General features: G+C 69.6%; 53 protein-coding genes. 15 read left to right on the forward strand and 38 right to left on the reverse strand.

Translation table 11 applies throughout. The features are described 5' to 3' along the window. The first annotated feature begins 27 nt into the window (after positions 1–27). The 4 genes from NGF19_RS27205 (at position 28) to NGF19_RS27220 (ending at position 6,199) form a co-directional block, all read left to right on the forward strand. Positions 28–1,413 carry a class II fumarate hydratase gene (locus tag NGF19_RS27205; protein WP_252428262.1) on the forward strand — a complete coding sequence of 462 codons (1,386 nt, stop codon included), beginning with the start codon at positions 28–30 and terminating at the stop codon, positions 1,411–1,413. Positions 1,414–1,509: 96 nt separating this feature from the next. Then, positions 1,510–2,202 carry a cytidylyl-2-hydroxypropylphosphonate hydrolase gene (gene fomD / locus NGF19_RS27210; RefSeq protein WP_252428214.1) on the forward strand — a complete coding sequence of 231 codons (693 nt, stop codon included), beginning with the start codon at positions 1,510–1,512 and terminating at the stop codon, positions 2,200–2,202. Positions 2,203–2,482: 280 nt separating this feature from the next. Beyond that, the gene (locus tag NGF19_RS27215) at positions 2,483–4,576 is read left to right on the forward strand and encodes a SpoIIE family protein phosphatase (RefSeq protein WP_252428215.1); all 2,094 of its coding nucleotides are present in this window, start codon (positions 2,483–2,485) and stop codon (positions 4,574–4,576) included. 159 nt (positions 4,577–4,735) lie between these two features. Then, positions 4,736–6,199: a catalase gene (locus tag NGF19_RS27220; RefSeq protein ID WP_252428216.1), complete on the forward strand. Its 1,464-nt coding sequence runs from the start codon at positions 4,736–4,738 to the stop codon at positions 6,197–6,199. 59 nt (positions 6,200–6,258) lie between these two features. Here the strand turns inward: NGF19_RS27220 and NGF19_RS27225 are convergent, their stop codons facing one another. Next, on the reverse strand, positions 6,259–8,556 hold the full coding sequence (locus NGF19_RS27225; RefSeq protein ID WP_252428217.1) for a transglycosylase domain-containing protein: 2,298 nt from the start codon (positions 8,554–8,556) through the stop codon (positions 6,259–6,261). Between the two features lie 239 nt (positions 8,557–8,795). Here NGF19_RS27225 and NGF19_RS27230 point away from each other — a divergent pair, with 239 nt between their 5' ends. The 5 genes from NGF19_RS27230 (at position 8,796) to NGF19_RS27250 (ending at position 13,694) form a co-directional block, all read left to right on the forward strand. After that, positions 8,796–9,731 (forward strand): SPFH domain-containing protein, encoded by a 936-nt coding sequence (locus tag NGF19_RS27230; RefSeq protein ID WP_252428218.1) that lies wholly within the window; start codon positions 8,796–8,798, stop codon positions 9,729–9,731. After that, positions 9,728–9,976 carry a type II toxin-antitoxin system antitoxin gene (locus NGF19_RS27235; RefSeq protein WP_252428219.1) on the forward strand — a complete coding sequence of 83 codons (249 nt, stop codon included), beginning with the start codon at positions 9,728–9,730 and terminating at the stop codon, positions 9,974–9,976. The genes NGF19_RS27230 and NGF19_RS27235 overlap by 4 nt, the downstream gene beginning before the upstream one ends. A gap of 162 nt (positions 9,977–10,138) precedes the next feature. Beyond that, entirely contained in the window at positions 10,139–10,663 is a 525-nt protein-coding gene (locus NGF19_RS27240; RefSeq protein ID WP_252428220.1) for a PadR family transcriptional regulator, read from the forward strand. Next, on the forward strand, positions 10,660–11,349 hold the full coding sequence (locus tag NGF19_RS27245; RefSeq protein WP_252428221.1) for an ABC transporter ATP-binding protein: 690 nt from the start codon (positions 10,660–10,662) through the stop codon (positions 11,347–11,349). Before NGF19_RS27240 ends, NGF19_RS27245 begins: the two co-directional genes overlap by 4 nt. Next, positions 11,346–13,694 (forward strand): ABC transporter permease, encoded by a 2,349-nt coding sequence (locus NGF19_RS27250; RefSeq protein ID WP_252428222.1) that lies wholly within the window; start codon positions 11,346–11,348, stop codon positions 13,692–13,694. The genes NGF19_RS27245 and NGF19_RS27250 overlap by 4 nt, the downstream gene beginning before the upstream one ends. A gap of 50 nt (positions 13,695–13,744) precedes the next feature. On the opposite strand, the gene NGF19_RS27255 is transcribed toward NGF19_RS27250, so the two are convergent. Then, on the reverse strand, positions 13,745–14,710 hold the full coding sequence (locus NGF19_RS27255; protein ID WP_252428223.1) for a LysR substrate-binding domain-containing protein: 966 nt from the start codon (positions 14,708–14,710) through the stop codon (positions 13,745–13,747). Between the two features lie 167 nt (positions 14,711–14,877). Between NGF19_RS27255 and NGF19_RS27260 the strand changes: the two genes are divergently transcribed. Together NGF19_RS27260 and NGF19_RS27265 are read left to right on the forward strand one after the other, a co-directional pair. After that, complete coding sequence (locus tag NGF19_RS27260; RefSeq protein WP_252428224.1) at positions 14,878–15,432, forward strand: peroxiredoxin; 555 nt, start codon at positions 14,878–14,880, stop codon at positions 15,430–15,432. Between the two features lie 2 nt (positions 15,433–15,434). Continuing rightward, entirely contained in the window at positions 15,435–15,968 is a 534-nt protein-coding gene (locus tag NGF19_RS27265) for an alkyl hydroperoxide reductase (protein WP_252428225.1), read from the forward strand. Positions 15,969–16,070: 102 nt separating this feature from the next. Here NGF19_RS27265 and NGF19_RS27270 read toward each other — a convergent pair whose 3' ends face one another. The 10 genes from NGF19_RS27270 to NGF19_RS27315 all read right to left on the reverse strand — a co-directional run bounded on the left by NGF19_RS27270 (position 16,071) and on the right by NGF19_RS27315 (position 26,017). Then, on the reverse strand, positions 16,071–17,438 hold the full coding sequence (locus tag NGF19_RS27270) for an AI-2E family transporter (protein ID WP_252428226.1): 1,368 nt from the start codon (positions 17,436–17,438) through the stop codon (positions 16,071–16,073). 176 nt (positions 17,439–17,614) lie between these two features. After that, positions 17,615–18,346: an aggregation-promoting factor C-terminal-like domain-containing protein gene (locus tag NGF19_RS27275; RefSeq protein ID WP_505016636.1), complete on the reverse strand. Its 732-nt coding sequence runs from the start codon at positions 18,344–18,346 to the stop codon at positions 17,615–17,617. 413 nt (positions 18,347–18,759) lie between these two features. Next, positions 18,760–20,085, reverse strand: a complete 1,326-nt coding sequence (gene phoH2 / locus NGF19_RS27280) for an RNA 5'-3' helicase PhoH2 (RefSeq protein ID WP_252428228.1) — start codon at positions 20,083–20,085, stop codon at positions 18,760–18,762. A gap of 381 nt (positions 20,086–20,466) precedes the next feature. Then, entirely contained in the window at positions 20,467–21,240 is a 774-nt protein-coding gene (locus NGF19_RS27285) for an isoprenyl transferase (protein WP_252428229.1), read from the reverse strand. A gap of 607 nt (positions 21,241–21,847) precedes the next feature. Further along, a complete protein-coding gene (locus NGF19_RS27290; protein ID WP_252428230.1) occupies positions 21,848–22,621 on the reverse strand; it encodes a class I SAM-dependent methyltransferase in 774 nt (257 codons plus the stop codon). Between the two features lie 123 nt (positions 22,622–22,744). Beyond that, positions 22,745–23,617, reverse strand: coding sequence for an LLM class flavin-dependent oxidoreductase (locus NGF19_RS27295; RefSeq protein ID WP_252428231.1), 873 nt, complete (start codon positions 23,615–23,617; stop codon positions 22,745–22,747). Between the two features lie 41 nt (positions 23,618–23,658). Continuing rightward, on the reverse strand, positions 23,659–24,240 hold the full coding sequence (locus tag NGF19_RS27300; protein WP_252428232.1) for a dihydrofolate reductase family protein: 582 nt from the start codon (positions 24,238–24,240) through the stop codon (positions 23,659–23,661). A 146-nt stretch (positions 24,241–24,386) separates the two neighbouring features. Continuing rightward, positions 24,387–24,722 carry a helix-turn-helix domain-containing protein gene (locus NGF19_RS27305; protein WP_252428233.1) on the reverse strand — a complete coding sequence of 112 codons (336 nt, stop codon included), beginning with the start codon at positions 24,720–24,722 and terminating at the stop codon, positions 24,387–24,389. After that, positions 24,719–25,093 carry a type II toxin-antitoxin system RelE/ParE family toxin gene (locus NGF19_RS27310; protein WP_252428234.1) on the reverse strand — a complete coding sequence of 125 codons (375 nt, stop codon included), beginning with the start codon at positions 25,091–25,093 and terminating at the stop codon, positions 24,719–24,721. Before NGF19_RS27310 ends, NGF19_RS27305 begins: the two co-directional genes overlap by 4 nt. Before the next feature lie 159 nt (positions 25,094–25,252). Beyond that, positions 25,253–26,017, reverse strand: coding sequence for a prepilin peptidase (locus NGF19_RS27315; RefSeq protein WP_252428235.1), 765 nt, complete (start codon positions 26,015–26,017; stop codon positions 25,253–25,255). 75 nt (positions 26,018–26,092) lie between these two features. On the opposite strand from NGF19_RS27315, the gene NGF19_RS27320 reads away from it, so the two are divergent. Beyond that, complete coding sequence (locus NGF19_RS27320) at positions 26,093–26,452, forward strand: DUF192 domain-containing protein (RefSeq protein WP_252428236.1); 360 nt, start codon at positions 26,093–26,095, stop codon at positions 26,450–26,452. A gap of 27 nt (positions 26,453–26,479) precedes the next feature. On the opposite strand, the gene NGF19_RS27325 is transcribed toward NGF19_RS27320, so the two are convergent. From NGF19_RS27325 to NGF19_RS27350, 6 genes are all read right to left on the reverse strand, one after another. Continuing rightward, positions 26,480–27,028, reverse strand: coding sequence for a hypothetical protein (locus NGF19_RS27325; RefSeq protein WP_252428237.1), 549 nt, complete (start codon positions 27,026–27,028; stop codon positions 26,480–26,482). After that, complete coding sequence (locus NGF19_RS27330; protein WP_252428238.1) at positions 27,025–27,744, reverse strand: hypothetical protein; 720 nt, start codon at positions 27,742–27,744, stop codon at positions 27,025–27,027. Before NGF19_RS27330 ends, NGF19_RS27325 begins: the two co-directional genes overlap by 4 nt. A 74-nt stretch (positions 27,745–27,818) precedes the next feature. Beyond that, positions 27,819–30,182: a Tox-REase-5 domain-containing protein gene (locus NGF19_RS27335; RefSeq protein WP_372505921.1), complete on the reverse strand. Its 2,364-nt coding sequence runs from the start codon at positions 30,180–30,182 to the stop codon at positions 27,819–27,821. Between the two features lie 154 nt (positions 30,183–30,336). After that, positions 30,337–32,631: a Tox-REase-5 domain-containing protein gene (locus tag NGF19_RS27340; RefSeq protein WP_252428239.1), complete on the reverse strand. Its 2,295-nt coding sequence runs from the start codon at positions 32,629–32,631 to the stop codon at positions 30,337–30,339. Between the two features lie 212 nt (positions 32,632–32,843). Continuing rightward, positions 32,844–33,050, reverse strand: a complete 207-nt coding sequence (locus NGF19_RS27345) for a hypothetical protein (protein WP_252428240.1) — start codon at positions 33,048–33,050, stop codon at positions 32,844–32,846. Continuing rightward, positions 33,047–33,238, reverse strand: a complete 192-nt coding sequence (locus NGF19_RS27350) for a hypothetical protein (RefSeq protein ID WP_252428241.1) — start codon at positions 33,236–33,238, stop codon at positions 33,047–33,049. The genes NGF19_RS27345 and NGF19_RS27350 overlap by 4 nt, the downstream gene beginning before the upstream one ends. Before the next feature lie 274 nt (positions 33,239–33,512). On the opposite strand from NGF19_RS27350, the gene NGF19_RS27355 reads away from it, so the two are divergent. Beyond that, positions 33,513–33,776 (forward strand): GntR family transcriptional regulator, encoded by a 264-nt coding sequence (locus NGF19_RS27355; RefSeq protein ID WP_252428242.1) that lies wholly within the window; start codon positions 33,513–33,515, stop codon positions 33,774–33,776. 87 nt (positions 33,777–33,863) lie between these two features. On the opposite strand, the gene NGF19_RS27360 is transcribed toward NGF19_RS27355, so the two are convergent. The 19 genes from NGF19_RS27360 to NGF19_RS27450 all read right to left on the reverse strand — a co-directional run bounded on the left by NGF19_RS27360 (position 33,864) and on the right by NGF19_RS27450 (position 50,500). Then, entirely contained in the window at positions 33,864–34,511 is a 648-nt protein-coding gene (locus NGF19_RS27360; protein WP_252428243.1) for an OmpA family protein, read from the reverse strand. Then, the gene (locus NGF19_RS27365) at positions 34,511–35,101 is read right to left on the reverse strand and encodes a hypothetical protein (RefSeq protein WP_252428244.1); all 591 of its coding nucleotides are present in this window, start codon (positions 35,099–35,101) and stop codon (positions 34,511–34,513) included. The genes NGF19_RS27360 and NGF19_RS27365 overlap by 1 nt, the downstream gene beginning before the upstream one ends. A 30-nt stretch (positions 35,102–35,131) precedes the next feature. Next, the gene (locus NGF19_RS27370) at positions 35,132–35,788 is read right to left on the reverse strand and encodes a pilus assembly protein TadG-related protein (RefSeq protein WP_252428245.1); all 657 of its coding nucleotides are present in this window, start codon (positions 35,786–35,788) and stop codon (positions 35,132–35,134) included. After that, complete coding sequence (locus tag NGF19_RS27375) at positions 35,788–36,024, reverse strand: hypothetical protein (protein WP_372505923.1); 237 nt, start codon at positions 36,022–36,024, stop codon at positions 35,788–35,790. The genes NGF19_RS27370 and NGF19_RS27375 overlap by 1 nt, the downstream gene beginning before the upstream one ends. A 248-nt stretch (positions 36,025–36,272) precedes the next feature. Beyond that, positions 36,273–37,271: a response regulator transcription factor gene (locus tag NGF19_RS27380; protein WP_252428246.1), complete on the reverse strand. Its 999-nt coding sequence runs from the start codon at positions 37,269–37,271 to the stop codon at positions 36,273–36,275. A 22-nt stretch (positions 37,272–37,293) separates the two neighbouring features. After that, positions 37,294–38,685 carry a sensor histidine kinase gene (locus NGF19_RS27385; RefSeq protein WP_252428247.1) on the reverse strand — a complete coding sequence of 464 codons (1,392 nt, stop codon included), beginning with the start codon at positions 38,683–38,685 and terminating at the stop codon, positions 37,294–37,296. Between the two features lie 56 nt (positions 38,686–38,741). Then, positions 38,742–39,629, reverse strand: coding sequence for a DUF5936 domain-containing protein (locus NGF19_RS27390; RefSeq protein WP_252428248.1), 888 nt, complete (start codon positions 39,627–39,629; stop codon positions 38,742–38,744). A 35-nt stretch (positions 39,630–39,664) separates the two neighbouring features. Beyond that, on the reverse strand, positions 39,665–40,603 hold the full coding sequence (locus NGF19_RS27395) for a type II secretion system F family protein (protein WP_252428249.1): 939 nt from the start codon (positions 40,601–40,603) through the stop codon (positions 39,665–39,667). A gap of 71 nt (positions 40,604–40,674) precedes the next feature. After that, a complete protein-coding gene (locus NGF19_RS27400) occupies positions 40,675–42,018 on the reverse strand; it encodes a TadA family conjugal transfer-associated ATPase (RefSeq protein ID WP_252428250.1) in 1,344 nt (447 codons plus the stop codon). 73 nt (positions 42,019–42,091) lie between these two features. Then, positions 42,092–42,505 carry a TadE/TadG family type IV pilus assembly protein gene (locus tag NGF19_RS27405; RefSeq protein ID WP_252428251.1) on the reverse strand — a complete coding sequence of 138 codons (414 nt, stop codon included), beginning with the start codon at positions 42,503–42,505 and terminating at the stop codon, positions 42,092–42,094. A 2-nt stretch (positions 42,506–42,507) separates the two neighbouring features. Beyond that, positions 42,508–42,954 (reverse strand): pilus assembly protein, encoded by a 447-nt coding sequence (locus NGF19_RS27410; RefSeq protein WP_252428252.1) that lies wholly within the window; start codon positions 42,952–42,954, stop codon positions 42,508–42,510. A 65-nt stretch (positions 42,955–43,019) separates the two neighbouring features. Beyond that, complete coding sequence (locus tag NGF19_RS27415) at positions 43,020–44,282, reverse strand: CpaE/TadZ family protein (protein WP_252428253.1); 1,263 nt, start codon at positions 44,280–44,282, stop codon at positions 43,020–43,022. 6 nt (positions 44,283–44,288) lie between these two features. Continuing rightward, the gene (gene cpaB, locus NGF19_RS27420; RefSeq protein ID WP_252428254.1) at positions 44,289–44,996 is read right to left on the reverse strand and encodes a Flp pilus assembly protein CpaB; all 708 of its coding nucleotides are present in this window, start codon (positions 44,994–44,996) and stop codon (positions 44,289–44,291) included. A gap of 468 nt (positions 44,997–45,464) precedes the next feature. Continuing rightward, positions 45,465–45,899, reverse strand: a complete 435-nt coding sequence (locus tag NGF19_RS27425) for a DUF3592 domain-containing protein (protein WP_252428265.1) — start codon at positions 45,897–45,899, stop codon at positions 45,465–45,467. Positions 45,900–45,913: 14 nt separating this feature from the next. Further along, positions 45,914–46,507, reverse strand: coding sequence for a hypothetical protein (locus NGF19_RS27430; RefSeq protein ID WP_252428255.1), 594 nt, complete (start codon positions 46,505–46,507; stop codon positions 45,914–45,916). A gap of 79 nt (positions 46,508–46,586) precedes the next feature. Beyond that, positions 46,587–48,161: a Flp family type IVb pilin gene (locus NGF19_RS27435; protein ID WP_252428256.1), complete on the reverse strand. Its 1,575-nt coding sequence runs from the start codon at positions 48,159–48,161 to the stop codon at positions 46,587–46,589. Continuing rightward, positions 48,158–48,610, reverse strand: a complete 453-nt coding sequence (locus NGF19_RS27440) for a hypothetical protein (RefSeq protein ID WP_252428257.1) — start codon at positions 48,608–48,610, stop codon at positions 48,158–48,160. Before NGF19_RS27440 ends, NGF19_RS27435 begins: the two co-directional genes overlap by 4 nt. A gap of 190 nt (positions 48,611–48,800) precedes the next feature. After that, positions 48,801–49,616, reverse strand: coding sequence for a hypothetical protein (locus NGF19_RS27445; protein WP_252428266.1), 816 nt, complete (start codon positions 49,614–49,616; stop codon positions 48,801–48,803). A gap of 209 nt (positions 49,617–49,825) precedes the next feature. Further along, the gene (locus NGF19_RS27450; protein ID WP_252428258.1) at positions 49,826–50,500 is read right to left on the reverse strand and encodes a hypothetical protein; all 675 of its coding nucleotides are present in this window, start codon (positions 50,498–50,500) and stop codon (positions 49,826–49,828) included. Positions 50,501–50,683: 183 nt separating this feature from the next. Between NGF19_RS27450 and NGF19_RS27455 the strand changes: the two genes are divergently transcribed. Together NGF19_RS27455 and NGF19_RS27460 are read left to right on the forward strand one after the other, a co-directional pair. Then, complete coding sequence (locus NGF19_RS27455) at positions 50,684–51,961, forward strand: amino acid deaminase (RefSeq protein WP_252428259.1); 1,278 nt, start codon at positions 50,684–50,686, stop codon at positions 51,959–51,961. A gap of 38 nt (positions 51,962–51,999) precedes the next feature. Beyond that, positions 52,000–53,625, forward strand: coding sequence for an N-acyl-D-amino-acid deacylase family protein (locus tag NGF19_RS27460; RefSeq protein WP_252428260.1), 1,626 nt, complete (start codon positions 52,000–52,002; stop codon positions 53,623–53,625). Positions 53,626–53,642: 17 nt separating this feature from the next. Here NGF19_RS27460 and NGF19_RS27465 read toward each other — a convergent pair whose 3' ends face one another. Then, entirely contained in the window at positions 53,643–54,509 is an 867-nt protein-coding gene (locus tag NGF19_RS27465; protein ID WP_252428261.1) for a S1 family peptidase, read from the reverse strand. Positions 54,510–54,764 lie beyond the last annotated feature (255 nt).

Raw genomic sequence — 54,764 nt, forward strand, 5'->3', positions numbered from 1 at the left:
CAGCCCCGCCCCCACGCTGTACCCGGTATGAGCGAATACCGCGTCGAGCACGACTCCATGGGTGAAGTGCGGGTCCCCGTCCACGCCAAGTGGCGGGCGCAGACCCAGCGGGCCGTGGAGAACTTCCCCATCTCCGGGCAGCGGATCGAGCGCGCCCATATCGAGGCGCTCGCGCGCATCAAGGGCGCCGCCGCCAAGGTCAACGCGACGCTCGGCGTGCTCGACAAGGATCTGGCCGAGGCCGTCCAGGCCGCCGCCGCCGAGGTCGCCGAGGGGCGCTGGGACGAGCAGTTCCCCATCGACGTCTTCCAGACCGGGTCCGGGACGTCGTCCAACATGAACACCAACGAGGTCATCGCCAGCCTCGCCAGTGAGCGCCTCGGCCGCGAGGTCCACCCCAACGACCATGTGAACGCGTCCCAGTCCTCCAACGACGTCTTCCCCTCCAGCATCCACATCGCGGCCACCGCCGCCGTCACCCGCGATCTCATCCCGGCCCTGGTGCATCTCGGCGCCTCCCTCGCGCGGAAGGCCGACGAGTTCGCCGACGTCGTGAAGTCGGGACGGACGCACCTCATGGACGCCACGCCCGTCACGCTGGGGCAGGAGTTCGGCGGCTACGCGGCCCAAGTGCGCTACGGGGTCGAGCGGCTGAAGGCCTCGCTGCCGAGGCTCGCCGAGCTGCCGCTCGGCGGCACGGCCGTCGGGACCGGGATCAACACCCCGCCCGGGTTCTCCGCCGCCGTCATCGCCGAGGTCGCGCGGGTCACCGGGCTGCCGCTCACCGAGGCCCGTGACCACTTCGAGGCGCAGGGCGCCCGGGACGGGATCGTGGAGACCAGCGGGCAGCTCCGGACCATCGCGGTCGGGCTGACCAAGATCTGCAACGATCTGCGCTGGATGGGTTCCGGGCCGCGGACCGGGCTCGCCGAGATCGCGCTGCCCGATCTCCAGCCCGGCTCCTCGATCATGCCCGGCAAGGTCAACCCCGTCGTGCCCGAGGCGGTCCTCATGGTCGCCGCCCAGGTCATCGGGAACGACGCGACCATCACCGCCGCCGGCGCGTCCGGCAATTTCGAGCTGAACGTCATGCTGCCGGTCATCGGCAAGAACGTCCTGGAGTCCGTCCGGCTGCTCGCGAACGCCTCCCGTCTGCTCGCGGACCGTACGGTCGACGGCATCGTCGCGCACCGCGAACGCGCCCGTGAGTACGCCGAGTCCTCGCCCTCCGTGGTCACGCCGCTCAACAAGTACATCGGGTACGAGGAGGCCGCCAAGGTCGCCAAGAAGGCGCTCGCGGAGCGCCGGACGATCCGTCAGGTCGTCCTGGACTCCGGGTACGTGGAGCGCGGCGACCTCACGCTGGAACAGCTCGACGAGGCGCTGGACGTCCTGCGGATGACACATCCGTAGCCGCTCGCGCAACCCCTCGCGTCACTCCACCCGCACCCGACGCGCACCGTGACATCCGCCGCAGCGCTGTGTGCCCGGGGCACCTAATATCGCTGCATGACAGAGGGCGGAACGGTGAGACGAGTGCAGACGGGCGGACCTGTGGCGCACTGGGCCCCGGGGGACCAGATCCTGTGGCGGTACCGGGAGAACGCGGGCCCGCGCTTCCATATCGCGCGCCCCGTGACCGTCGTCCGCGACGACGCCGAACTGCTCGCCGTCTGGCTCGCCCCCGGCACCCAGTGCGTCAAGCCCGTCCTGCTCGACGGGACGTCGCCGCACGCCGAGCCGCTGGAGTCCCGCTACACCAAGCCGCGGACCACCCAGCACGACCGCTGGTTCGGCACCGGTGTGCTCAAGCTGGCGCGGCCCGGCGAGCCCTGGTCGGTGTGGCTGTTCTGGGAGCCGGGCTGGCGGTTCAAGAACTGGTACGTCAACCTGGAGGCGCCGCTTGCCCGTTGGGCGGGCGGGGTCGACTCCGAGGACCACTTCCTGGACATCTCCGTGCACCCGGACCGCAGTTGGGGCTGGCGCGACGAGGACGAGTTCGCCCAGGCCCAGCGGGACGGTCTGATGGACGCCTCGCTCGCCGAGCGGGTCAGGGAGGCGGGACGGTCCGCGGTGGAGGTGATCAGCGCCTGGGGGCCGCCGTTCTCGGACAACTGGCAGCACTGGCGTCCCGATCCGTCCTGGACGGTGCCGCCGCTGCCGGATGACTGGGACCGTACGCCCGCGTACATGACCTCGTGAGACCCTTGTTGCGCCCCCGCGGTACAACCGTAGGATCGTCGTCCGCAAGGATGCACGAGAGCAACTCCCGCAGTATGTGCCGAGCTTGACCATACGTCACCGAGGGGCAGCAGGACGTGAGCGAGGAGTACGAGGGCCACACCGGGGCGGCTCCCGGCCGCCCGGCCGGCGGACCAGGGACCGCCTGTGACCGCGCGGGAATTCCGTTCCCCGAGCACGTATTGCGGGTATCGGCATTTCTGCGGGACGAACTGCACGCACGGCGCGCAGCCCCGGACGGATGGATTCGACAGGCGTGACGGAGCACCCGGCCTCCCACGAGAGCCCCCAGGGCGGAGGGCCCGCGGACCCCCGCGGGGCGCTCCTGCATACCCAGAACCCGCTGCCCGCGGCGTTACCGGCGCAGACCCGGCCGGAGGACGCGCCCGCCGGGCCGCTGCAGTGTGCCGAGCACGAGCCGTCCGGGGCCCAGGGCGGTACGTCCGCCCCGCCGCCCGAGGCCGACGGCACCGAGCATTCCCAGCCGGCCGTCCACGAGCCCGGCGCGCACCGCCCGCGCCCCGTCTCCGAGGGCATTCCGGCCCAGCAGAGCGGCGAGGGGGACCGTCCCGGCGGCCCGCCCGGCGGCAAGGACCGGCGCACCGGCCAGACGCCGCCGAACGGCCCGATGCCCATGCGGCGCGACGGGGACCGGCTGCGCTTCGTGGGCGCCGCGACGCGGCGGATCGCCCGCGGTATCGACCTCGACGAGATCGTGATGGGCCTGTGCCGGGCCACCGTGCCGACGTTCTCGGACGCGATCCTCGTCTATCTGCGCGATCCGCTGCCGGTGGGCGACGAGCGGCCCACGGGGCCCCTGGTGCTGCGGCTGCGGCGGACCGACCGGATCCCGCAGGACCGGGATCTGGAGGACGGGATCCTGCCGGTGCCCATGCCGGAGACCACGGGTCTCGCGGCGCGCAGCAACGAGCTGTGCGAGGTGCGGCCCGGTGGCGCGCTCGCGGAGGTGCTGCGCGGGGTGCGGCCGGTGTTCGCGGACGCTCCCGCCGCCCGTGCCGCGCTGCCCGAGCTGCTCGGCGACGACCTCGCGATCCCCGCGGGCCGGCGCGCGATCCTCGCGCCGCTGCGCGGTCGCCGCCGGGTCATCGGCGCGGCGCTGTTCCTGCGCAGCCCCGAGCGCCGGGCCTTCGAGTCGGACGACCTGCTGGTCGCGGCGCAGCTCGCCACGCACAGCGCCCTCGGCATCGACAAGGCGGTGCTGTACGGGCGGGAGGCGTACATCGCGGACGAGCTGCAGCGGACGATGCTGCCGGAGACCCTGCCGAACCCGACGGGCGTACGGCTGGCGTCCCGCTATCTTCCGGCCGCCGAGACCGCGCGGGTCGGCGGTGACTGGTACGACGCCATTCCGCTGCCGGGCAGCCGGGTGGCGCTGGTGGTCGGTGATGTCATGGGGCACTCCATGACCTCCGCCGCGATCATGGGGCAGCTCCGGACGACGGCGCAGACGCTCGCGGGGCTCGACCTGCCGCCGCAGGAGGTGCTGCACCACCTGGACGAGCAGGCCCAGCGGCTGGGCACCGACCGCATGGCGACGTGCCTGTACGCGGTGTACGACCCGGTGGCGCACCGCATCACGATCGCCAACGCGGGCCATCCGCCGCCGGTCCTGCTGCATCTGGGCGGTCAGGCCGAGGTGCTCCAGGTCCCGGCGGGTGCTCCCATCGGCGTGGGCGGGGTGGACTTCGAGGCGGTGGAGCTGGACGCGCCGGCCGGGGCGACCCTGCTGCTGTACACCGACGGTCTTGTCGAGTCGCGGCTGCGGGACGTGTGGACCGGTATAGAGCAGTTGCGGGAGAAGCTCGCCGCGACGGCCCGGCTCACCGGCCTTGATCACGCGCCGCCGCTGGAGGCGCTGTGCGACGAGGTCCTGGACATGCTCGGTCCCGGCGACCGCGACGACGACATCGCGCTGCTCGCGGCCCGCTTCGACGGGATCGCGCCGAGCGATGTCGCGTACTGGTTCCTGGAGCCCGAGGACGCGGCGCCGAGCAAGGCCCGGCGCCTGGCCCGCAGGGCGCTCGCCCGCTGGGGCCTGGAGGAGCTGACGGACTCGGTGGAGCTGCTGGTCAGCGAGGTGGTGACCAATGCCGTGCGCTATGCGTCACGGCCGGTCACACTGCGGCTGCTGCGCACCGATGTCCTGCGCTGCGAGGTCGGCGACGACGTGCCGCAGTTGCCGCGGCTGCGGCAGGCGCGGGCCACGGACGAGGGCGGGCGCGGGCTCTATCTGGTGAACCGGCTGGCCCGGCGCTGGGGCGCGACCCGGCTGAGCACCGGGAAGGTGGTCTGGTTCGAGCTGAACCGGGGCTGAGAGGGTACCCGTCCAGGAAGACCGGAGCCGGTGGCCTGAGGTCGGAGGCGCACCGGGGTTGGACTCTGTCCAGAAGTTGCCGTTATCAGATCGGCGGAGTTGACTGCTGAGGTGAGCGAAGCGACCTGACCGACTCCTCGTCATGACGGGAGGACGCTCGTGGCCCACACACCGCAGCAGATCCCTTACACGACCAGCAACTCCGGAATCCCGGTCGAGAGCGACGAACACTCGCTGACCGTGGGCTCCGACGGCCCGATCCTGCTCCAGGACCACTACCTGATCGAGAAGATGGCCCAGTTCAACCGGGAACGGGTCCCCGAGCGGGTGGTGCACGCCAAGGGCAGTGGCGCGTACGGGATCTTCGAAGTGACCAATGATGTCAGCCAGTTCACCAAGGCCGACCTGTTCCAGCCCGGGAAGCGTACGGAGATGCTGGCGCGCTTCTCGACCGTGGCCGGTGAGCAGGGCTCCCCCGACACCTGGCGCGACCCCCGTGGCTTCGCGCTGAAGTTCTACACGGAGCACGGGAACTACGACATGGTCGGCAACAACACGCCGATCTTCTTCGTCCGTGATCCGCAGAAGTTCCAGGACTTCATCCGCTCCCAGAAGCGCCGCCCCGACAACGGGCTGCGCGACAACGACATGCAGTGGGACTTCTGGACCCTCTCCCCCGAGTCCGCGCACATGGTGACGTGGCTGATGGGGGACCGCGGTATCCCGAAGACGTACCGCAACATGAACGGGTACTCCTCGCACACCTATATGTGGGTCAACGGGGGCGGCGAGCGGTTCTGGATCAAGTACCACTTCAAGACCGACCAGGGCATCGACTTCCTCACCCAGGAGGAGGCCGACCATCTCGCGGGCGAGGATCCCGACATCCACCGCCGCGACCTCTTCCACGCGATCGAGCGCGGTGAGCACCCGTCCTGGACGGCCTATGTGCAGGTGATGCCGTTCGACGACGCGCCGGACTACCGCTTCAACCCGTTCGACCTGACCAAGGTGTGGCCGCACGGCGACTACCCGCTGATCGAGGTCGGCCGGATGACCCTGAACAAGAACCCGGAGGACTACTTCGTCCATATCGAGCAGGCCGCGTTCGAGCCGTCCAACATGGTGCCGGGCATCGGCCCGTCGCCGGACAAGATGCTGCTCGGCCGGCTCTTCTCGTACCCGGACACGCACCGCTACCGCATCGGCCCCAACTACGCGCAACTGCCGCCCAACCGGCCGCACTCGCAGGTGCGCTCGTACGCCAAGGACGGCCCGATGCGCTACGAGCCCGCGCGCACCGGCGCCCCGTACGCGCCCAACTCGTACGGCGGCCCGGACGCGGACACGGACCGGTTCGGCGACATCGCGGGCTGGCGGACGGCCGGTGAGATGGTCCGCGAGGCCAGCGAGCTGCGCCGCGAGGACGACGACTTCGGCCAGGCGGGCACGATGGTCCGCCAGGTCCTGGACGACGCGGCCCGCGACCGGCTGGTCTCCAATGTCAGCGGCCATCTGAAGAACGGTGTCTCCCGGCCGGTCCTCGACCGCGCGCTGCAGTACTGGCGCCAGGTCGACAAGAAGCTGGGCGACCGCATCGCGCACAACGTCAACGGTGGCTGAACGCTTCCGCTGTCGAGAGGCGAGAGCGCCCGGTGGCCGAGCCACCGGGCGCTCTTGTGTCACTCCTTGCCGTTCGGCCTGACCGGGTCGAGCGGGTCGTCCTCGGTGGACGTCGGCGGGGGCTCCGGCGTCGTCGGCTCGTCCGTCGTCGGGGTGTCCTCGGGCGGCGGTGCCTGGGTGGTCGGGGTCGTCGCGGGGGCGCTCGACGGCGGCTGGGTCGTCGGCTCCTGTGTGGTCGGCGTCGTCGACGGGGTGATCTCCTGCGACGGCGTGGTCGTCGGCGTCGTGGTCGGCCGGAACGCCGCGCCCTGCGTGGTGTCCAGGTCGAACTTGCGGACCTCGCCCATCGCTTCGAAGGTGTACCCGGCCCAGATCTGCGCCGGGTATCCACCGCCGTTGATGCGGCCCTTGCCCGGGATGAGGCCCGTGGCACCGGTCAGGGAGACCTGGTTGTACGGCGGCTTCGGGTTCTCGCCGAACAGTCCGACCGAGGTGACCAGACCCGGCGTGTAGCCCGTGAACCAGGCGGACTTGTTGTTGTCGGAGGTACCCGTCTTGCCGGCGACCTGCTGGCCGTCGCGCTGCGGGTTGTCCCGCACCGACGTCCGGGCCGTACCGTCGTCGACCACGCCGGTGAGCACCGAGGTCACCGTGTCGGCGGCCTCGCGGCTGATGACCTGGTCGCCGATCGGGTCCGGGAGGTCCACCTCGCGGTCCTTGTGCTCGGCGGAGGCGAGGATCGCCGGGGTGACCTTCTTGCCGTGGTTGTCGAGGGTCGCGTAGACGCCGGCCATCTCCAGCGGGCTCGCGCCCATGGAGCCGAGGGTCTGCGCGGGGACGGCCGGCAGGCCCTTGGTGTCCATCCCGAGCGACTTCGCGACCTTCAGCACCTCGTCCATGCCGACGTCGATGCCCATCTGCGCGAAGACGGAGTTCACGGACTTGTTCATCGCCGTCTGGACGGTGATGTCGCCGTAGTCGACGTCGTCCTCGTTCGGCGGGGCGAAGCCGACCGAACTGCCCTTGACCGGGCGGCGGCTGGTGCCGTCGTAGACGGTGTTCGCGTTGATCGGCCGGCCGTCCTGCGTCTTGGCCTCCTCCTCCATGGCGGCGGCGAGGATCACCGGCTTGAAGGTGGACGCGGGCTGGAAGTCGCGGCGGGTCGCGTTGTTGACGTAGTGCTTGACGTAGTCCACGCCGCCGTAGAGCGCGAGGACCTTGCCCGTCTTCGGGTCGACGGACGCGGCACCGGCCTGGACGTTGCCGTCGACCGGGCGCTCCTTCGGGTCCAGCTTGCTGGTGAGCGTGTCCTTGACGGCCTGCTCGAGCTGGGTCTGCTTCTTCTTGTCGATGTTGACCGTGATGGTCCAGCCGCCCGCGTCCACCATCGCCTTGGCCTCGTCGAGGGTGGCGGCGGTGCCCTGGGCGACGAGCTGCCGCTTCAGTTCCGCGTTGGCCGCCTCCACGAGGTAGCCGGTCTGCCCCTCCATCCCGGGCGCCGGCTTCGGCTCCTTGGGCACCGGGAACGTCATGGACTGACGCTTGCCCGCGTCCAGCCAGTGCTGGCCGACCATGTTGTTCAGGACGTAGTTCCAGCGGTCCTTGACCAGCCGCTTGCCCGTGTCACTGGCGACCGCCCAGTCGTACTGGCTCGGCGCCTGGAGCAGCGCTGCCAGATACGCGCCCTCCTCGACCGAGAGGTCCTTGGCGTCCTTGTGGTAGTAGGCCTGCGCGGCGGCCTGGATACCGAAGGCGCCGCGGCCGTAGTAGCTGGTGTTGATGTAGCCCGCGAGGATGTAGTCCTTGGACTTCTGGCGGTCCACCTTCAGCGAGATGACCAGTTCCTTCAGCTTGCGCGAGACGGTCTGGTCCTGGGTGAGGTAGTAGTTCTTGACGTACTGCTGCGTGATCGTCGAACCGCCCTGCGCGCCCTTGCCTGACAGGGTGTTGAGCACACCGCGCGTCGTGCCCTTCAGGTCGACGCCGGAGTCCGTGTAGAAGCTCTTGTTCTCGGCGGCGACGAAGGTGCGCTGCACATCCTTGGGGATGCTGGAGAGGTCGACGTTCTCGCGGTTGACCTTGCCGTCGCGGGCGAGCAGCGAGCCGTCGCTGTACTTGTAGACGTTGCTCTGCTTCTGCGCGGCGGCGTTGCCCGCGGGGATGTCGATCATCATGTACATCACGACGAACGCACCCATGACGAGCAGCACGAACCCGAACAGTGATCCGAGGACGGTCTTCCAGGTGAAGAACCTGCGTATGCCGCCCCTGCCGCTCTTGCCGTTCCCGGGCGAGCGCTGGGGCGCCGCGCGACGGCCGCCCCGCTGCCGCGCTCGTCTCTCGTCCGCTCGTCCCATCAGTCGCTCGCTCCGCTCCGCTCTCGTGGGTCACGCGTGGCACGTGGCTCAGGTCAGCTCAGAAAGCTAACACCGCGCGCTGTGACAAAGAGGTCTCGATCCCGCCTTTTACGGACGTGACAATCAGCACCCGCTCTACCGGAACCGACGTTCGGGAGGGGTGGAAGGTTGCCGACTCGGGGTAAAGTGATATCACTTAGCTAGACACACGCTAGTCCACGAATCGGGGGGTACCACCCATGTCGTCACAGGACGCTGCCGCCACCACCGACATACCCGCGCGGCCCGCTCCGCGCGTCCAGGAGTTCCAGGCGCACAGCATCGGCGGCGGACTCGCGCTGCTGCTCGGACTGCTCGGACTGGCGCTGAGCACCGTCCTGCTGGTCGTCGCCTCCCTGATCTCCGCACCGGGCGGCAAGGCCGCGCTGATCACGCTCGGCGTCCTGGTCGGTGTCGCCGCGCTGCTCTCGATGTGCGGACTGAACATGGTCGCGCCCGGTGAGGCCCGGGTCGTCCAGCTCTTCGGGCGCTACCGGGGCACGATCCGGGAGGACGGGCTGCGCTGGGTGAACCCGTTCACGTCCCGTACGAAGATCTCGACGCGGGTCCGCAACCACGAGACCGCCGTCCTCAAGGTCAACGACGCCTACGGGAACCCGATCGAGCTGGCCGCGGTGGTGGTCTGGAAGGTCGAGGACACCGCGCAGGCCACGTTCGAGGTGGACGACTTCCTGGAGTTCGTCTCCACCCAGACCGAGGCGGCCGTGCGGCACATCGCCATCGAGTACCCCTACGACGCCCACGACGAGGACGGGCTCTCGCTGCGCGGCAACGCGGAGGAGATCACCGAGAAGCTCGGCGCCGAACTGCACGCGCGCGTGGAGGCCGCCGGGGTGCAGATCATCGAGTCGCGCTTCACGCATCTCGCGTACGCTCCCGAGATCGCCTCGGCGATGCTCCAGCGGCAGCAGGCCGGAGCGGTGGTCGCCGCCCGGCGCGAGATCGTCGACGGCGCGGTGGGCATGGTCGAGGCGGCGCTCGCCCGGATCTCCGAGCAGGGCATCGTGGAGCTGGACGAGGAACGAAAGGCGGCGATGGTGTCGAACCTGATGGTGGTGCTGTGCGGGGACCGCGCGCCGCAGCCCGTCCTCAACACGGGATCGCTGTACCAGTGACGGATTCCGCCGGGGGTCCGGCCCCCAAGCGTCGGCCGCAGCAGCGCAAGCAGGTCCTGCTGCGGCTGGATCCGTCGGTGTACGACGCACTCGCGCGCTGGGCGTCGGACGAACTGCGCTCGGCCAACGCCCAGATCGAGTTCCTGCTGCGCAGGGCCCTGTCCGACGCGGGACGCCTGCCACGCGACACGAAGCCGATCCCCCGCCGGGGCCGCCCGCCGACTCCGAGGGACCCCGAGGCGTGACCCGCAACCCGTAACCCGTAACCCCACTGGCCGGGCTTCGGCCCGGCCTCCCCACTTACCGACCCTCCCCCCTCCCCCCTCTCACCAGCGATAACGCACGCCGGAATGCTCTATACACCCCCTGTATACACGCCATGTATACGCCGTGTGTAGGGTGCTCGCATGTCCATCGGTCACACCCTTCTGGGTCTCCTGGAGTCCGGGCCGCGCCACGGTTACGACCTGAAGCGCGCCTTCGACGAGAAGTTCGGTCACGACCGGCCGCTCCACTACGGCCAGGTCTACTCGACCATGTCCCGCCTGCTGAAGAACGGCCTCGTCGAGGTCGACGGGATCGAGGCGGGTGGCGGCCCCGAACGCAAGCGGTACGCCATCACCGAGGCCGGCATCACGGATGTCGAGCGGTGGCTGGCCACCCCCGAGAGGCCCGAGCTGTACCTCCAGTCGACCCTCTACACCAAGGTCGTCCTGGCTCTGCTCACGCACCGCGACGCCGCCGACCTCCTCGACACCCAGCGTTCGGAACACCTGCGCACCATGCGGGCCCTGACCGACCGCAAGCGCAAGGGCGACCTGGCGGACCAACTGATCTGCGACCACGCCCTGTTCCATCTGGAGGCCGACCTGCGGTGGCTGGAACTCACCGCCGCACGCCTCGACAAGCTCCGTGAGGCGGTGGCCCGATGACTCCTCCCCCCGGCTCCCTGCTGACCGCCGAGAACCTGTACAAGGCCTACGGCCCGACGAACGCGCTGGACGGCGCGGGCTTCTCCATCCACCCCGGCGAGGTCGTCGCCATCATGGGCCCCTCCGGCTCCGGCAAGTCCACGCTGCTGCACTGCCTGGCCGGGATCGTCACCCCCGACTCGGGCACGATCACCTACGACGGCCGGGTGCTGTCCTCGATGTCCGACACCGAGCGCAGTGCGCTGCGCCGCTCGGAGTTCGGGTTCGTCTTCCAGTTCGGCCAGCTCGTGCCCGAGCTGACCTGTGTGGAGAACGTGGCCCTGCCGCTGCGGCTGAACGGCACGCCCCGCAAGGAGGCCGAGCGCACCGCGCTGTCCTGGATGCAGCGGCTGGAGGTCGACGACCTGCGCGGGAAGCGGCCGGGCGAGGTGTCCGGCGGCCAGGGCCAGCGGGTCGCCATCGCCCGCGCGCTGGTGACGGGCCCGCGCGTGGTGTTCGCCGACGAGCCGACCGGCGCGCTCGACTCCCTCAACGGCGAGCGTGTGATGGAGCTGCTCACGGAGGCCGCCCGGTCCACCAATGCCGCCGTCGTGCTCGTCACGCACGAGGCGCGGGTGGCCGCGTACTCCGACCGCGAGATCGTCGTACGCGACGGGAAGTCCCGGGACATGGAGCGCGCCGTATGAACGTGCGCCAGTGGGCCCGCGATCTGCGCATGGGGGCCAGGTTCGCCTTCACCGGCGGGCGAGAGGGCTGGATCCGGGTACTGCTGACGGCCGTCGGTGTCGGACTCGGCGTGGCGCTGCTGCTGCTGACGACCGCGGTCCCGAGCGTGCTGTCGGCACGGGACCAGCGGTCCGACGCCCGCGCGGACTACCCGGACCGCTACGGCCACGAGCAGCCGGCCAAGGCCGACGACACCCTGCTGATCGCCAAGCTCGACACGACGTACCACGACCAGGACATCCGCGGCCGGCTGGTGCAGCCCGACGGGCCGCGGGCCACGCTCGCACCCGGTCTGACGAAGTACCCCGCCGCCGGTGACATGGTGGTCTCCCCCGCGCTGAAGGAACTGCTGGAGTCCGGCGAGGGCAAGCTGCTGCGCGAGCGGATTCCGTACCGGGTGGTGGGGACGATCGGCGAGAGCGGACTGGTCGGCTCCCGGGAACTCGCCTACTACGCCGGTGCGGACGACCTGGACCAGCACCGCGACAACTGGCAGGTGGCGCGGCTCGACGGGTTCGGCGGCACGGAGCAGATGTCGGAGCGGATGGACCCGGTACTGATCCTGCTGGTCGTCGTCGTCCTCGTGGCGTTGTTGATGCCGGTGGCCGTGTTCATCGCCGCGGCCGTGCGGTTCGGCGGAGAGCGGCGCGACCGCAGGCTGGCCGCGCTGCGCCTGGTCGGCTCCGACAGCCGGATGACCCACCGGATCGCGGCGGGCGAGGCGTTGGCGGGTGCGCTGCTCGGCCTCGTCTTCGGCACGGTCTTCTTCCTGATCGGCCGTCAGGCCGTCGGCTCGGTCGAGATCCAGGGCATCAGCGTGTTCCCCGGCGACCTCAACCCCACGCCCGTACTGGCGGCTTGTGTCGCGCTCGCCGTCCCGGCCGCGGCGGTGCTCGTCACCCTGTTCGCGCTGCGCGGGGTGGTCATCGAGCCGCTCGGCGTGGTCCGTACGGCCAAGCCCGCGCGACGCCGGTTGTGGTGGCGGCTGCTGCTACCGCTGGTCGGACTGGCCATGCTCTACCCGATGTTCGGCCAGGGACGGGACAACGGGGACTTCAACAAGCTGCTGGTGATCGGCGGTGTCCTGCTGCTGCTGGCCGGTGTGACCGCGCTGCTGCCCTGGTTCGTGGAAGCGGTCGTCGGGCGTCTCGGCGGGGGCGGGGTGGCCTGGCAACTGGCCGTACGGCGCCTGCAGTTGAGCAGCGGATCGGCGGCCCGCTCGGTGAACGGCATCGCGGTCGCGGTGGCGGGCGCGATCGCCCTGCAGATGTTCTTCGCGGGCATCGAGAGCGACTACACCTCGCAGACCAGGTACGACCTCGACCGGGCCCAGATGTCGGTGACCATCCCGGCCGGCACCCCGCTCGCCCCGGTCACCGAGAAGTTCGCCGCCGTCAAAGGCGTGCGGAAGGTCACGGCGCTCGGTGTCGGCAGTGCGGGCGACAAGAGCTGGCGCACCGGCGAGGGACCCGACAACATGGCCCAGATCGCCATCGGCGACTGCGCGGCGCTGCGCGATGTGGCAGCCCTTCCCTCCTGCCACGACGGTGACGTCTTCGCCCTCGACGTGAGCTGGAACGACGAGGACACCAAGGCGTTGGCGAAGCCCGGCCGGACGCTGCACCTGGGCGACTCCGAGGTCTCGGGCAAGGCCCTCGACGTGAAGTGGACGGTGCCGCAGGGCCTGAGGCACGCCCGTGCCGTCAAGGACGCCAACGGCATGGAGCGCGGCGGCTTCCTGATGACACCGAGCGCGCTGCCTGCTCAGGCCGTCCGGGCGATCAGCGGAGAGTTCTACCTCTCCCTCGACGAGTCCGTGCCGGACGTCAAGGAACGCGTACGCAACGCGGCGTTGGCCGCGGACCCGTTCGCGAACATGACGGTGTGGACGTCCAGCGAGGAGTCCACGAAGTTCGTCGCCGTCCGCAAGGGTCTGCTCGTCGGCGCCACGTGTGTGCTGCTGCTGATCGGCGCGAGCCTGCTGGTGTCGCAGTTGGAGCAACTACGCGAGCGCAAGAAGCTGTTGTCCGCGCTGGTCGCCTTCGGCACCCGGCGGCGCACACTGAGCCTGTCGGTGCTGTGGCAGACGGCCGTCCCGGTCGCGCTGGGCCTGCTGCTGGCCTCGGTCGTGGGGCTGACGCTGGGCATGGTGCTGCTGAAGATGTCGCGCACGCCGCTGAGCGTCCACTGGTCGAGCGTGCTGAGCATGGCGGGCATCGGCGCGGGGGTCGTCCTGCTGGTGACACTGCTCAGCCTGCCGCCGCTGCTGCGGCTGATGCGCCCGGACGGGCTGCGGACGGAGTAGCGGGACGGCCGGGTGTGTGGGCCCTGGTCCGGGCTCGCACACCCACCTCGTCAGGCCGAGGCCTCGATGTCGCACACCCGTACGGGCAAGGACCGGAGCGCTTCGCGGAGCGCCGCGGCCAACTCCTCGTACTCCGCGCCACGCGCGGCGCCCGCACGCATGGCGAGGGCGATACGGCGGGCCGGGGCCGGGGCCGCGAAGGAGCCGGTGAGCAACTGGTCGCTGCGGGTGGTCTCGACCTTCAGGGCGGTACGGGGCAGCAGAGTGACGCCCAGTCCGCCCGCGACGAGTTGGACGAGGGTGGACAGCCCGGCGGCGGTCGTGGACACCGGCGCGTCCCGCCGCCCCGCCTCCCGGCAGATGTCGAGGGCCTGGTCACGCAGGCAGTGCCCCTCGTCCAGAAGCAGCAGATTCAGCTCGCGCAGGGCTTCGCGGGGTATGCCCTCGCGTCCTCCGAGCCGGTGGCCGGGCGGCGTGACGAGGACGAAGTCCTCGTCGAACAGGGGGAGTTCGACGACGCCGGGCATCCCGATAGGCACGGCGAGCAGCAGCAGATCGAGGCGCCCGGTGGTCAGCCCGTCGAGGAGGCTGCCGGTCTGCTCCTCGTGGACCTGGAGGTCGAGCTGCGGATAGCGGTCGTGCACGAGCCGCAGGACGGTCGGCAGGAGGTACGGGGCCACGGTCGGGATCACGCCGAGCCGCAGCGCCCCGGTGAAGGGCGCCCGGACGGCCTCGGCCTCCTCCATGAGCGCGCCGACCTCCTTCAGCACCGCCTTGGCGCGGACGGCGAGGCGCTCACCGGCGGGCGAGAGGAGCACCTTGCGGGTGGTGCGTTCCAGGAGAGTGACACCGAGCACATCCTCCAGGGCGGAGACGGCGCTCGACAGCGCGGGCTGGCTCATCCCGATGGCCGCGGCGGCGTCCCGGAAGTGGAGGTGGTCGGCGACCGCGGAGAAGGCGCGCAGTTGGGCGAGAGTGGGCTGTTGACGGCGCCCGCCGGTCCTGGGCCCTGCCATGGCGTACTCCTTCGACACAGTCACTACACACAGTCACTGATAGACGTGACCGATCAACACGACCGAGTGTAGCTATTTCCCGAATCAATTCCGCTGTGTCAGGATCGCTGTAGTCCAACCCATAGAAACACCAGGTGACCGGTGTTTCTGCGCTGCAAGGAGAGCACGTGCTCACTGTCGGTGACAAGTTCCCTGAGTTCGATCTGACCGCTTGCGTCTCGCTGGAGAAGGGCAAGGAGTTCGAGCAGATCAACCACAAGACCTACGAGGGCAAGTGGAAGATCATCTTCGCCTGGCCGAAGGACTTCACCTTCGTCTGCCCCACCGAGATCGCCGCCTTCGGCAAGCTGAACGACGAGTTCGCCGACCGTGACGCTCAGATCCTCGGCTTCTCCGGCGACTCCGAGTTCGTGCACCACGCCTGGCGCAAGGACCACGCCGACCTGCACGACCTGCCCTTCCCGATGATGGCGGACTCGAAGCACGAGCTGATGCGCGCCCTGGGCATCGAGGGCGAGGACGGCTTCGCGCAGCGCGCGGTCTTCATCGTGGACCAGAACAACGAGATCCAGTTCACCATGGTGACCGCCGGTTCCGTCGGCCGTAACCCCAAGGAGGTCCTGCGGGTCCTCGACGCCCTGCAGACCGACGAGCTGTGCCCGTGCAACTGGAAGCAGGGCGACGAGACCCTCGACCCGGTCGCGCTCCTGGCCGGTGAGTGAGCATGTCGCTCGACTCCCTCAAGTCCGCCGTCCCGGACTTCGCCAAGGACCTGAAGCTCAACCTCGGCTCGGTCATCGGTAACTCCGACCTCCCGGCGCAGCAGCTCTGGGGCACGGTGCTGGCGACCGCGATCGCCTCGCGCTCGCCGATCGTGCTGCGCGAGCTGGAGCCCGAGGCGAAGGCGAACCTCTCGCCCGAGGCGTACTCGGCGGCCAAGTCCGCCGCCGCCATCATGGCGATGAACAACGTCTTCTACCGCACGCGTCACCTGCTGTCGGACCACGAGTACGGCACGCTGCGCGCAGGTCTGCGGATGAACGTCATCGGCAACCCGGGCGTCGACAAGGTCGACTTCGAGCTGTGGTCGTTCGCGGTGTCGGCGATCAACGGCTGCGGGATGTGCCTGGACTCGCACGAGCAGATCCTGCGCAAGGCGGGCATGCCGCGCGAGACGATCCAGGAGGCCTTCAAGATCGCCGCGGTGATCCAGGCCGTCGGCGTCACGCTGGACACGGAGGCGGTCCTCGCGGAGTAGTCCGCGACCGTCACGCGACGGACCCCGTCCACCTCACGGTGGGCGGGGTCCGTTGCTGTCTGTACGGGGCGGTGGTCCGGGGCGAGCCGCGGCCCCGGGGCCTTACGCCGGAGTCCCGTCGGACGACGGCGCGTCCTCGGACGTGGACCGCGTCTTCCCGGTGGCCTCCGCGACCGCGGGCCGCGGTGTCCCCGGCTCCGCGGGCTCCGCCGCACCCTCGGCCCCCTCGGCCCCCGCTGCCGCCGTGGTGGCCGCGTACGAGCGCAGATAGCCGACCACGGTGTTGGTGACCGCCACCAGAGGCACCGCCACGACCGCGCCCCCGATGCCCGCGACCATGCCACCGGCCGTCACCGACAGGACCACCGCCAGCGGATGCACGCGCACCGCGCGGCCCAGGATGAACGGCTGGAGGACATGCCCCTCGATCTGCTGGACGGCCAGCACCACGATCAGGGTCATGATGGCGGTGAACACGCCCTGGGTGACCAGCGCCACCACCACCGCCAGTGCGCCCGACGCGACCGCGCCCACCAGCGGGATGAACGAGAACAGGAAGATGAACACGGCGAGCGGCACCGCCATCGGGACATGCAGGAAGTAGATCCCCACGCCGATGAAGATCGCGTCGATCAGCGCCACGATCACCGTGCCGCGCACATAGGCGGTCAGCGTGCGCCACGCCCGCGGGCCCGCGCCGGCCACGCCGGGGCGCGCCGCCGCCGGGACCAGCTTGAGCGTCCACTGCCAGATGCGCTTGCCGTCGTACAGCAGGAAGAGCGTGGAGAACATCGTCAGCAGGATGGCCGTCAGCGCCTCCACGACGACCGTCACGCCCTCCAGACCCGCCGACGTGATCTGCTCGGTGTTCGCGCCGACCGCGTTCCGCAGGTTCTTCGCGATCTGGTTGACCTGCTTGTCGGTGACATGGAAGGGGCTGTTCAGCAGCCATCGGCGCAGCTCGTCGATGCCGTCCTGGATCTGCCCGGACAGCGAGTCGATGTTCTCCATCACCTGCCAGGTGACGAACCACCCGATCAGGCCCATGACGACGAAGCCGAAGACCGCCGTCATCGCCGTCGCCAGCCCGCGCGGCACGCCGTAGCGGGTCAGGCGGGCCACGGCCGGTTGCAGGAGTGCCGTGATGAGCAGCGCGGACACGAAGGACAGCACCACGAGCTGGACGGCGCTGATGACGCGCATCAGCATCCAGACCGTGCCCGCGAGCACCAGGAGCCGCCAGCCCGCCTCGGCCGCCACCCGCATGCCCCAGGGCACCGCCTCGACGGGCTGCGGGCGCCGCGGTACATCGGGGGCGTACGCCGGGGGCGCCGGGACCTGGTCCACGGGCGGGGTCGGCGCGGGCTCGTCGTGTTCCTTCTCGACCTCGGCGCGGCGCTCGTCCAGCCGCTCACCCATCTGGGTGAGGCCGGCACCGACCCGGCCGAGCCACCCTGGCACTTGTGACATGATCCGTCCTCTTCCCCCGTGTCCCCGGGTGCTGCTCACCACTCCCCCCTGGAAGTCGTCCGCTCCGACCGTACATGGCCGGGGCCGGAGATCGGGAACAGCCGAAGCCCCTCTCCGTCAGACGGCGAGGGGCTTCGTGAGGTTGAGTGGCCGCGCGAGGGCAGGCTCCTCCTGGCTCAGTACCAGTGGTTGGCCTGCCAGAACGACCAGGCGCCGCAGGGGCTGCCGTAGCGGCCGTTCATGTAGTTGAGACCCCACTTGATCTGCGTGGCGGGGTTGGTCTGCCAGTCGGCTCCGGCGGAGGCCATCTTGGAGCCGGGCAGGGCCTGGACGAGACCGTAGGCGCCGGAGGAGGCGTTGGTGGCGCGGTAGTTCCACGTGGACTCGTGGTTCACGATGTTGCTGAAGCACTGGAACTGTCCGGCCGGCACGATCTGGCGCGCGATCGCCTGTACCTGAGCGACGGTGTACGAGCTCTGGACGGGGATGCTGGAGGCGTCGGCGGTGGCGCTGGTGGAGGTCAGCTTCTCGCGCTCGGCGTCGCGGCTGGCCTTCTCCTTGGCGGCCTTCTCGCGGGCCTTGGCGTCCGCCTCGGCCTTCTTGGCGGCCTCCTGCTTGGCGATCGCATCGGCAGCCGCCTGCTTGCGGGCCGCTTCCTCGGCGTCCTTCTTGGCGCTCGCGTCCGCGGCGATGGCCTGGACGTCGGCCTGCTGCGTCAGGGACGCCGTCTGTACCTGGGCCTGCTGTCCGGCGGGGATGTCCGCGAGGAGAAGCGTCGAGTCGCTCGCCATCGCCTCGGCGTCGTTGTTCTGTGCGGTGCTGCCCGAGGCAACGCCGACGACGCTTCCGACAGCGGTGACCGCCGTGGCCGAGACCACTGCGAATCCCCGGACCGAAATGCGGCTCACACGGTTTCCTTCCAGCATCGTCCGCTTCGGTGACCCTGGCGGACGCAATCGTGCCCCTGACGCTGGCCTCCCCACTACTGGGTCACGGGAGGCACGGGCCCGGTGGCAACTCCCTTGGCGGGAGCGCTGCGTGGTGCTCGGGCGGCATACGACGGCGCTATGCAGTTCTGGTAATTCAGTTGCGCGCTACCGCTGGGGGTACCGCTGTGCCGTATGCGGGGCCTGACAGGATGGAGACTCTGCCGCAACCTGACGCCGCGTGGCAATTCCGAGTTGCGTGTGAAAGCTCACACGCCTCTCACCCCAGTGGATTACGCGAATCCCTCACATGCGAAGGCGCCGCCCGGCTAGGCTCTCCACCTTTGCCGAACGGCGCCAACTGGCGAGTAACCGCCACCTCTTGGGCATGTGCCTCAGATCGGAACGTCTTCGAGCATCTCCGTCACCAACGCGGCGATCCTGGACCTCTCGGACCGGGTGAGGGTGACATGCGCGAAGAGCGGATGCCCCTTCAGCTTCTCCACGACCGCGACCACACCGTCGTACCGCCCCACCCGCAGATTGTCCCGCTGGGCCACGTCATGGGTCAGCACCACACGGGAGTTCGCCCCGATCCGGGACAACACCGTGAGCAGGACGTTCCGTTCGAGCGACTGGGCCTCGTCCACGATCACGAAGGCGTCGTGGAGCGAGCGGCCCCGGATATGGGTGAGCGGAAGGACCTCCAGCATCCCGCGGGCCGTGACCTCTTCGATGACCTCGCGGCTGGTGACCGCGGACAGCGTGTCGAAGACCGCCTGTGCCCAGGGGCTCATCTTCTCGGCCTCGGTGCCCGGCAGATAGCCGAGTTCCTGCCCGCCCACCGCGTACAGCGGCCGGAAGACCATCACCTTCTGATGCTGCCTGCGCTCCAGCACCGCTTCCAGGCCCGCGCACAGCGCCAGCGCCGACTTGCCCGTACCGGCCCGGCCGCCCATCGACACGATCCCGACGTCCGGGTCGAGCAGCAGATCGAGAGCTATGCGCTGCTCCGCGCTGCGGCCCTTGATGCCGAACGCCTCCCGGTCCCCGCGCACCAGGCGGACCCGGCCCTCGGGGGTCACCCGCCCCAGCGCGTTCCCCCGCTCCGACTGGATGGTCAGACCGGTGTGCACGGGAAGGTCCGCGGCCTCCGGGACATGGACGTGCCCGTCCTCGAAGAGGATGTCCACCTGGTCGCCGGACAGGGTCAGCTCGGACATCCCGGTCCAGCCGGAGGAGTCCGTGACGGCCAGCTCCGCCCGGTACTCCTCGGCGAGGAGACCGACGGAGGACGCCTTGATCCTGAGCGGCAGGTCCTTCGACACGACGGTGACGTCGAACCCCTCGGCCTGGAGGTTGCGGGCCACCGCGAGGATGCGGGAGTCGTTGTCCCCCAGGCGGTAGCCGGTGGGCAGCACGCTGGGGTCCGAGTGGTTCAGCTCGACCCTCAGGCTCCCGCCGAGGTCACCGATCGGGATGGGCGCGTCGAGGCGGCCGTGCCGAAGGCGGTAGTCGTCCAGCAGACGCAGGGCCTGCCGGGCGAAGTAGCCGAGTTCGGGATGGTGCCGCTTGGCCTCCAGCTCCGTGACCACGACGATGGGGAGCACGACCTCGTGCTCGTCGAAGCGGCTCAGGGCGTTGGGATCGGCCAGCAGGACGCTGGTGTCGAGAACATAGGTGCGCCGATCTGGCTTGTGGCGCTGTGTGCTGGTCACCACGGAAGGACGTACCCCCTCGGATGAGGTCGGGGAGCGACGAGGAGGACCTGGACCGGTCGCCGGCCGCGACGCACGGACCGGAAGCCGGCCCTCGGCCGTTTCCTCCGTGCAGTGACCACACGGTCGCGCTGGTGCAAAGGGCCTCCCGGGCAGGCGGCCCCTGCCGCCCGCTGAGATACGACACCCGTGGTTCGGGTGTCGACCTGTCTAGCCTTATGCCCTTGAACGAGCGCTGCCATGCCACGGCGCACGACGGCGCGCCGGTGAACTCCTCGTGACATCCGCCGCCGGAGGGACGGCGGGCCCCTGGCGCGCGCCAGGGGCCCGGTTCCGCCCGTGAACGGGGGTCAGTCGCTGTTCGGTCGCCCGTTCAGTCACCGTTCAGCCGCCGTAGCGGCGGTGCCGGGCGGCGTAGTCGCGCAGGGCGCGCAGGAAGTCGACCTTGCGGAAGGCGGGCCAGAAGACCTCGCAGAAGTAGTACTCCGAATGGGCGGTCTGCCAGAGCATGAAGCCGGACAGGCGCTGCTCGCCGCTCGTACGGATCACCAGGTCGGGATCGGGCTGGGCGCTGGTGTAGAGGTGCTTGCCGATCATGTCGATGTCGACGGACTCGGCGAGGTCCTCCATCGAGACGCCCTTGTCCCGGGCTTCGAGGAGCATGGAGCGCACGGCGTCGGCGATCTCCTGGCGACCGCCGTAGCCGATGGCGACGTTGACGACTATCCCGTCGACGTGTGCCGTGGACTCCTCGGCCTCCTTGAGGGCCGTCTGCATCGGCTCGGGCAGCAGGTCGCGCGCGCCCACGTGGTGCACGCGCCAGCGGCCGTCGGCGGCGAGGGAGCGTACGACGTCCTCGATGATGCCGAGGAGCGGGACCAGTTCCTCGGCGGGCCGGTCGAAGTTGTCCGTCGACAGCAGCCACAGCGTGACCACCTCGACGTCGGTCTCGGCGCACCAGCCGAGGAACTCCTCGATCTTGTGGGCCCCGGCCCGATGGCCCTGCGCGGCGGTCGAGCCCGCCGCCTTTGCCCAGCGTCGGTTGCCGTCCATGATGACGCCGATGTGCTTGGGCACCTGAGCGTGGTCCAGGTGGCCTTCCACCCGGCGTGCGTACAGCCTGACCAGCAGGCCACGCAGCTTGTCGCGCAGGTTCACGTGATTGTCAGCCCCTCCGTGCAGATCAGATCAGGTGCGGGCGTGCGCGATCCCCGTCAGATGTGGCGGTCCCCGTCGGATGGCGGTCCCCGAAGTGAAGACTACCCCCGGAGCTAAAAGGGCTCCTGCCAAGGGGGTTGGGGCCGGGGCCGGTGCCGGGGGTGGGATCGGCGCGAAGGAAGGGCGCGGAGAGGGCGCAGAGGAGGGTGCTGGAGGGGGCGCGGAAGCGGGCGCGGAGGGGGCGCGGAGGGGGAAAGAAAAACGGGCCGGTCCGTGGGGGGGAGACGGACCGGCCCGAGGGGGGGTTTCCACCATAACCCTTCGTGAGTGATGCTGCGTGCATCGGCGTGCCACAACTACTCTCCGAAGTCGCCCGGCGACGTGCCGGTGGGCGCGGAGGCGCTCGTTCAGCGTGCCTTCCTGGCCGAATCACGGCGGATTTCGTGGTGAACCGGCCGAAACCCGAGGTATTCCGAGGAATTCCGAGACGTTCGAGCCGGTGTCCGCCGACGGATGAGGCGCTCGTCACCTTCGGGCCGCGTCCTCCGGGTGGGTGACCCCCGACACGTACACGCGCTTGACGCCCGCGTGGCGTTGCTCACGCCGGTCAGCGCTTGCGGGCCTCGATGAGGAAGCGGGTGCTGTGGGCGACGAAGGGGCCCTCGGTCGCGATCCGCTCGTGCAGGGAGCGGAGCTGCGGCTCGTACCGCTCCACGGTGAAGTCGGGGACCATCCAGATCACCTTGCGCAGGAAGTGGACGACGGCACCGATGTCGTGGAACTCCATGCGCAGCCGTGCCTCCCGGAGGTCGACCACCTCCAGGCCCGCCGCCTGCGCGTCCGCCCGCGCGCGCTCCGGGGCGCGGCCGGTGCGGACCTCTTCCGGCTGCGGTCCGAGGAAGTACTCGACGACCTCGAAGGCGCTGGCCGGGCCGACCTGCTGGGAGAAGTAGGTGCCGCCGGGGCGCAGCACGCGGGCGATCTCGTGCCAGTACGTGCGGACCGGGTGCCGGCTGGTGACGAGGTCGAAGGAGGCGTCCGCGAAGGGCAGCGGCGCGTCCTCGGGCGAGGCCACGACCGCGGCGCCGCGCGGGTGCAGCAGAGCGGTCGCCTTGGTGACGTTCGGCGGCCAGCCCTCGGTGGCGACGGTGAGCGGCGGCAGCGCCGGGGCGGCGGCGAGGACCTCCCCGCCCCCGGTCTGGATGTCGAGCGCGGCGAACGCGTGCGCGAGCCGCTCCGCCATCGAGCGCGCGTACCCCCACGGGGGCCGCTCCTCCGTGGCACGGCCTTCGAACCAGGTGAAGTCCCAGCCGTCGACGGGTGCGTCGACGGCTTCGCGGACGAGGTCCTCGTACGTGCGGTGTGCGTGGCCGGTGGTCATGCCGCGATCCTCGCAGGGGGCGGGAGAGCGCGCGACAGGATTTCGTCCGCCCGGACACTCTCCCAGCGGGTGCCCGTCACCGCCGACAGCCCTTCAACACCCCCTGCCCGTACGGGAGTCCGGCTACGGCACCAGGGGGCGTACCTCCTGGGCGACGAAGCGGATGAACGCCTCGTGGTCCGGTTCGTCCGCGGTGGGCTGGAGGATCACGGTGTCGGCGCCCGCGTCGGCGAGCTGCCGGACCGCTCGGGCGACCGTCTCCGCGTCCCCGGCCACGCCGTGCTCCGCCCCCGTACCGTCCCCGTCCGCCTCGATCTCGGCGCGCAGCCGGGCCTCGGCGTCGGGGCCGGTGGCGGCGCGGAGGTAGATGACGACGTGGTGGGGGTCGGTGCGGCCGGCCGTCTCGCGTCCCTCGTCGATGAGCCCGCGGGCGCGTCGTACCTGCTCCGGTGCGTTGGACGCGGTCAGGATCGTGCCGTCCGCGGCCTCGCCGGACAGGCGCAGGGAGCGCGGTCCGGTGACCCCGGCGAGGATGGGGAACGCCTCGGCGGGCGGCCAGTCCAGCGCGACGCCGTCCAGCTTCACGTACCGCCCGTCGACGGTGACGCGCTCCCCGGCGAGCAGGGCCCGCAGGGCGTGGAGGTACTCGCGCAGCAGGGTCACGGGGGACTCGGCGCGGGCGCCGACCTGTCCCATCCAGCTCTGGACGCCGTGTCCGACGGCGAGGGTGGCGCGGCCCGGGAACATCCGCGCGAGGGTGGCCGCCTCCATCGCGGTGAGCGCGACGTTCCGCAGCGGTACGGGGAGCAGTCCGACGCCGACGCGCAGCCGTTCCGTCCAGGCGAGCGCGGCTGACGCGGCCGAGATGCCGCCCTCCAGGAAGCAGTCCTCCCACAGCCACAGCTCGTCGAGGCCCGAGTCCTCCGCGAGCCGCGCGATCGCGCGCAGCCGCTCGGGGGGCAGTTGGGGGCGGAACACAGCACCGAGTCCAGTCATGTTGATCTTCCTACCGGCCGGACTCGGTTCGAACAAGCCGTTTACCAGGTGACCGTGGCCGCACGCTCGTAGTGCAGGAGCACGACGCCGTTGCCGAACCGGCGGGCGTGCATCAGATGCAGGGACGTGAGGGTGTGGGCCTCGGCCTCGTGGAAGAGCCGTTTGCCCCGGCCGACGAGGACGGGGTGGACGTAGATCCGGAACTCGTCGATGAGGTCGTTCCGCAGGAACTCGGCGGCGAGGTCCGCGCCGCCGAGCACGAGGTCGCCGCCCTCCTGGGCCTTGAGCGCCAGGATGTCCTCGACGTCGACGTCCCGGACGATGGTGCTGTGCCAGTCGGCGTGCTGGAGGGTCCGGGAGAAGACGACCTTGGGCATGTTCCGCCAGATCCGGGCGTATTCGACGACGGGGGCGGACGCGGCCGGGTCGCGGTCGGCGGTGGGCCAGTAGTCGGCCATGAGCTGATAGGTGACGCGTCCTTGGAGGAAGGCGCCCATCTCCTTCAGGACGTCGTTGAAGTGCTGGTGCAGTTCGTCGTCGACCAGGTGCCAGTCGATCTCGCGGTCCGGACCCTCGATGTATCCGTCGAGAGACATGGACATCATCAGGATGATCTTTCGCATCGCACACCTCGCCGACCTCGGTCCCGGGCTCGGGGCCCACCGTACTCAGGCGGGGCGGCACGGGACCTGGTTGCCACGCGCTTCACGGTGGACGAAGGCGGAGGTGACCCAGCGGTCGCTGGTCCCGGCGCCGCTCGGTACGGCTGCTACGCGGCGCGGTTGCCGAAGGCGACCGTGTTGCCTCCCTCGGCCACCACATGCAGATCCACCGTGACGTCCAGCGCCCCCGCCAGCCTGACGAGGAGATCGGCGGTGACGGGCAGCATACCCCCCAACTCCACCGCCTCCACCTCGTCGACCGTCAATCCGAGACGCTCACCCAGGACAGACTGCGACAGTCCCAGAGCCGTTCGCCGGTCGTACACGAGTTGCCCGAGAGCATGCGCCAGACGAATCTGCTCGCGCTCGGCGACGACTTCCGGAGGCTCCACGTGGCTCTGGGTCTGTCGCTCCCGCGCCAGCTTCCAGCGGGTGTGGATCACAGTTCCTCCCGGAAGTCGCGAGTGAACTCGTCGTGCGCGGGACCGTGATCGGCCTCGCACAGCGCCTTCGCCTGTTTGGCGCGCTTGACTTCTGCTTCCTCCCGCATCCGCGTCTTTCGGAAGACCGTGAGCAAGACGATGCGCCGGTCGGACGCCAACCAGTACGTCACCCGTAGGGCATCTCCGTCAAGGATGAAGCGCAGCTCACGCACGCCTTCCCCCAGATTACGTGAGTGCGGCTCACCGAGCGTGGTTGGCGACGCAGCCAGAAGCTCTGCCTTCTCCTCGGCCTGCCTGTACTGCCGAGCCGGGAGCGTTTCGAGCCAGAGCCTCACTTCTGGCTCCAGTTCGATCACGAAGGGGAAGTTCACGGACGGAAACCTAGAGTCCGTCACGGGCCGACGTGCAGGATTCCCGTTGCACTTCACCCAGCCGTGGTATCCGAGAATCCGTACGCCCGTGCCCCTAGCGCGACAAGTCGGTCTGGCCATGGCCCACTTGACTGGCCGAGCCGATCTGAGGGGACCCGGTCAGGCCGCCAGCGCGCCGAGGAGCAGGCCTGTCGTGGCTCCGCAGATCATGAACGGGCCGAAGGGGATCGCGCTCTTGCGGTCCGCTCGGCGCAGGACGAGGAGGCCCAGGCCGTAGACGGCGCCGAGCAGGAAGCCCGCGAAGGCGCCGAGGAACAGGATCTCCCAGCCGTACCAGCCGAGCGCGACCCCGAGCGGGACGGCCAGTTTGACGTCGCCGAAGCCGAGGCCGTTGGGGTTGATCAGGAACAGCACGAGGTAGGCGCAGCCCAGGGTGAGTCCGCCCAGCAGGGCGACGGGCCAGGAGCCGGTGTGGCCGGGGAGCAGGGCCACGACGCCGAGGAGGACGGGGGTGACCAGGGCCAGGGGGAGCGTGAGGTGGTCGGGGAGGCGGTGTACGCGTATGTCCACGGTCGCGAGCAGGACCAGCAGCGGTGCCAGCAGCAGCCAGACGGCCAGTTCCGGTCGTACGCCCGCCGCCCGGGCGAGCACCGCGCAGCCGAGGGCGGTGACGGCCGGGGCGGTCCAGGTGGGGCGCGGTGCCGGTGCGCAGGCGGCGCAGGCGGCGGGGCCGAGCCAGCCGCGCGGGCCCGGTCCGAAGGCGTGGCCCGAGGCGCAGGCCCGGCGCCAGGGTTCCTCCGGCTCGACGGAGAGCCGGTAGGCGGCACGCGGGAGCAGCAGCCCGGTGGCGGCTCCCCACAGGGCGGCGGTGATCAGCAGGGCGTACACCTGGGAGACCTTAGGGGGCGTAGCCGCGATGGTCATGGGCCCGTGGGCCCAACGCGCGCTGCCTGGCGGGCCCAGAATCCGGCCCGGCCCGCACACCCTAGAGTGCGGGCCATGACGACACGGCAGAAGTGGCGGAACGGTACGGGGACCCTCACCGCGCCCGAGGCGCCGGACGTCCCGTTGGAGATCGCCGCGAGCTACACCAGGCGTGCCCGCGGGCTGCTCGGCCGGGACGGTGTCACGGGGGCGCTGCTCATCACTCCGTGCGCGAGTGTGCACACCTTCCGGATGCGGTTCACCATCGATGTGGCCTATCTCGACCGGGACTTGACCGTGCTGGCGGTACGGACCATGAAGCCCGGCCGTCTCGGTCTGCCCCGGCTGCGCGCCCGCTCGGTACTGGAGGCGGAGGCGGGGGCGATGGAGCGGTGGGGAGTGCGTCCGGGGGTGCGGCTGTCGGCACGGTTCTGACGTCCGGAGCCACTACCTGACGCCCCGTCAGGTTGCGTCTCGGTCGGGCCCGCCTTCCACCTCCTCGATCTCCCGGTCGCTCACGACGGCCATCAGGACGAGGGGGGCGTCGTCGTCGCAGTGGCCGACGGAGATGCCCACCCAGCGGTCCGCGCCCTGCGGTCCGGCCGGGACGGGACCCCACACGGTCAGGTCGCCGTAGTTGTCCGCGTCGCACAGGGCCTGGTGCAGGGGCGGCACGGGCTCGCCCGCCTCGGCGCGGAACATCGCGCCGTGCATCGCCACCTTGCGGGGTGTCCCCCAGCGGCGCGTCAGGTCCGCCGCGACGTCCAGGGCCTTCAGGTCGGCGCCCTCCACCTCGGCGTTCCACTCTTCGCCGGGGACACCGGCGAGGTACCCGCTCTCCCAGAGGGGGGCCAGCACGAAGCCCTCGCCGACGTCCTTGACCCACTCCTCGGTGACCGGGTCCTCCTCGCTCTGTGTGGGCCCCGCTTCCGGCAGGGGCGTCGCGAGGAGTGCCTCGATGTCGGCCACGGCCCGGTCGCGGTCGAAGGCGTCGCCGTACTGGTGTGTCACAGCATGCTCCGGTCCATCGGGGTGGGCAGCGGCTCGAGGGCACCGGCCTCGCGCAGCCGTACGTACGTCTCGACCACCGTGTCGGTGTCGGTGGACGGTGCGGCGATGTCGAACAGGACACCCCCGTCCGGCAGTTCCTTACGGGCGGCGGTCAGGTCGTCCGGGACGAGGGCCGCGCGCGCCGGGGACAGATAGCCGCACCAGCCGACGGACGGCTCACCGATGATGAAGTCCGCCTCGTCCTCCAGCGCGTCGAGGACGTCGTCGTCGGTCACGTCACCGAAGTCGGGGGCCCACTCCTCCGCGACGAGCGCGAGCAGTTCGGCGGCCGGGAGCTGGGCACCCTCCGGCACGCTGATCCCGAGGATCACGCTCTGGAGCACGAACTCGGACGCTCCTCCCGCGCTGCCTCGGACCTCGACCTCCCAGCCCGCCTCGTTCTCGATCGACAGCGAGAGGCCGTAGCCCGTGCGGTCGGACCAGCCGTCGGCCGCCTGCTCCGCACGCAACGCCGTCAGGAGCGACGCCTCGTCGGCGGACAGGACCGTGGCCGCCCCCACCTCGTGGGCCTGCTGCCAGGTCCACGGCCCGGCCGTGCCGGGACCGGCCGCCGGGAGCAGACCGGCCAGCCGGTCCAGGGTCTGCTTCCAACGGACCGCCAGCGCCTCGGCCGACTCCGCCCGGGGGCCCCAGAATCCCCGTACCACTCGCCTCATGCTGTGCCTCCGCAGCCTCTCGTTCTCCGGTCCGGCCTCTGGTCCTCGGGTCCGGCCTCGCCGTTTCGATCACGCTAGTCGAACTGGGAGGGGTTCCTCGGGCCGCCGGTCGGCTTCTGCTTGGTATGGACGACCTTGATCTTCAGGTTCTCCTCACGGAACGCCCTGCGCGCGGCCTTGGCCACGTCCGGGTCGGAGAAGTGCCATTCGATCGGTCGTCCACCGGCCGCGTCCACCTGGCGCTTGGCTTCCTTGACGAACGTCTCCTTGCCGGACTTGGTGAGGTTCCCGTCCTTCCCCAGGAAGGTCTTGTAGCCGTTCTTGGCCTCCAGGAAGGTCTGCCTGCCGGAGTCCCAGCCGTCGAACTCCACGTCCGGCACCCCCTCCTTGGAGTGCGGGACGACGTACTCCTTGCCCCGCTTCACCCCGGTGACCTGCTCCTGGTAGCGCAGCCAGGACTCGTTCTTCCAGTTGGGCGGTGGGTTGCGGTCGCGACTGGCCCAGAACCCGTCGAACTTGTCGGCGTCGCCGAGCTTCGGGTCCTTGAGGTTCTTGGCCCAGTCCGGGTCGAGGTAGTTGCGCGGGTCGGAGGTGTCGTTGCGCTTGGGGTCGTCCCACTTCTTCATCTTCTTCGCGGCGTCCTTCGCCCGCTGCGGCTCCTCCGCCCGCTTCTTGGCGAGGTACGCCTCGCGCTCCTGCTTGCGGGCCTCCTTCGCCTTGGCCTCGGCCTCCTTGTCGCAGCCGTCGTCGGCGAGGATCACCCGGGACGGACCACCGGCCGCGAGGACGACCGTGCCGGAGCCGGTACCGCCGATGAGGCCCGGAGTGGTGGGGGTACGCCTCGAGGGGCCGAGCGCGATGACGCAGCCGGTCCTGCGTGCCTGATCCTCCGCCGCGTCCGCCGCCTCGTCGGCCTCCTTCGCCGCCTTGCGGGCCTCCCCGACATCGCCGACCTCGGCCGCCTTACGGGCGCGCTTCGCGGCGTCACCGGCCTTGTCGGCGGCCTCCGCGATCTTCTCGGCGACCTTGCCCAGCTTGCCGAGTTTGCCGACCTTCCCGACGACCTTCGCGACGTCGTAGCCGGGGATGAAGAGGGACCCGACGTTCCAGACGACGTCCGTGACTGCGCGGGTCTTCTGCCCGTTGTTCCAGCGCTCACGGACCTCGTCGCCGACGAACATGTCGTCCAGGACCTTCACGCCGGTGTTGAGCGACGCTCCGCCCCAGTCCCCGATCGCGCCGAGGTAGTCGCCCTTGTCCCACTTGCTGCCGGCGTCCTTGGAGTCCTCCACCCACTGGGAGCCGAGCTGCTCGCCGTAGTCGGCCATGCCGGACCAGGTGTCGGGGTCGAAGAGCGCGCCGATGCCCTCCAGGTCGCCCCAGACGCCGTCGACGCCGAGGCCCTTGCCGACCTGGCTGATCTTGTCCCAGGAGCAGCCCCAGAAGCCGTCGCAGTCGTTCTTGTCGCCGCCGCCGTCTCCGCCGTTGTCGCCGTCTCCGCCGTCGTCCGGCTTGTCGGCGTCGGACACGGGGACGTCGTACGCGGCCTCGGGTTCGGGGTTGGTCTCGGGGTAGCTGTCGCGGTCCTTGGTGCCGTCGGGGCCGTCGGGGCCGTCGCCCGGGTCCTGGGGGTCCTGGGTGGTGCCGCCGGAGCCGGACGAACTTCCGTCGCCACCAGTGTCGTTGGTGTCGCCCGAGTCGGTGCCGCCGGTGTCCCCGGTGCCGCCTTGGCCACCCGATCCGTGCGCCTTCGCGTCGGGCCGTTCACCGGCCTCGGTCCGCGTACCGTCACCGCTGTCACCGCAGTCGCCGTCGCTGACGACCCGGCACACCTGCTGGCTCATCTTCGCGGCGATGTCCGTACTGACACCGGTCGCGACGAGGCCGATGATGATCGCCGCGACCAGGATGATCAGCCCGACGTACTCGAGGTTCGCCTGGCCCCGGTCCCGACGCCACGTGATCACGTGCGGCAGCGAGAACGGCGGCTTGTCCTCCCGGTCCCGCTCGGCGAGCCGGAACCACGCGCGGCTCTCCTTCCGGGTCAGGAACCACAGCACCAGGAGTGGCAGGAAGAGCTGGGTGAACCCGCGTGCCGAACCGTCACCGATGTTGCCCAGCGCGCCGATCGCCAGCCACACCTGCGTGGCGATCAGCCCCAGCCACAGGCCGGTTCCGCCGCTCCAGGCCCGCCGCGAGAGCAGCCATGCCGCCACGCCCGGCGCGGCACCGTACAGGGCGATACCGAGCAGCCGGGCGCCCATCGCGTCGGCCGCGAGCGCCGAGCCGAACAGGCCGAGGCCGCCCAACACGGTTGCGGCGAACAGGACATGGATCAGCACCCGGGCCATACGCAGTGGGCTCGGCAGTGGTCGTCTCCCTCGATCGGGAGTCACCCCGATGCCGCCGTACCCGTACACACCACCGTACGAAGCCACTCCGCCTCCCCCAAGGCCGGTCGCACACGCGCAAGTTGATCTCCGGCCAGGCTAGTGGAACCCCACGCGTCACGTCGTGGGGTTCCACCGTGGCATCACCCCTTGTACGGGTGGACCTCGCATCCGCCTTGACTTCGCGGCCGTTTCGGCCGCGCTAGCGCCTGTCGAACCGGGAGGGGTTCCTCGGGCCGCCGGTCTCCTTCCTCTTGGTGTGGACGACCTTGATCGGCATGTTCTCCTCACGGAACGCCTTACGCGCGGCCTTGGCCACGTTCGGGTCGGAGAAGTGCCACTCGACCGCGAGTCCGCCGGACGCCTCCATCTGCCGCCGGGCCTCCGCGATGAACTTCTTCTTTCCGGAGCTGGTGAGCGATCCGTCCTTCTTCAGGAAGCTCTTGTAGCCGCTCTTGGCCTCCAGGAACGTCCGCCGACCGGAGTCCCAGCCGTCGAACTCCACGTCCGGCACCCCCTCCTTGGGGTGCGGCACGATGTACTCCTTGCCCCGCTTCACCCCGGAGATCTGCTCCTGGTAGCGCAGCCAGGTCTCGTGCTTCCAGCCGGGCTTGGGGTTGCGGTAGCGGCTGCCCCAGTAGCCGTCGAACCCGTCGATGTCGCCGAGCTTCGGGTCCTTCAGGTCCTTGGCCCAGTCCGGGTCCTGGTAGTTGCGCGGGTCGCGGGTGTTGTTGCGCTTGGGGGCAGGCCACTTCTTCCGCTTCAGTTCGGCTTCCTTCGCCCGCTGCGGCTCCTCCGCCCGCTTCTTGGCGAGGTACGCGTCACGCTCCTGCTTGCGGGCCTCCTTCGCCTTGGCCTTGGCCTCCGCGTCGCAGCCGTCGGAAGCGAGGATCACCCGGGACGGGCCACCGGCCGCGAGGACGACTGTGCCGGAGCCGGAGCCGGAGCCGCCGAGTCCGCCGGCGAGACCGGGGGACGTGGGGATTCCCGTCGGGGACCCGAGCGCGATGACGCAGCCGGTCTTACGCGCCTGCAGCTCTGCCGCGTCGGCCGCCTCGTCGGCCTCCTTCGCCGCTCTGCGGGCCTCCTCGACATCGCCCGCCTTGGCGGCCCTGCGGGCGCGCTTCGCGGCGTCACCGGCCTTCTTGGCGGCGTTCGCGACCTTCTCGGCAATCCTGCCCGCCTTGCCGAGTTTGCTGAACTTCTGGGCGAGTTTCGCGAGGCCGTACCCGGGGATGGCGAGGGACCCGACGTTATAGATGACGTCGGCGACGGCCCGGGTCTTCTGCCCGTTGTTCCAGCGCTCGCGGACCTCGTCGCCGACGAACGCGTCGTCCAGGACCTTCACGACGGTCTTCTGCGTCGCTCTGCTCCACCCCTTGGTCGAGTCCCAGTAGTTGCCCTCGGACCAGTCGGCGCGGGCTTCCGTGGCGTCCTTCCACCACTTCTTGCCGAGCTGCTTGCCGTAGTTGCCGATGTCGACCCAGGTGTCGGGGTCGAAGAGCTGGACGCTGCCCTTGATGTCACCCCAGACTCCGTCGAGGCCGATGCCCTTGCCGACCTGGCCGGCCTGGTCCAAGCCGCACTTGAGAAGGCCGAAGCCGCTGCAGTCCCTGCCCTTCTTCTTGGACTGGGCGATCGCCTCCGGGCTGCAATCGGTGATGCCGAAGATCGCGCAGGCCTTCTGCTGCGCCTCCTCGTCCTCGGCCTTGTCCCCGCCGTCGGCTCCGCCCCCGGAGTCCCCGGAGTCGTCGTAATCGGCGGCCGGTTGGGTGTCGTACTCGGCCTCGGGCTCGCGACTGGTCTCGGGATCAGTGGCCTTGGGGTCACCGGGTTCGTGGTCCGGTGCCCGTGTCGTGCCGTCGGAGTCGCCCTGTCCGTCCGAGTCGTGGGCCTTCGTGTCGGGCCGCTTACCGGCTTCGGTCCGCGTACCGTCGCCGCTGTCGCCGCCGTCGCCGCAGTCGCCGTCACCGACGACCCGGCACACCTGCCGGCCCATCTTGGCGGCGATGTCCGTACTGACACCGGTGGCGACCAGGCCGACGATGATCGCCGCGACCAGAACGATCAACCCGACGTATTCAAGGCTCGATTGGCCTCGGTCGCGCCGCCACGTGATCATGTACGGCAGCGAGAACGGCGGCTTGTCCTCCCGATCCACCTCAGGCAGCCGGAACCACGCGCGGCTCTCCTTCCGGGTCAGGAACCAGAGCACGAGCACCGGCAGGAAGAGCTGGGTGAATCCGCGCGCCGAACCGTTACCGATGTTGGCGAGGGAGCCGAGAACGAACCATCCCTGTACGGCGAGCAATCCGAGCCACAGTCTGGGGCCGCCTGTCCAGGCCCGCCGCGAGAGTAACCACGCCACCACACCCGGCGCGGCCCCGTACAGCGCGATACCGAGCAGCCGGGCGCCCATCACGTCCGCCGCGAGCGCCGAACCCAACAGGCCGAGGCCGCCCAACGCGGTTGCGGCGAACAGGACATGAATCAGCACCCGGGCCACACGCAGTGGGCTCGGCAGTGGTTGTCTCCCTCGATCGGGAGTCACCCCGGTGTCGCCGTAACCGGATGCACCACTGAATGAGGACAACTCCGCCTCCCCCAAGGACGGTTGCAGGAAAGGAGGGCAGAAGGGGCGGCGTAGCCGCCCCTTCTCCGGTCGCCTCCTCCATGTCACCGACCATGCGGCCTGACGTTACGTCAGGGTCAAACGTGAGCCCCGGGGTCCACGTCCTCGCGGCAGCGGGGACAGCGGCAGGGCGGCCACCACAGGGTGTCCGGTACGGCGGCCTGGGCGGTGCCTTCGTGGACGCGGACCTGGTCCGGGCCGACGCGCTGTCCGTCCCGGTCGACGCGGTACGTGCGCAACTCGATGCGGGAGGCGCCCGGTTCGGGTGGCGTTCCGGCCCTCATGACTCGCCCTCCCCGGCCGGGAAGTACGGGGTGCACGCCTGGCAGGCGTAGAGGGTGAAGCCGGGGCCCGAGTTCTGGTGGACCGTGGCCACCGCGACGGGGTTGTCGGCGGTCGCCTCGCAGTGCACGCATACGGGGACGTGATCGCCGTGCGGCTGTGCGGGTCGGTTGGGCGGTGCCTCCCTCATGCCGCCACCCTTCGGTGGGTGCCGGTACCGGGTACGAAGACGTCCAGGACCCAGCAGGCCATGGCGTGGATAATGCTCACTGTCGTCAACCTCCGAGTGGTTGATGGCCATGCCCCCGGACGGCGCCTACCGTCGCGGGGGTCTTCTGTTGCCCCTGACTGTACTCAACTTTCTACGTCTTCCTACCCCTTACTCTGCTTACCCTTCCTTCCACTTCTGCTCACGTGATATCTCGCTCTATGTTGACCTGAGCTGACCCTTTACGCTCCCTTGCATGATCGAGATTGACCGGGAGAGCATCATCCCGATGTACGTGCAACTGGCATCCGTCTTGCGTGAGCGGATCCGACGCGGCGAGATCCCGGTTGGCCGACGCATCCCGTCTCAGTACGAACTGGAGCAGGAGTTGGGCGGATCGGTCAGCCGCCGAACCATCCAGTCCGCTATCGACCTGCTCCGGGAAGAGGGAATCCTTCAAGGAGTCCAGGGCAAGGGCGTGTTCGTCATCGCCATGCCCACCGACGCGTCCGACGGCTGAAGGTCCGCATACGACGACCGGGGCCCGCCCCTCGCCTGTGATGGCGTGGGACGGGCCCCGGTGGGTTCCCGTGTCGTACGGACCGCGTCAGTTACCGCTCGCGTTGCCGCGCGGGAAGGAGATCTCCACGCGTCGGTTCTTCTTGCGGCCTTCCTCGGTCGAGTTCTCGGCAACCGGGAACTGCTCGGCGTAGCCCCGGATCTCGAACTGGATCGACGGGTCGTTCAACTCCCTGTCGAGCACCTTCTGTACTGCGTTGGCCCGGTCCTTGGACAGCACCATGCCGTGAGCGTGGCTTCCGAGGTTGTCGGTGAACCCGAAGACGCGGACCGTCTTCGAGCCCTGCTTCTTGATCTCGGCGGCGACATCCGCGATACGCGAGTTCGCTGCGCCGTTGAGCTTCGCGCTGTCCTTGTCGAAGAGGACTTCGGACTGGAGCGCGAACTTCACGTCGGCGTTGGTGTCCTCGCGACGTTCCTCACCGCCGAGGTCTTCGACCACGGACTTGATGTCCAGCACCTTCGGCGGGGCGAGTTGAGCTCCGGAAGGGAGCTTGAGGCCGGGGGCACTCGGGTCCACCTTGACCGGCGGCTCGGCCGAGGCCGACGGGTAGGGGTTGTCGTCCGCGAGGGCGTGCGGGGCGACCGAGAGACCGAGGGCGATTGCTCCCGCGAGTACGGCTGCCGCCGAACGCGCGTGTGCCCGCCGGGTACGGGATGCGGTGGCAGCGCTCATCAGGAGATCTCAATCGGGGCGTTGGGGAAGCCGGGGAACTGGAGGTCGACCTTGGTGGTGGACTCCGGAGGGGCCGGGAACTGGGCGAAGAACGGCAGCGTTTCACCAGCGCGGATGCTGGACGCGTACTTAGTCGTGGTCAGGGGACGATTGTCCGTGTCGCGCAGAACGTAGTAGCGCTTCTTCTCCTTGGAGTCCACCAACGTCATACCGGCCAGAGACGCCCCGGTTGCCTTGACATCGGATTCGGTGCCACTCCACTGAACCGGCGTAGTGAAGAACTTGTCACCTGTGTTCTTGAACTCGCCGCTCACCGTCACGAAGCCGCCCTCGTCACGGGTCACCGAGTACAGCACCATTTCGATGCCCGGGGCGCTGCCCTTGAGAGTGGCGATGGCTTTGCTGGTGTCCGGCAGGGTCTTGCCGCCGTCGCTCTTGCCATTGTCCCCGGCAGGCTTCTCGGACGCGGCGTTAGTCGGCTTCTTGCTGCCGTCATCGCTGTTGCAAGCAGTCACCGAGACAGCCAGTGCGGCGGCCAGGACGGCCGCCGCCCCAGCCCGGCGCAGCTTCCCTACGTGCCGAATCATCATGAGTCGCTAGTCCTTCGTGTTCGCTCGCGGTCAGTGCTCGGCCAGCCGGACGCGGAAGAGGTCCGACAGGTCTGGCAGAAGGTCCTTGTGGGCGGGATCGATGATCCAGTCCTTGCCGTCGCACTGGATCGTGCCCGGGGACGGCTTCTCGTCTCCCTTGCCGGGCTCCTCGCCTTGATCTCCCGGCTGCTGCGCCTCTTCGTCGGGCTTGAAGCTACAGAGAGGTTCGACGATGGCGGTGGCGCGGGCCTTCGCGCGCTTGTTCTCCGTACCGGGCAGTGCGCTCTTGCCCACCGTCTTCTGGGTCTCCAGCTCGACGGTGAAGCCCCAACGGCCGTCCTGGAGCTTGTCGCAGTGGAATGTGTCAGGGTCAGTCCGCGCACCGTTCCGCGCGGCGAAGCGAAGAGCTTCGTCGCAACCGGACATCGTCCCCGGCGGATCGCCCTTGAGGAAGTCCTCCAGGTAGCCACCGTCGAAGGCATGCTCCAGGAATCCGGTCTTGAGCCCGTCCCTGGACTCCATGGCCGCAGCCAGGGCCGCGGAGTCGGCCGCCGTCTGCGCCTCGTTGCGCCGGATGTCGGCCTTGCCGAACACGAAGTAGAGCAACGCAAGGAAGAGCAGACCGACCACCACTGTGATGTACAGCGGTGCGGCCTGCCCTTCCTCGCTGCGAGTCAATCGACTCATCAGCTGTCCAGGACCTCGTTGATCTTGTCCTTGAACTTGTTGGCGATGGTCTCGCCCATGTCCGTGTTCAGCAGCGCAACGATGATCGCCACGACCAGGATCGTGATGCCGACGTACTCGATCGCGCCCTGACCCTGGTCCCGGCGCGCCTTCATCTTCTCGACGCGGGTGTTCGCCCAGGTGCCGATGTAGACCTTGGTGTTGGTGGCGGCCTTGAGAGCGGCGTCCTTCATCATGGTGTTCCCCTCCAGGTTCGGCCGACCGCACGCCGGCCGACTCTGTTACGTACGAAGTCTGTGTGCCGTTCGCGTTACCGGCTTCCTCCTGGCCGGTCTCGCTGGCGACACCAGAAACGTACGTCGGGGAACGCCTCTCCCACATGGGTCCCAGGGCCCAACGGCGGGCCCAACCTCGGAGTTGGGCCTCGGCACGGGCGCGATGGGGCCGCGGGCCCCAAGGGCCCAGGCCCCGGCGAGACATGTGGTCAACCACGGCCCTGGCCCCCTCGCGCCGCCCGGTTCCAGAGGGCGATGGCCTCGCCGCGGCTCTGGGCGTTCAGCTTGGCGAAGATGCGGTTGATGTGGTTCTTCACGGTCTTCTGGCTGATGAAGCAGGTGGCGGCGATCTGCTGGTTGGTCATGCCTGACGCAATCAGCTCCATCACCTCCACCTCTCGTTGACTCAGCTCTCCGAGCAGTGCTTCGGCCCCAGCGGACGCAGGGGAACCCGGAGACGAATGTGCCACATCTGCTTGCCCACGCGACGGCATGGCAGCAAATTGACGCGCATTCAACTCCCTTGCCGGATACGTCATCGGGTGCGTCGGGGTGTGAGCCGGAGCCTGAACCACAGGTTGCGGCGGCGCGGGAACTGCCTGATATCCGGGCCCGTTGAAGGCCGTCCCCAACCCTTCGGGCAGCGGGCTGCCCCCGCCGGGAGGCGCCCCTCGCAGACTGTCGAGCAGCGCACTGGAGGCCGTAGGCGTCAGATGGGCCCGGCCCGTCTTGATGTCCCGTACTGCCGCGACGAGTTGGTCGGCGGTGAACTCGCCGTGCACCAGATAGCCGCCCGCCCCGAGGCGCAGCGCCTCGCGGACGATCTCGGCCTCTCTGCTGTACGTCATCATCAACACGGGTGCGATCCGCACGAGATGCGGCAGGGCGGAGATGCCGTCCACGCCGGGCATACGCACATCCAACAGGACGACGTCCGGGCGGTACTGGGCTGCCAGTTCGTACGCCTGACGGCCGTCGGCGGCCTCGGCCACGACCTCCAGGTCCTGGCGGCCGGAGAGCAGCGCGGTCAGTCCGGCTCGTACGACCGGGTTGTCGTCGGCGACGACCACCCGCAGCGGTGGGGCGGGCGGTGCCTCGGCGAACGGCGGGAACGCCGGGATGTCCTGGGCCGGTGTGCCGGGGTATCCGGCAGGTGCCGCCACGGGTGGGGGAAGCGGCCCCGGTTCGGGGAACGTGTCGTCCGACATGTGCGGCCTCCTCTCAGATGGTTCACGTGGGTGGGAGCGTTGTGTTGTCCTGGTCCGCGCGGCGGAACGGGGCCGGGATGCCGGGGAGCGGTCCGCCCGGCGGCGATGGTGGGTCCGACGGCACGATCGGAGTCTGCGTGCCCAGCGCGGCGAGGGGCAGGTCCACCCGGACCTCCGTCCCCCGAGCCGCCCTGCCGCGCCCGATACGGATACGCGCGCCGATGCCCGCGGCCCGCTCGACCATCCCGACCAGGCCGAAGTGACCTGCCTTCCTGAGATCGTCCAGGGTGGTACCCGCGGGCAGGCCGTCACCGTCGTCGTAGACGCTGACACGCAGCAGATCCCCGACGACCCCGGCGGTGACGTCCACATGGGTCGGCTTGGCATGGCGGTGGGCGTTCTCCATCGCCTCCGAGGCGACGAAGAGCAACTGGCGTGCTGCGGCGTGTGGCACCGGAGGCGGCGGGGTGTCGCTCAGGGGGCGGTAGGTGGCCCGCACACCCTTGCGGCGTTCGAAGTCGGCGGTGCGCGCGGCGAGTTCGGCGGTGATGTCCAGGCCGCCCTCCAGGCCGGACTCCCGGCGCAGGTCGGACAGGAGTTCACGGGACTCGGCGGCGGCACGGCGGGCCGAGCGGGCGACCAGTTCGGCCTGCTTCTTGACGGTGTCGGGGTCCAGCCTGTCGGCGGAGTGGGCCAGGCCGTCGGCGGCGAGCGCGACGCCGTGCAGGGTCTTGGCGACCGAGTCGTGCATCTCCCTTGCCAGTCGGGCCCGTTCACTCTCGACGGCCTCGTGGACGGCGAGGCGGGCGCGGGTCTCGGTCAGGGCGTGGGTGGCCGCGCCGAAGCCGAGGAGCAGGCCGCGCAGGCTGCTGCCGACCGCGCCCGCCATCACACACAGCCCTACGACGAGCAGCGCCAACGGGTCCTGGTGCACCCGGCTGTCGACCGCGTACGCGAGACCGACGAGCAGTGACTGGAGCGGCGCGAACACGGCGGCGCCCCGCCAGCCGTACACCAGCCCCGCCAACAGCGGGGTACAGATGGTGACATACGCGAGCGTGGACGTGGGCGAGGCGCTGAACAGCAGCAGTGCGCCGAACAGCATGTCGGCGCCGAGCACCGACGGGTGGCGCAGCAGTACGGGCCCGAACCGCTCCCAGTCGCGCAGCAGCGCGTACGACACCATGATCGTGACGAGGACGGCGGAGCCGATGAGCCAGCCGGACAGCTCGCCGTGCGCGTGGCGCAGCGCGAAGGGTGTGGCCAGCGCGGTCATCGCCAGGCGGAGGCCGTACAACTGGCGGCACAGCGCCGAGAGGGCGTTGACCTGGATGGGCAGCGCCGGGGCCGCCCCAGGGGTCACGTCCCCGTCCGGGCCGCCGATCAACGAATGGAAGGTGCGCCCCCGTGGCATCGTCCATTCACCTCCTCGCTGTCGTCCCTGTCCGCCGTCCTGCCGTGACCCTCATGTCAGCCTCCGAGCAGGTCGTTGAAGTTGACACCGGACGCGTAGTAGAAGCCGACGCCGATCAGGATCATCGTGCCCGGCAGCATGAAGCTGGTGACGATCAGCGTGGACTTGGGAACGGCCTTGGCCGCTCTGCGGCGCGCGTTCTGCGCGTCGGTGCGGCGCATGTCGTTGGCGATCTGTATGAGCGTGTCCACGATGGGCGCGCCGAGTTCCTCGCCCTGCTGGAGAGCCGAGACGAACATCGAGACCTGCTCGGAGTCGTTGCGCTTGCGTAGCTGGTCGAACGCCTCGCGGCGGCTGACGCCCATGTCCATCTGGCGCAGGGTGATGCGGAGTTCGTCTGCCCAGGGACCCTCGTACTTCTCGGCGACGCGTTCGAGGGCCTGGCGGAAGCCGAGGCCCGCGGACACGACGACGGCGAGGACGTCCAGGAAGTCCGGAAGGGTCCGGTCGATGTCGTCCTTACGACGGCTCACGGCGGACCTGATGGTGACGTCGGTCCAGAAGATGCCGTAGACGAAGAACAGGATCGCCAGCATGAGCTGGCCGTTCATCAGCATCGCGAGGCTGGTGAGGGTGCCGAGGCCGCCGTACACGGCGAGGCGGGCCGCATAACGGTCCACGGTCATGCCGTAGGGGTTACCGGCCATGTTGAGCTTGCGGCGCACCTTGTCGACGCGCTTGGGGCCCATGAGGCGCAGCACGCGTGGGGCGTACTTCATGCCGAGCCGGTCGATGGCGGAGCCCGCGGCGGTGGTGCGGGTGGAGCCGACCTCCAGGGCGACGGCGAGGTCGGCGGGCAGCTTGGCCTCGCCCCGGTAGAGGCGTATGCCTTGGAAGACGCCGTAGACGGCGAGACCGACGATGGCGGCGAGCAGCAGATCCATGGGTGTTCTCCTCCTTTCGTGGGGCGCGAGCGGCGTCAGATGCGGACTTTGGTGAGCCGGTTGATGAGGAGGAAGCCGAGGCCGTAGAGGCCGGAGGCGATGACGACGGCGACCTTGCCCGCGAAGGCGTTCGTCATGTCGTCGAGCGCCCCGTCACGCATGCTGTTGAGGATCAGCAGGAAGCCGAAGCCCAGCAGGGGGACGGCGACGGCCGTCACCTTCACCTGGGACAGCACCGTGCTGACCTCGCGGCGGGTCTCCTTGCGCTCCTCCAGGGTCTCGGTGAGGTTCCGCAGCGAGGACACGATCGTTCCGCCGGCCCGGTTGGACAGGACCAACGTGGAGATGAGCACCTTCAGTTCGCGAGAGGGCAGACGCTCACCGAGTTCGGCCAGCGCGTCCTCCAGCGAGTGTCCGACGGCGAGTTGGTCGGCGACCTTGCGGAACTCCTCGCTCGCCGGGTCGTCCAGCTCGTCGGCGGCCATGGCGATGGCCGTGCGCAGTGCGAGACCGGCCTGGGTGGCGTTGGCGAGGACGCGGGTCAGCTCGGGAAGCTGGTTGATGAACGCCTCGGTGCGCCTGGCGATCTGGTAGTTGAGGAAGAAGTTGCCGCCCCACAGGCCGAGCAGCGCGGCGAGCAGGCCGAAGAACGAGGCGAAGAGGGAGCCGATGATGAAGTAGAGGGCGAGGACGCCCGCGACGACGTACACGGCGTATTCGCCCGGGGTGATGTCCAGGCCGGTGGTGCCCAGCTTGCGCTCGATGCGCTTGCCGAGCTTGGTGCGGCGCAGCCGCCGGTCCAGTCCCCGGAACGGGCGCCGCCGGCCGACGGCGGGCATCTCGCCGGTCTGCGCCATCCGCTCGTACAGCACGTGCTGCTGTGCCTTGCCGGTGGAGTACGTGTGCACTCCGATGACGGCGACGACACAGGCGAGCAGTGTGACGCCGGTGGCCAGAAGAGGGAGGTTGTCCATGGCGGGCGGGCCTTCTCGGGAAGCGTTGGGCGGGGAGCGGGCGGTGGGGGCGCGCAGGAGGGAGTCGTGGGTCAGCCGGCGGACTTCCGGGCGGCCAACTGGTCTTCCGACTGGGCGACACCGAAGGCCTGGGGGATCGCTTCGCCCCGCATGTAGAGCCGTTCGGCGACCCTGCGAGGCAGGGGGTAGTACTCGAAGTGGCCGTGCACCAGCCCGTCGGACGACAGCGGCTGGGCCACGTACCGGCACACCGAGACGATCTTGTACTCCTCGCGGCCGTGCGAGTCCACGACGGCGATCTCGGTGATCCGGCGGGAGCCGTCGGCGTGCCGGGTGAGCTGCACGATGATGTCGACGGCGCTGTTGATCTGGTCCTTGATCGCTATGAACGGGATCTCGACCTCCGACATCGACGCCAGCGTCTGGAGACGCATCAGCGCGTCCTCGGCGGAGTTGGCGTGGACGGTGGCGAGGGAGCCGTCGTGACCGGTGGACATGGCCTGGAGCATGTCGAGGGTCTCACCGCCACGGACCTCACCGACGATGATGCGGTCGGGGCGCATACGCAGGGAGTTGCGGACCAGGTCGCGAATGGTGATCTGGCCCTTGCCCTCGACGTTGGCGGGGCGGCTCTCCAGGGTGATCACGTGGGACTGCTGGAGCCTGAGTTCGGCGGAGTCCTCGATGGTGACGATGCGCTCGCCGTCGGGGACGAGCCCGGACAGCGCGTTGAGCAGCGTGGTCTTACCGGTGCCGGTGGCGCCGGAGACGATGACGTTGAACTTGGCGCGCACCAGGCCCGCGAGGAGCACGACCATCTGCTCGTCCAGGGAGCCGAGGCCGATCATCTCCTGGAGGGTGAAGGCCCTCGGGAAACGCCGGATGGTGAGGATGGGGCCGGTCAGGGAGAGCGGCGGGATGATGACGTTGACACGCTCACCGGAGGGCAGCCGCGCGTCGACCATCGGATTCGCCTCGTCCACACGGCGGTTGACGGTGGACACGATGCGCTCGATGGTCTGCATCAACTGCTCGACGGAGGCGAACCGCATCGGCAGCAGTTCGAGTCGGCCGCCGCGCTCCACGAAGACCTGGTCGGGTCCGTTGACCATGATCTCGCTGACGGACGCGTCCTCCAGGAGCGGTTCGAGGATGCCGAGGCCCAGGGCCTCGTCCACGACTCGGCGGATCAGATGGGAGCGTTCGGCCGTGGAGAGGACGGGGCCTTCGCGGCTGATGATGTGGCCGAGGACCCGCTCCAGACGGATGCGGCGCTCCGAAGCCTGGAGCGCGGACATCTCCGCGAGGTCGATCTCCTCGAGGAGCTTGGCACGGTAGACGGAGACGAGACGGCTCTCTTCCGTCAGCCCTTTCGCGGGCTGCTCGGAACCGTTGAGGCGCGCCCGCAGACTCATGTCGTCATCTCCCTGTACGGCTGGTGTGATGGTGCGGTGGTGCGATTCCGGGTGGCGGACGCCGGACGTCCTGTCAGTGGTCGTCGACCGGCATCGTGGCGCTGCGTGAGGCCTTCACGCCGTTCAGCAGGCCGGGGATCAGCGAGGGGACCGGGACCTTGGCGGTGACCGTGACCTCGCCGTATCCGCGCTTGCTCTCGAAGGTGGTGCCCTCGACCAGCGAGTCGCTCATCGCGTCCCTGCCCGCCTGCTGGTAACTGCGGTCCGGGTGGTCGTACGAGGCCATGCGCGCGGCGGCGCGGGAGGCCGTACCGGCCTGCTGGACGGCGAAGGCGGCGAGGCCGAGCTGGACGACGAGGAGACCGATCACGATCAGCAGCGGTACGACGCCTACGTACTCGAGGACGGTCTGGCCCCGGTCGCCCGTCTTCTTCCGACCGGCACGGGTATCGCGGGGCTCTGTGGTGACAGTGCGGATCGTGGGCATGGTCAGCTCTCCTTCGCGGCGGCGGACTTGCTCGATATCCACATCGGGAAGTTCACACCGCCCGGGAACAGCACCGGCACCTTGACCCTGACGCTGGCCTTGACCATGTCGCCGTCGGCGTAGCAGTGGATGCGCGAGGTCCAGCCGTCCGGCAGATCCTCCCGCCCGGCCCGCTTGCACGCCTGGTCGCGGCTCTCGCGCCAGGTGTCGACGGTGGCTCCGGCCCGTACCGCCTTGTCGGCGGCGTTGCCCGCCAGGACGAGCCCGTAGCCGGTCAGCACGGCCTGCCAGAGCAGGACGATCGTGGCCAGGATGATGGGGGCCATGGTGGTGAACTCGATCGTCATCTGGCCCTGGTCGCCGCCGCGTTCACCCCGCAGCCCCCGGCCGGTGTCAGCCGCGGGTGCGCCGTTCGTACGGCAACGACGGCCCCCCACCCGGAGTCCCATGATGCACATCGCCCCCTGTCCGTGTCCCTGCCCGTGTCCGTGGTCTGCGCGTTGCTTCCCGGCTGTCACTCGGCCGTGTCGTCGCCGCGTCGGCGGCGCACTCCGATCGAGCCCCGGTCGGTGCGATGCTTGCTGCGCCGGACCTTCGACAGAGCCTCGGCGGTCACCAGGCCCAGCTCCCCGGCGAGGGCCCACAGGGCCTGCTTCACCGTGGACTTGGCGTCCAGGTCGTGCAGTCGGCCCGCGTCGACCGCGCCTTGCAGCTCCTTGAAGCCGGCGGGCACGGTGGTGCCCGCGACCCGGGTGCCGGTGATCTTCTGTATCAGCGGTGGCTGGATCTCGGTGTTGCGGGTGTAGCGGTTGACGACCGTGACGGTCTCCTCGCCCTTGCGGATCTGGAGTCTCGACCACATCCGCACCAGCCGCTTGGCGGCCCGGACGGCGACCACGTCCGGCGTGGTCAGCAGCAGCGCGACATCGGCCATCTCGATGGCCGCGGCGTTGGCGGCGTTCATCTGCGAGCCGCAGTCGATGACGACGACGGAGTTGCGGATGCGCAGCGAGCTGACCACCTGCCGCACGGACCGGTCACTGACCTCCTCGCCGCGCTCGCCGTCCTTGGGCGCGAGCAGCAGCGACATGCCGGACTCGTGGTCGAAGACGGCGTCCTGGAGCACGCGGGGCGTGATGTCCTGGATGCCCGCGAGGTCCACGATCGAGCGGCGGAACTGCACATCGAGGTACGAGCCGATGTCGCCGGTCTGCAGATCCAGGTCGACCAGGGCGACCGTCTGCCCCGACGCGTGGGCGGCCAGGGCGAGTTGGATCGCGGCCACGGTGGTGCCGACCCCGCCCTTGGCGCCGGAGACGGTGACCACGGTGCCGCCCGGACCGGCCATGGCCTCGCCGCCGCTGCCGAGGTGGCGGCGGACGCCGACGGCCCACTGGGCGGCGGACTGGACCCGGTTGGCCAGTTCCTCGTAGCTCAGGGGCAGCGTGACGAGGCCGCGGGCGCCCGAGTCCATGGCGGCGGAGAACAGGCCGGGGCTGGCGTCCGTGGTGATGAGGACCACCCCGACCGCCGGGAAGCGCAGCGCGACCTCCCGGATCAGTTCCAGCGCGGGTACCGGACCGATCCGCTCATGGACGAGCACCACTTCGGGCAGCTCGTCGACGGACTCGCCCGCGAGCCGGGCGAGCGTGTCGATGAGCTGGGTGGAGTCCGCCACCGGGGCGGCGGGCTCCGCGTCGGGGAGCTGGCTGAGCAGGGTGGTGACGGCCCGTGCCGCGTCGACGTCACCGACGGCGGGGAGAATCCTCGTGGTCATCCGGCCTCACTTGTCCTTGGAGAGCTCATAGGTACGCTCCCCGGGCCGCAGCGAGGTGTCGCTGCCGGGAGCGATCAGGGCGAGGCGGACGTGCTGGGCGAAGGACTCGGCGTAGGCGACGCGCTGTGCGTCGGTCGTGTTGAGCGCGAAGGTGATCGGCACCGCCTCGCTCGCGCGCGACCGGTTCTCGCCGTCCTTGCCCTCCAGTGCCGTCAGCTGACCGACGTCGATGACCTTGGCGTTGGCGACGATGATCTTCGACTGGGCGGGAGTGTTGCGGTCGTCGCCGGAGAAGGTGGCGAAGATGTTCACCTTCGAGCCGGGCTTGATCTTGCCGGCCACACCGGTGGCGGCGTCGATCATGATGGCGATCTCCTGCTCACCGGGCTCCAGCGCCGGGCGCTTGACGATCATGTCGCTCTGGAGCAGCGAGCCGTGGCGGAGGCTGGTGACGGCGATCTTCCCGTCGATCTCCGAGAGATCCGTGACGGCGTTCTCCGACAGCCAGCGCTTGGGCATCTTGACCTTCTCGAACTGCTGCGCGCTGAGCTGGGTGTAGGGGGCGATGTCGTCCTTCACCTGGTAGGCGGTGACCTCCGGCCCGACCTTGGACTTCGCGTCGCTGATGACGGACAGCACACCGGCGAAGGCGACGAAGGCGAGGAGCACGGAGAGGAGCAGCAGTATGACGCCGCGGCGCTGGCGGGAATTCATGGGCCGAACAACCTCATCAAAGGGACGTGGGAGCGGGCGGGGGCGGACGGGACGGGTCGGCGCTGCGGCTGCGTGCCGTGCTGCGCGAAGTCACCGGTGTTCAAGACACCGTTGGCCGGATAAGTGGTTCCCCGGCAGGAAGAGCGGAACGCGCTCGGGGAGGCGTGAGCTGACACACCGGCGGCGGAACCAGGTTCGCGCTGGTCATCGCGGACTCTGTCGGCACGTTCAAGATCCCCGTTCACTCTCCGATCCGCACCTCCCCCGGGCGAACCGCAGACTGTCAACTGCTCAACTCAGCTGCATCAGCACCTTATCCATGTCATACACAACAGTGAACAGCGGCGACCCACCGGACAGGCGAGCCAGAAGCGACAACCGCCGGTATAGCAGGACAAGTTGACCGATGCGAGCCGACAACTCATAGCCGATAGTCGGCCAGTTCGTCACAGCTTCTTCACGCAGGCGTCAATACGAGGCGACGAGACCCCAGTTCAGGGCCAGGCTGTACAACGTCACGAACGAGAACCCCGCCAGCGGAATGCACATCAGGAGCCGCACATAGACCGGCCCCCAGGTGTCCGGCCCCGCGATGGTGGCCCGCTTGCGCGGGCGCGCCGGGTCGTAGCAGACACGGACCGGCGCACCCACCTCGTAGCCGAAGGCTCCCGGCCGGTCCTTGAACTCGACGGTCTCACCGTCCGGGGTACGGAAGGCGAAGACGAACTGGGGGTGGGACTGACTGTTGCCTCCCGGGGACATGCGGCGCGTCACGCACCACCCCCGGGTCCGCTCGCCGCGCAACACCAGCCGGATCACGATGACCATCCGGTACAGGACCAGGACGATACCCACCGTGGAGGCCAGCCCCACGGCCAGGAAGGTCATCTCGAACGTCGACATCGACACGCCGCTGACTATTTCTTCGTCTTCTTCAGCTCGACACTGTCGATGATGTCGGATATGTCACGACTGGACAGGGTGCCCGGCTTGGAGTTCACCGTGATCAGGTACGGGCGTGACTGGTCGTCCACACCGGCCAGCATGAGACCGTCCAGCCTCGTACCCTTGGCCGGCTCACCTGGCCTGCCCTTCGCCGCGAAGGTGTATGTGATCTTCCTGGCCTCTTCGGGCCCATCGGGTCCGGCCACCTCGATCTCCGTACTCTTCACGGGCGTGGCACCCAACTGGATCCTCGCCTCCGCCCCGACGCCGGCCATCTTGGCGGTGTTCATGCCCGTTCCGTAGTCGAACTCGACGGACAGGACCGCGGTCATGGTGCCGCCCTCGGTGAGGCGTGCTCGGGCCACCTCGTAGTGGTTCCTCTTGTCGACGGCGACCTTCTCGAAGCCCTTGGGGTAGGCGACGGAGAGCCGCTCGGTGTTCAGGGTGCCCCAGCCTTCCGGGGTGGTGGCCGCGGACTTGCCGCCACCACCGCAGCCGGTGAGCAGCAGGCCGACGGCTCCTGCCGCCACCGCCGTACGCAGGCCGTGCTTCGACTTCCCGTTCATCCCTGATTTCCCTCGCTCATTCCGAACGGCTCTTCCGCTGCCATCTTCGCGTCCCAGGGCTTCGCGTGCGTACCCGCCGCTACTTCGCGCAGTAGCTGTAGGGGGTGTAGCTGCGCTTCCCGTCCCGCGGGGCACCCAGGAACTCGGCGTTCTTGAGCGTCTCCTTCTTCTTCTCCAGGGAGACGGAAGCGCCGATGGAGAGGCCCAGGTTCAGCTCGAACCCGTACTCGTGCGCGTCGGCCATGCCATCGTACGTGGTCTTGCTGGACTTGCCCTTGTCGAACATGAGCTGGCCGAAGGGGTCGTCCGCACCCGGACGCTTGGTCGGCGCGTAGTTGGTGAACAGGTTCTTGATGAGCTGGCTGCCCCCGTTCCCGTCTCCGTCCAGCCACCGCTGGGCGATGGCCCGGTCGGCGTCACCGTCCTTGCCCTTGGGGAACGTCAGGGTGTTGGTGTGCACCTCGATGTCGCTGCCGCCGGAGTTGTCGACATCGCCGGCACTGCCGCTCTTTTCGTTCTTGCCTTCCTTGCCGTTGTGGCCGCCGACACCGTTGGAGACACCACTGGCGGTCTCCGTGGTCTGGGTGTAGTCGATCCGGACCAGCTCACCGGTCTTCTGGTCACGGGTGACAGTGATCGTCGCCGTGCGGTCGAGCGTGTTGTGGTCGCCCGTCTCGAAGCCGCCGGCGCCGAGCTTGCTGCCCCACACGCCGCTGCCCTTCATCGTGTAGGTCTGCGACTTGGTGCCGCGGTAGTCGTCGACGGTGTACACCACGTCGGAGTTGATCGTGATGCTGCCGTCGACCCCTGCGGACGCGATGCGGTCGTCCCCGGGGTTGATCCCCAGTCCGCCGTCCGCCTCGCCGTAGAGTCCGATGGAGCCGTAGCTGATGTGGCGGTCCTTGAGCTTGCCCTCGATGCGGTTGCGGAGCTTCTCCTCCTCCACGAGCGGACCCTTGCCGAAGATGGCAAGGAGGCCCGCACCCGCGTTGGACTCGCCGCCGTACTTGCGCTGGGTCTCGTACACCTTCAGCTTCTCGAGGTCGTCGCGGAACTCCGCGGCCTCTTCCTTGCTCTTGAAGACCCAGGTGTCACCGTTGTTCACCTTGATGCCGGCACCGAGGTCGACCGAGCCCTTGCCCAGCTTGCCGATCTTTCCGCCCCAGCCGTACGTTCCCCCGACCTTCGTCGAGTCCGTGAAGGTGGTGTAGATCAGCTTGTCGTTGCCGTCGACCTTGCCGTCGCCATTGACGTCGTAATTGGCCTGGTGTGTCTGGTCCTGGAAGCCGTATTCGTTGCCCCATTTGAGGAAGCCCACCTTGACCTCACTGCCCGCCTTGTCGCTGACGGTGGAGATCGTGCACAGCGGAGGCTCGAAGTCCGCGTCGGTGGCCTGTGTGCCGGACCCGTCGCCACCGGACGAGCAGCTCCCCCCGCCGCCCCACAGCGACGAGATGGAGCAGCGGAACCGTTCGCCGATCGAACCGGCCACGCCGGTCCCGATGAGAGCCAGCACGATGGCCACCGCGACGATCACGGCGCCGACGTACTCCAGGGCGGTGGCACCACGATCGGAGCGGGCGGGGCGGTGGATCGCCCTCACCCGGCGCAGCCACCACTCCCCGGCGGCTCTGTGAACATGACGTCTCCTCATCGCTCCCCCTCCTGCAACCGATCCACCCCGTAGCCGGCGACGGCGCCGACCACCACGACGACGCAGGACAACAGGAGGCCCTCCGTGGAGGAGCGCCCCCAGTACATGACGACGTTCACGATCTGCGCGAAGAGCGGTACCGCGAAGAGCGCGGCGAGATGCCGCGGCGTCGACTCACGGAACGGCTCCCGGTGCACACGCCCGGCGATCCAGGTGGTCAGCGCGATGCACAGGACGTTGGGCAGGTGGACGTAGAGCAGCCGACCGCCGAACGACTCCAGACGCTCCGGCGTGGCCAACGGCTCGTAGAAGTACGTGATCTGGATGTACGAGCTGATGAACAGCGCGATGAGCCCGGCTGCCCAGGCGAGGATGAGCGCGAAGAACCCCCCGCTCTCCGCTCGGCCCGCCGTCACACCGCTGTGCGGCGGCCCACCTGTCCCACGCATGCCTGACGCCCCTCCGGTCGATCCCTGACGAAGTCGCCACACCCTAGGCATCGGTGGGATACGAGCTCATAGGCCCGTGGGCCCACACCCGGACCCAATTTCGAATCCGGGCCTGCTCAGAGGTAGTTCGGGACACGCGAAGGGGACGAGGGGGCCCTCCGCGTGGAGGGGCCCGGTGGGTGACCTGGGGTCAGGACGCCTCGGCGCGGTCCCGCCGGTGGTAGCCGGGTGTCGTGACGGAGCAGAACACGCAGCGGTCGCCGATGAGTTCGAGACCGCACCAGTGGCACAGGTCCCGGCGTACCGCCGTCACGAGCTGATACAGGACCGAGAGGTCCGGGAGGAAGGTGGCGAACTCCACCAGCTTGCCGGTCCCCCACCAACGGGCCGACTCCGCAGGCAGTTCCGCCTCGAGGAGCCCCTGGACCGACCAGGCGTTCGCGAGGTTCGAGCTGATCCAGTCGGTCTGGAGCTGCCCCTTGGCGACGAGCAGCCAGGTGCCGAACTCCGGCCCGGCCAGTCGCGCTTCGGGCCCGATCTCCACCAGTTGCGGCGCGGGGTTGGTCACCACTCCGAACTGCTTGCCGGGCATCCAGGACTTGGCGTGGGACTTGAGGCTGACCGGAACCCGGTCCAGCTTGGCGACCGTGTTGAGGACCGCGCCCGCGTGGATGTAGTGCGTGAGCAGACGGCCGGCCGAGGCCACGACACCCGCACTGAGGTCGGTGACCGACAACTGGCGCATCTGACGGATCAGCACCGCGAGGCCCAGCGGCGGCAGATCCGACTTAAACAGGGCGATGCGATCGCTCTCCAGGATCGAGCGCACGGAACGCAGACGCTGCTCCGTCGCCGCGGGCGCCGCCGACGAGTAGACGACCACCACATGACCGTGCTGCTCCAGCAGGGTCTGCATCTCCACCAGCGACTGCTCCAGCGACTGCTGCTGCGGAGTCCTCAACGGGATGGCCGGAGGCGTCTGTTGATCGGTCGACGGCAGCACCATGTCAGCACTGGTGACAGCAATCGCGGTCGACACTCGAGCCCCCCCGTTCCTCGGTCGCCGCAGCTCCGGAGCCAAACGATCACGGCCCGGACGGCTACCTCAGCACTCTATCCGTGCCATACCGGTCGGAGAACACCCCTTCTTCACTTGCGAGACAGCCCATCCCTCACCAAACGAGGCCAGGTATGGGCAAGCCGGGCAAGTGTGCGTCAGTCGTCGTCCTTCGTCACGGCGACGGGCTCCTCCTCGTCGTCCTCGTCGTCGAAGTACGCGTCCAGCACCTCGTCGAGCCGGTTGTCCCACTCCTGGAAGCGGGCGCGCGAGTCGGCCTCGATCTCGATGGGGTACCAACGGCGTTCGGGCGTGTGCACGGTCACCGTGAACCGCTTCCCGAACCGCGCGGTCTCCGTCTCCACGGCACCGATCTCGTCCCAGCGGAACTCGCACTCCTGGTCGTCCAGGCGGAGGCGCACACCGCAGTGATCGGCGACGATCTTCGCGCGACGGTCGGACGCCTCGAAGACGGGCCCGTCGGGGGCAGGCTTCTCCGCCGACTCCTCCGACTCCTCCGAGTCCTCCGAGTCCTTCGCAGGCTCCTCCTCGGCCTTCTCCTCGGCCTTCTCCCCCGGCTCCTCCTCGGAGTCCTTCACGGCCTCCGACTCGGGCTTCGCGGACGGTGCGCGGTCGCGCTTCTCGTCGGCGTCCGCCACCGCGGCAGGGGTCACTTCCGCCTCGACCACCTCCGTATCGGCGGGCGTGGTCTCCTCAGGCGTCGCATCCTCCGGCTCGGCGGCGGACGCGGGTGAGGTGAGCCCGGGGATGAAGGCCGGGTCGACCCCGGCGCCGTTCAGGGGCTTGCTGCTCGAACCAATGCGCTGCTCCACAGCGGGCAGTATGGTCGAAGATCCTGTGCCGGACACAGCCGGACCCTGCATCGTTATACGAATCTTCGCCGAATCCCCGTGCCAGAGCCTTGTTGACGGCCCATCAGTTCCGCACCAGCCTGGCGCGTCGCTCTCGGGGAAGAGCACAGCCGAACGACCCGGATGCCACGCCAGGGAGGCCGCATGGACGCCGCTGTCGCCGCAGAACGCCTCGCCGCCCTCATGGCGGAACGCGTCGACCACCGCTTCAAGGGCCTGCCGCCCGACGCCGAGGGCCGCACGCTCGCCGACCTCGCCGCCGAGCGCCGCGACCTCTTCACCGGCGGCTTCACCACCCCGCTCCTCACCCTCGCCGCCGAGCACCTGACGCACAACCTCGGCCTGATGGAGACGTACACGGCCCGGCACGGCCTCGCCTTCGCCCCGCACGGCAAGACGACGATGGCACCCCAGCTCTTCCACCGCCAGATCGCGCACGGCGCGTGGGGCATCACGCTCGCGGTCCCCCACCAGGTGCGTGTGGCACGGTACTTCGGCGTCCAGCGCGTGTTTCTCGCCAACGAGCTGGTCGACCCGGCAGCCCTGCGCTCGATCGCGGCCGACCTCGCCGCCGACTCGGACTACGACTTCGTCTGCTACGTCGACTCACCGCACGGCGTCGCGCTGATGGACGCGGCCCTGAGCGGAGCCGCACGCCCCATCGACGTGGTGGTCGAACTGGCGGCGGGCGAAGGCGCGCGCACCGGCGTCCGTACGGAGGCGGAGTGCGTGGCGGTCGCGGACGCCGTGGCGGCGACGCGGACCCTGCGGCTGGTGGGCGTGGCCGGATACGAGGGCGAGGTACCGCGGGCGGACCCGGGCCGGGTACACACGTGGCTGCGCCGACTGACCGCGCTGGCCGTGGAGTTCGACAAGGCGGGCCGGTTCGCCGACGCCGACCGGATCGTGGTGAGCGCGGGCGGCAGCGCCTGGTTCGACGCGGTGGCCGAGGAGTTCACCCGGATGCCCGAACTCTCCGTACCCGTCCTGAAGTTGCTGCGTTCGGGCGCGTACGTCACGCACGACGACGGTCACTACCGCGGGCTGACCCCCTTCACCCGCGTCCCGCAAGAGGGCGCGCTCCAGCCCGCGTTGCGCCTGTGGACCCAGGTGGTGTCCCGCCCCTCGCCCGAGCAGGCGTTCGTCAACGCGGGCAAGCGGGACGTGGGGTACGACCTGGGCCTGCCCACCGCGCTGGTCGTGCACCGCGACGGCGAGGAGCGCACGGCCACCGGCATCACGGTGACCGCCCTCTCCGACCAGCACACCTGGCTGCGTACGACCCCGGAGGCGGACCTCCGGGTCGGCGACTGGCTGGGCCTCGGCCTGTCCCACCCGTGCACGACCTTCGACAAGTGGCCCCTGATCCCGGTGACCGAGGCGGACGGCACGGTGGTCGACTACGTCCGCACGTTCTTCTAGAAGCAACAGGGCGCAACCAAGCGTGAGCAGGAGCAGTCATGCCCCCTCTGGACCTCGCCGATCTCGTCATCCGGGACGCGGATGTGGTCGACGGCAGCGGCGCCCCCTCCTACCGTGCCGATGTGGCGGTCAAGGACGGCCGGATCGTCTCGATCGTGCAGGAGGCCGCGGCGGCCGGGTGCCAACGCCCGCGTGCGGTAAGGGAGCTGGACGCCGAGGGTCTCGTCCTCTCGCCCGGCTTCATCGACATGCACGCCCACAGCGACCTCGCTCTCCTGCGCGACCCCGACCACAGCGCCAAGGCCGCGCAGGGCGTGACGCTCGAAGTCCTCGGGCAGGACGGGCTGTCGTACGCGCCCGTGGACGACCGTACGCTCCCCGAGGTGCGCCGCGCGCTCGCCGGATGGCACGGGTACGGCGACGACATCGACTTCACCTGGCGGTCCGTGGGCGAGTACCTGGACCGTCTGGACGAGGGCATCGCCGTCAACGCGGCCTGTCTGATCCCGCAGGGCACGCTCCGGATGCTCGTCGTCGGCTGGGAGGACCGGGAGGCCACACCCGAAGAGCTGGACCGGATGCGGCAGTTGGTCGCCGAAGGGATGGAGCAGGGCGCGGTCGGCATGTCGTCCGGGCTGACCTACACCCCCGGCATGTACGCCACGAACGCCGAACTGACCGAACTCTGCCGGGTGGTGGCCGCGTACGGCGGCTACTTCTGCCCGCACCACCGGTCGTACGGGGCCGACGCCCTGGCCGCGTACGAGGAGATGGTGACCTTGGCCCGGGAGTCCGGCTGCCCGCTCCACCTCGCGCACGCCACCTTGAACTTCGGCGTCAACCAAGGCCGGGCGGCCGAGTTGCTCTCCCTGCTCGACGGCGCCCTGGCGTCGGGCGTGGACCTCACGCTCGACTCGTACCCCTACACCTCGGGCTGTACGACGCTGGCGGCGCTGCTGCCGAGCTGGGCGAGCGAGGGCGGCCCGCGGGAGGTCCTCGCGCGACTCGCGGACGACCGCGCGGCCGAACGGATGCGGCGGGAGCTGGAGATCACGGGCAGCGACGGCTGCCACGGCGTGCCCGTCGACTGGAACACCGTCGAGATCTCGGGGGTCGGGGACCCCGCGCTCGCGTCGTACGTCGGCAGGACGGTCCAGGAGTCGGCGGACCTGCGCGGCGAGGCTCCCTGGGTCATCGCCCGTCGCCTCCTCGTCGCGGACCGGCTGGGCCCGACGGTCCTGCAGCACGTGGGCCACGAGGACAACGTCCGCGCGATCATGCGGCACCGCGCCCACACGGGTGGCTCCGACGGCATCCTCCAGGGCGCGAAGCCGCACCCGCGCGCCTACGGCACCTTCCCGCACTATCTCGGCCGGTACACAAGGGAGTTGGGGGTGCTGACGCTGGAGGAGTGCGTCGCCCGGCTGACCGGTCGCCCGGCGGCCCGGCTGCGGCTGCCGGACCGGGGCCTGGTCCGCGAGGGCCACCGTGCCGACCTGGTCCTCTTCGACCCGGCCACGGTCGCGGCCGGTGCCACCTACGCCCGGCCCCGGACCCCGCCGACCGGCATCCCGTACGTCCTGATCGACGGCCGCTTCGTGATCGAGGACGGGCGGCGCACCGACGTGCTGGCGGGGCGGGCGGTCCGCCGTACCGCGACGTGACCGCCCGCGCGCGTCGCCTACGGCTTGGGCAGGACGCAGCCGCTCGCGTTCAGGTTCAGCTTGTTGCCCGCGCCGAAGCACGCGGGGATCTGGTAGGTCTCCTCGGCGTAGTTGATGCCCTGACGGACGGTCACCGTGCCGTTCTCGTCCACCTCACAGGGGTTGTTCACCGTGCAGGAGCCGCCGTCCTCGTTGCCGGTGTTGTTGACGGCGACGACCTTGCCGGTGCTGTCGACGACCGGCGAGCCGGAGGTGCCGCCGATGGTGTCGCAGGCGGAGGTGTAGCGGACCGAGTCCTTCCAGGTCCAGCCGCCTTCCTTGAGGCGGTAGACGAACCCGTCGATGTTGCAGCTGTAGATCCGCTTCCAGTAGCCGGAGACGACGTTGATCGCGCTGCCGGCGACCGGGTGCGTGTCCGCGACGGTGAGCGCGTTGATGCCGTACGAGCTGCGGATCTGCGCGTAGGTGGTGGTGAGCTGGTAGATCGTGACGTCGGTGTCGGTCATCGTGGAGTACGCGACCTTGCTCGCGCGCAGCGTCGCGACCTTGCTGCCCGAGGAGTCGAGCAGGCCGAAGGTGCGGCTGGAGGCCTGGTCGACGATGACCTCACCGGGGTCGGGGAAGCCGGTCTCCAGGCAGTGGCCGTTGGAGAGGACGAGCGCCGGGTCGCTGTCCGCGGAGTTGGGGAAGCGGATGACGGAACCGGAGCAGTTGCTGAGCGAGACGGTGCCTGCGAAGTCGGCAGCCTGGATCGTCGCCGACTTGGTGGCCGTGCTGGTGGTCTCGGTGGATGTGGTCGCGGTCCCGGGTGCCGCGGTCGCCGTGGCCGTGCCTGCTCCGGCGAGCACCAGAGCGAAGAGCGCGGCGGCGAGAGGCTTGCGCATGTGGGGGGTCCCCTCCTGGTGAGAGTGGTGACCTGGACGGCCGGAGGTGCACACCGTCCCCGTCTTGTCATGCGCATTGTGAGTAGCCCCCACCCCGGGGACAAGGAGTAGTTTTCGGCCACCCGCCCGCACAGCACAGCGACCATCCCCCGCGCCTCACCCGTTCAGCGGAACCCGAAACCAGGCACACACCCCACCCCCCCCTCCCCTCACCCCCCCACCCACCTCCACCCCACTTCCCGGCCTAACCCCCCT

The organism is Streptomyces macrolidinus (genome assembly GCF_023887685.1).
Classification (GTDB): Bacteria; Actinomycetota; Actinomycetes; order Streptomycetales; family Streptomycetaceae; genus Streptomyces; species Streptomyces macrolidinus.

Excerpts from the sequence above, each read along its gene's own strand:
- NGF19_RS27205 (WP_252428262.1), top strand. The coding sequence starts at position 28 with ATGAGCGAATACCGCGTCGAGCACGACTCCATGGGTGAAGTGCGGGTC.
- fomD (WP_252428214.1), top strand. The coding sequence starts at position 1,510 with ATGACAGAGGGCGGAACGGTGAGACGAGTGCAGACGGGCGGACCTGTG.
- NGF19_RS27215 (WP_252428215.1), top strand. The coding sequence starts at position 2,483 with ATGGATTCGACAGGCGTGACGGAGCACCCGGCCTCCCACGAGAGCCCC.
- NGF19_RS27225 (WP_252428217.1), bottom strand. The coding sequence starts at position 8,556 with ATGGGACGAGCGGACGAGAGACGAGCGCGGCAGCGGGGCGGCCGTCGC.
- NGF19_RS27230 (WP_252428218.1), top strand. The coding sequence starts at position 8,796 with ATGTCGTCACAGGACGCTGCCGCCACCACCGACATACCCGCGCGGCCC.
- NGF19_RS27240 (WP_252428220.1), top strand. The coding sequence starts at position 10,139 with ATGTCCATCGGTCACACCCTTCTGGGTCTCCTGGAGTCCGGGCCGCGC.
- NGF19_RS27245 (WP_252428221.1), top strand. The coding sequence starts at position 10,660 with ATGACTCCTCCCCCCGGCTCCCTGCTGACCGCCGAGAACCTGTACAAG.
- NGF19_RS27250 (WP_252428222.1), top strand. The coding sequence starts at position 11,346 with ATGAACGTGCGCCAGTGGGCCCGCGATCTGCGCATGGGGGCCAGGTTC.
- NGF19_RS27255 (WP_252428223.1), bottom strand. The coding sequence starts at position 14,710 with ATGGCAGGGCCCAGGACCGGCGGGCGCCGTCAACAGCCCACTCTCGCC.
- NGF19_RS27265 (WP_252428225.1), top strand. The coding sequence starts at position 15,435 with ATGTCGCTCGACTCCCTCAAGTCCGCCGTCCCGGACTTCGCCAAGGAC.
- NGF19_RS27270 (WP_252428226.1), bottom strand. The coding sequence starts at position 17,438 with ATGTCACAAGTGCCAGGGTGGCTCGGCCGGGTCGGTGCCGGCCTCACC.
- NGF19_RS27290 (WP_252428230.1), bottom strand. The coding sequence starts at position 22,621 with ATGACCACCGGCCACGCACACCGCACGTACGAGGACCTCGTCCGCGAA.
- NGF19_RS27295 (WP_252428231.1), bottom strand. The coding sequence starts at position 23,617 with ATGACTGGACTCGGTGCTGTGTTCCGCCCCCAACTGCCCCCCGAGCGG.
- NGF19_RS27300 (WP_252428232.1), bottom strand. The coding sequence starts at position 24,240 with ATGCGAAAGATCATCCTGATGATGTCCATGTCTCTCGACGGATACATC.
- NGF19_RS27315 (WP_252428235.1), bottom strand. The coding sequence starts at position 26,017 with ATGACCATCGCGGCTACGCCCCCTAAGGTCTCCCAGGTGTACGCCCTG.
- NGF19_RS27320 (WP_252428236.1), top strand. The coding sequence starts at position 26,093 with ATGACGACACGGCAGAAGTGGCGGAACGGTACGGGGACCCTCACCGCG.
- NGF19_RS27330 (WP_252428238.1), bottom strand. The coding sequence starts at position 27,744 with ATGAGGCGAGTGGTACGGGGATTCTGGGGCCCCCGGGCGGAGTCGGCC.
- NGF19_RS27345 (WP_252428240.1), bottom strand. The coding sequence starts at position 33,050 with ATGAGGGCCGGAACGCCACCCGAACCGGGCGCCTCCCGCATCGAGTTG.
- NGF19_RS27350 (WP_252428241.1), bottom strand. The coding sequence starts at position 33,238 with ATGAGGGAGGCACCGCCCAACCGACCCGCACAGCCGCACGGCGATCAC.
- NGF19_RS27355 (WP_252428242.1), top strand. The coding sequence starts at position 33,513 with ATGATCGAGATTGACCGGGAGAGCATCATCCCGATGTACGTGCAACTG.
- NGF19_RS27360 (WP_252428243.1), bottom strand. The coding sequence starts at position 34,511 with ATGAGCGCTGCCACCGCATCCCGTACCCGGCGGGCACACGCGCGTTCG.
- NGF19_RS27365 (WP_252428244.1), bottom strand. The coding sequence starts at position 35,101 with ATGATGATTCGGCACGTAGGGAAGCTGCGCCGGGCTGGGGCGGCGGCC.
- NGF19_RS27370 (WP_252428245.1), bottom strand. The coding sequence starts at position 35,788 with ATGAGTCGATTGACTCGCAGCGAGGAAGGGCAGGCCGCACCGCTGTAC.
- NGF19_RS27375 (WP_372505923.1), bottom strand. The coding sequence starts at position 36,024 with ATGATGAAGGACGCCGCTCTCAAGGCCGCCACCAACACCAAGGTCTAC.
- NGF19_RS27380 (WP_252428246.1), bottom strand. The coding sequence starts at position 37,271 with ATGTCGGACGACACGTTCCCCGAACCGGGGCCGCTTCCCCCACCCGTG.
- NGF19_RS27385 (WP_252428247.1), bottom strand. The coding sequence starts at position 38,685 with ATGCCACGGGGGCGCACCTTCCATTCGTTGATCGGCGGCCCGGACGGG.
- NGF19_RS27390 (WP_252428248.1), bottom strand. The coding sequence starts at position 39,629 with ATGGATCTGCTGCTCGCCGCCATCGTCGGTCTCGCCGTCTACGGCGTC.
- NGF19_RS27395 (WP_252428249.1), bottom strand. The coding sequence starts at position 40,603 with ATGGACAACCTCCCTCTTCTGGCCACCGGCGTCACACTGCTCGCCTGT.
- NGF19_RS27400 (WP_252428250.1), bottom strand. The coding sequence starts at position 42,018 with ATGAGTCTGCGGGCGCGCCTCAACGGTTCCGAGCAGCCCGCGAAAGGG.
- NGF19_RS27405 (WP_252428251.1), bottom strand. The coding sequence starts at position 42,505 with ATGCCCACGATCCGCACTGTCACCACAGAGCCCCGCGATACCCGTGCC.
- NGF19_RS27410 (WP_252428252.1), bottom strand. The coding sequence starts at position 42,954 with ATGGGACTCCGGGTGGGGGGCCGTCGTTGCCGTACGAACGGCGCACCC.
- NGF19_RS27415 (WP_252428253.1), bottom strand. The coding sequence starts at position 44,282 with ATGACCACGAGGATTCTCCCCGCCGTCGGTGACGTCGACGCGGCACGG.
- cpaB (WP_252428254.1), bottom strand. The coding sequence starts at position 44,996 with ATGAATTCCCGCCAGCGCCGCGGCGTCATACTGCTGCTCCTCTCCGTG.
- NGF19_RS27425 (WP_252428265.1), bottom strand. The coding sequence starts at position 45,899 with ATGTCGACGTTCGAGATGACCTTCCTGGCCGTGGGGCTGGCCTCCACG.
- NGF19_RS27430 (WP_252428255.1), bottom strand. The coding sequence starts at position 46,507 with ATGAACGGGAAGTCGAAGCACGGCCTGCGTACGGCGGTGGCGGCAGGA.
- NGF19_RS27435 (WP_252428256.1), bottom strand. The coding sequence starts at position 48,161 with ATGAGGAGACGTCATGTTCACAGAGCCGCCGGGGAGTGGTGGCTGCGC.
- NGF19_RS27440 (WP_252428257.1), bottom strand. The coding sequence starts at position 48,610 with ATGCGTGGGACAGGTGGGCCGCCGCACAGCGGTGTGACGGCGGGCCGA.
- NGF19_RS27445 (WP_252428266.1), bottom strand. The coding sequence starts at position 49,616 with ATGGTGCTGCCGTCGACCGATCAACAGACGCCTCCGGCCATCCCGTTG.
- NGF19_RS27455 (WP_252428259.1), top strand. The coding sequence starts at position 50,684 with ATGGACGCCGCTGTCGCCGCAGAACGCCTCGCCGCCCTCATGGCGGAA.
- NGF19_RS27460 (WP_252428260.1), top strand. The coding sequence starts at position 52,000 with ATGCCCCCTCTGGACCTCGCCGATCTCGTCATCCGGGACGCGGATGTG.
- NGF19_RS27465 (WP_252428261.1), bottom strand. The coding sequence starts at position 54,509 with ATGCGCAAGCCTCTCGCCGCCGCGCTCTTCGCTCTGGTGCTCGCCGGA.